This is a genomic window from Acinetobacter sp. YH12097 (genome assembly GCF_013419225.1).
In the GTDB taxonomy this organism is placed as follows: domain Bacteria; phylum Pseudomonadota; class Gammaproteobacteria; order Pseudomonadales; family Moraxellaceae; genus Acinetobacter; species Acinetobacter amyesii.
Genome location: NZ_VPAN01000016.1, coordinates 1 through 57671, shown reverse-complemented (window position 1 = coordinate 57671; position 57671 = coordinate 1). Strand labels below are relative to the sequence as shown.

The following is a 57671-nucleotide window of genomic DNA, read 5'->3' as shown; positions in this document are numbered from 1 at the left end:
CAAATCTTTGGTAAATGATGTTGTTGAAACGAATGCAAAAGTCGGTTTGATCGGGCATTTTAAAGATGATTCTTCTTATTATTTAAAATTCTTCCCAGAATGGGAAATGGTTGAGTTGGATAGTCTAGAAGGTGCTATCTCTGCGACACCGGTACGAGAGGCGTATTATCGTGGTGAAATTCAGCATGATGCTTTTCCTCAAGGTACCGTCGAATTTTTGCAAAAATTTCAACAGACGGACATTTATAAACAACTTCAACACAAATTTATGACTCAGGATAAAACAAATCTGCTATAAAAAAGCGCTAAAATTTCTAGTACTACAATGGAGTAAAAAATAAACGTTGTAGTGATTTTTGGCTATGTTTTATTCAGGGAGAAAGGCATGAATTTGCGTCACGGAACGTTAGCAAAATATATGGGAGGCTTAGCACTATGCTGTGTATTGCCTCTACATGCTGCTGAATGGACGCTAACATCCAATAGTCAGGTCACTTTTGGCATTAAATCTGTGGGTTTATCTATTGTTGAGGGGCGCTTTAATAAAGTTCAATCGAGCCTGAAATTTGATCCTGAAGTTCCGCATAAAGGTTCAGCACATTTACTGTTAGATGTAGATAGCATCAGTTTTAGTAACCCAAGTTTAAAGGGATTGATCTTGGGAAGTGAATATTTTGATGCCGCTGAATTTAAGCAAGTGAAGTTTGTCAGTAAACAAATCGAACCAGTAGCTTATGCGAAGTATATGATTCGAGGGGATCTCACCATTCGCGGCATCACTAAACCTGTGATCTTCGATACTACACTCACCCCTAGTCCGCAAAATCCAAAAGTGTTGGATGTTCAATCTTTAGCAACCATTAAGCGTAGTGATTTTGGTATGCGTAAAGCACTCGGTGGAGTAGGTGAGCAAGTATTAATACAACTCAAAGGCCAATGGCGGATTGAATAACCCTATTTTGCTGGCTTCAACACATATGATCTTTGGCGTGTTGTAGCATAACAGCAGTTATTTTCTGTAATTGAATTGATTGTTGGTTCCAATGATGCCAATACAAGGCTAAATCAATACTGAGTTCTGTTGAAAGCTCTATCAATTTTCCCGCTGCTAATAAGTCTTTGCTTTGATAGTCGGGTAACCATCCATAGCCCAAGCCCATCGTAATGGCATCAAAAAATGCAGTTGAAGAGGGAATGAAATGATGCGGATATTGTGAAGGATTGAGTCCGAAATTTTTCTGAATCGATTGCGTATGCAGGTCATCTTTCTCATTAAAAATCAGTGCAGGCGCAGCCTTTAACGCATTTCGCGTCACACCTTGACCGAACCATCTTTGGATAAAATCAGGGGTTGCTACAAATCGATAATGCATTTCTCCCAGATATTCTGCAACGCAGCCTTTCATGGCTTCTGATTCTGTTGTAACACAGGCATTGACCAGTCCTGCTTCTAATAAATGATGTGTTTGTGACTGATCATCGACCTGAAAATGAATCACGATTTTTTCTTCAATTAAGAGATCTTTGAGTAGCGGAAGCAACCATGTCGCAAGTGAGTCAGCATTGGTTGCAATATTGACTTGATAGAAAGCATTCGCTGTTTGTCCTGTTAGATTTTGCAGAAAATTATGTTCTAGTAATTTGCTGTGTTGTAAATAATGCAATAAAGATTGGCCCGCGAGCGTTGGGCGGCAGGGTCGTTCACGTACAATGAGCACATGACCTAATTTCTTTTCTAAGGTTTGCAGCCTGAGCGTGACCGCAGATGCCGTAATGTTTAAACGCAGTGCTGCTTGTTCAAAGCTTCCTGTTTCAGCAACCGCAAGAAAAGCTTCACTATGTTTGCTTTGTAACATGAGTCACCTATAAGCATTAGAAATTTTATAAACTAAGAAAAACTCAGTTATATTGATATTTATTTATAAATACTTATTTTTAGCAATAAGCTTAGATAATAGCAACATTCATTTAAAGCTTTGAAAGTGTAGTCAAAAATGTTGCACAGTTATATGCAAGGGCTCGCAGTTGGATTTAGCCTAATTATCGCGATTGGTGCGCAAAATGCGTTTATTCTCAAGCAAGGGTTAAAAAAGCAGTATGTCTTTTGGCTCTGCGCTATTTGTGCTGCTTCTGATTCGATACTCATCTTATTGGGAGTGCTCGGATTCTCCCAATTGGTTGAAAGTCATCCGGAAATTGTCAATGCAGCGAAATATTTGGGCGCAACGTTTTTAGCAGTTTATGGGGTACAGCATTTTCTGCAAGCCTTTAAAACTTCGAGCAGTTTAGCGCCCAGTGAGAAGAATGAAACCAAATTATTGAAACTGGTACTGATCTGCTTGGCTTTAACGTGGTTGAATCCACATGTGTATCTCGATACGGTTGTGCTGATTGGATCTATTTCCACGAAGTTTGAATCGACAGCAGTATATTTTGCGATTGGGGCAATTACAGCTTCATGGGTATTTTTCTTTGTCCTCGGATTTGGTGCGCGCTATTTATTACCGCTCTTCCAAAGTGCAAAGGCATGGAAAGTTTTAGACTTTATTATTGGCGTTGTGATGTGGGGAATTGCAATTTCATTATTGCTCTAGTTAGATGACCTCATTAAATTTGAGCCCAATCCTATAGGAGCGGGCTCAAATCATTAATTTTATGCTGCTTGTAATGCTTTTAAATCTTCTAAGACTTGTTCTGCATGGCCTGCAGCTTTGACTTTGCGATATTCTTTTACCAGCTTGCCATGATGGAAAATAAAGGTTGAGCGTTCGATACCCATAACCTTTTTGCCATACATATTTTTTTCTTTAATCACATCGAAATGCTGACATAGCACTTCTTCTTTATCACTGATTAAATTAATGCTTAGATTTTGCTTTTCAGTGAAGTTTTGATGGGCTTTAACCGAGTCACGAGAAATGCCGTAGATTGGTGTATTAAGCGCATCAAACTGATCTTTTAAGCATGAAAACCCAATGGCTTGCGTCGTACATCCCGGTGTTGAATCTTTAGGGTAGAAGTAAACGATCAGCCAATCATTGTTTAGTTCTGCAAGGTTGACTTCACCTGAGGTGGTTGGGAAGGTTTGATTTGGTAAGCTAATTTCAGTCATGAAGATTTCCTTTTTCATGTCTTATCCCTAAATGGGCTTAAACAAAGTATGTGAAATATGACCATCATACAGAATTTACTTTGAACTTAAAGCAATAAAAAAGCCTGCATTTGCAGGCTTTTTTAAGACGAAAATTATTTTTTCGCTTGAGCAGATTTCATTGCTTCTTCAGTTAAATTTTTTAATTTACCTGTTAACTGAGGACCGAAACATGCTTGAAGGTCTTTATTTTGTTTTTGAACAAAAGCGAGTGTTGCAGGGCTTTTCTTCTGGTTGATTGTGCTTTGGATTTCCCATTTTTGAGCATTGGTTAAACGACCATCTGCTTCAACAGCACAAGTACAGTATTTGCTAACTTCAGCGGCAGTTAGTTTTTTACCTTTGCCAGTTTCTTCTTTACAAACATTAATTAACGAAGATTTTACGTTAGTGCTCTTATATGCTTGTTGAAGCTTGTCGTTGTCAGCGTGTGCAACTGAAGCAAACAATGCAGCTGCAGAGAAAGCAGCAGAAAGAATAATGTTTGATTTTAAATTTTTCATAAACCCTACCTTGTTATTTCGGTATGTAACGTGTCGGATCTTCAACACCTGCGTCAACGAAACCTTGTTTACGAAGACGGCAGCTATCGCATTTACCGCAAGCACGACCTTGGTCATCTGCTTGATAGCAAGACACCGTTTGACTGTAGTCTACGCCATGTTCTATACCTAAGCGAATGATATTTGCTTTGGATAAATGTAACAGAGGTGTTTCAAATTTAAGTGGTTTTCCTTCAACGCCAACCTTTGTTGCAAGGCGAGCCATGTTGGCAAATGCTTCGATAAACTCTGGACGGCAGTCTGGATAGCCTGAGTAATCAACTGCATTAATACCAATGACAATCGCTTCTGCACCAAAAACTTCCGCCGCAGCTAAAGCATAGGACAAGAAAATCGTGTTACGCGCTGGTACATAAGTTACAGGAATACCGGCTTGTTCATGATCAGGAACTTCAATGCTATGGTCAGTTAACGCAGAGCCACCTAAGTTACCTAAATCTATATTAATGACACGATGTTCTACACCAGCCAGCTTAGTTAACTCACGAGCAGCATCTAGTTCTGTCGTAGAACGTTGACCATACATAAAACTTAAGGCAATACATTCATAACGTGCTTGAGCCCAAGCTAAACAAGTGGTTGAGTCTAAGCCGCCAGACAATAAAACTATGGCACGAGGGCGCATATGCATTACTCCAAATAATTCTTTAAAACTTAACGACCAGTTTCATCGTTCCAAAGCAATTTATGTAATTGCAATTGGAAGCGAACAGGGAGATGGTCTTCTAAAATCCACTGTGCTAAATCACGTGCAAGCTGAGGCAAACTAACAGCACCTTTTTCAATGGCAAAGGCCGGAGAGAACCAAATGGTGCTGACTTTTTCGTTTAGCTTATAGCGCTCAACTTGCTGTTTTGACCATTCATAGTCTTCACGATTACAAATCACAAATTTGATCTGATCATGCGCTGTTAAATGGTCGAAGTTGCTAAGCAAGTTTCGTGCAACTTCACCCGATGTCGGGGTTTTTAAATCCATAACCTTTGAAACACGTGGGTCAACTTTAGACACATCTAAAGCACCGCTGGTTTCTAAAGAGACTTCGCAGCCTAAATCGGCCAGACGAGTCATGAGGGGAAGGGCGTTCGGTTGAGCAAGCGGCTCACCACCCGTCACGCAAATATAAGGGGTTTTAAAATCTAAAGTGGTTTGAATAATTTCTTCTAATGATTGGCGTTCACCGCCTTCAAACGAATAGGTTGTGTCACAATAAGTGCAACGTAAAGGACAGCCCGTCAAGCGGATAAAGACCGTAGGCAAACCTGCAGTATTGGCTTCACCTTGCAATGAATAAAAAATCTCCGTAATACGTAAACCCGCAGACGGATCAGAAACAGGAATAGCGGAAGATCGAAGGGTACTCATAACAAAATTAACCAGATATAAAAAAACAAAAAATCTCTACGATCATTGCTAACCGTAGAGACGAGGAGCGATAGAGGCTCCACGGAACACGAATGCTCCGCTGAAATAAAGACTTAGTCTTCGCGTAATAATTCGTTCAAGCTTGTTTTCGCACGAGTTTTCGCGTCAACTTTTTTCACGATTACTGCAGCGTAGAGGCTGTATTTACCGCATTTAGACGGCAGGCTACCAGAAACCACAACAGAACCAGCAGGAACTCGGCCGTAATGGATTTCGCCAGTTTCACGGTCATAAATCTTAGTCGATTGACCAATGAATACGCCCATTGAAATCACAGACCCTTCTTCTACGATCACACCTTCAACGATTTCAGAACGTGCGCCGATAAAGCAGTTGTCTTCAATAATTGTTGGATTCGCTTGAAGTGGTTCAAGAACGCCACCAATACCAACGCCACCAGATAAGTGTACGTTTTTACCAATTTGAGCACATGAACCAACAGTTGCCCATGTATCAACCATCGTACCTTCGTCAACATATGCACCGATGTTCACATAAGAAGGCATCAATACAACATTTTTTGCTTGGAAAGAACCTTTACGTGCTACAGCAGGCGGTACTACACGTACACCAGCAGCTTTAAATTGTTCTTCAGTCCAGTCAGAGAACTTAGTATCAACTTTGTCATAGAAGCGTAAGTCACCAGCTTCCATTGGTTTGTTGTCGTTCAATTTGAATGAAAGCAAAACGGCTTTTTTCACCCATTGATGAACAATCCATTCACCATCAATTTTTTCAGCAACACGTAATGTACCGTTATCTAGGCCAGCGATCACTTCTTCTACTGCTGTACGTACTTCAGCAGGACAGTCAGCTGCAGTGAAATTAGCACGGTCTTCAAACGCTTGTTCAATGATTGTTGAAAGCTGAGACATGTTCTTCCATCCAGAAAAAAATTTTCCAAGATTTTACACTAAATCGAGTTAAAAATAGATGGTAAATCGGCCTAGGATCGGAATTAATTATTAAGCAAGCACTAAATCCAAGAAATTAAGAGTGATGAATTTAGCATTTTCATAAGGTTTGTATAAAAAATACGCAAAATATACAGAATTCTTCCTTAACATCATTATTATATTTAAAAAAATGAAACAAAAACTCTTTATTAATCAATATTAAAATCTAAATGTATCAAAAGTTAACAAAAAATCAGTAAATTTGCATAAAAGTTGAGCTGTGTTTCCTTTTAACATGTGCCATATAACAAGTCTGTAAAATCTGAATAACAGTTTATTTTGAGGAGAAACACATGAAATCATTACGTTTATTAACGGTAGCTGCTCTACTTACTGCTGCAGGTACTGCAATGGCAGATACCTCTGTAGTTCATGATGGCTATGCATTTGATCAAAACCAACTTATCCCAACTGGCGCTCGTCTAGAAGTGGGTACGACTGGTTATGGTGGTGCGTTACTTTGGACTGCGAACCCATACGTCGGCCTTGCATTAGGTTATAACGGTGGTGATATTTCATGGTCAGATGACTTATCTGTCGATGGCGTAAAATACGACATGGATATGGATAACAAAGTTGGTTACTTAAATGCAGAAGTTCGTCCTTGGGGTGCAAGTGCTAATCCATGGGCTCAAGGTCTTTATGTTGCTGCGGGTGTAGGTTATATCGACACTGAATATACGTTAGATAAGCGTCGTAAAGGTGATACACCAATTAAAATTGATGGTGAAGAGACAAACTTTACACGAGTAAACGGTACAGTGTCTTATGATAATGATATCGCTCCATACCTAGGTTTAGGTTTTGCGCCAAAATTGAATAAAAACTGGGGCGTATTCGGTGAAGTAGGTGCTTATTACACTGGTAATCCATCGGCTAAATTGACAGGTGTAGGTGATGACCCTGCAATTCTTGCTGACCATGAACGTAACGTTGAGCAAGATGACAAATACGAATGGCTTCCAGTAGGTAAAGTAGGTGTGAGCTACCATTGGTAAGTTATTACTGAAATAAAAAAACGAGCTTCGGCTCGTTTTTTTTTGTTTTTAGAATGCGTTTAAAATCTGTGACCAAATTTCAAACCATAGATCATGGCATCATTGTCTGAGACACTTGCAAGACCTGAAATATGAGATTTTTCAGTATTCGATGGTTTTGAGAGTTTCATATAATACAGGCCAGTCGCTAGAAAATTGTTCGGGTTAAATTTATACATCATACCTAAACCTAAACCTAAACCTCGATAGCCATCACTTGGGTTTAAGGTAGACACCGCATTTCCTGTCCCGTTGTCCCAAATAAATTCTGCAGCAGCGAGCCAACTCGGATTAAATTGATGTGCAATCCCCAATTTTCCTGACCATTGATCTTTTTGATATTCCACCAATTGGATATCAGCTAAATCACGGTATTGCGGATCGAGTGCTGCATATTGAAGTACAGCATTAAACTGCGGTGGTTGAATGCTAAAATCTTTCCAATTAATCCAACGAATTGTGCCATATACAACATTATGTGAGCTAACAGCTGTTTGAAATTCAAAATTGACGCTTTGTGGCGTTTGAATGGATGTATGGATGTCAGGGACTAACTGAAAAGGACCATTTGAATACAAAGTCGATTCAGAGGTCTTGGTGTCATGTTTGATTTTTGAACGATAGGTTAGGCTGGTTTTAATAGCGTATTCAGGGATTTGATAACTGAAACCGAGCAGCCATCCGAGCGCTTCATCTTGTTTAAAGTCGGCATGGTATCCATTGAGAGCTGCATATTGTTGCCCAGATATTTTTAAATCACCTTTAAATGTTTGTAGGCTCAAACCGCTATAAATATTCCAATTTTTATTCGGCTGATAGCCCACCAATCCAGTTAAGTTATGCGTTCTAAAGTTAATATCGGCACTTTCAATATCGATATTTGAGCCATCTGGTAGGCGAGGGCTATATTGATAACTGATGTCGGTATGAAAAGGTTGTTCATAAATCATCCCCGCAGAAATATTTTCATGCGGTTGAATTTTGAGTGCAAATTTTCCGGAAAATTGTTGATGGGCGAGATTCCCTGTAGAAAAATCAGTGATGCCTAATTCACCAATTAAACCTTGGTTTTGTACTTTCCCCTCAATATGAGCATCAATATAAGCAAAACTCGCTTCAGTATAATTTCCGTGTTCAAGAAATGCAGAGATCGATTGATCTGAGTTTTCTATTCCTGCTGCATACATGATCTGTATGGGGCAGGCGATCCCGACTGCCACTGCGACGAATTGATTTTTCATATAGTCCTGGCTTATGGGTCGGAAGTAATGAAGTTTTAATTTTTATTGTGTTGAACGTATTTTAAGCAGAAATTAAAAATAAAGCCAAGAAAACTTAGATAAAATATAAATTTACCAATAAAGAAGAGGACAGCAAGTGTCCTCTTTAATTTGTCAGTTGGGATATCAGTCTTCTGGGTAAGCCACTTTTTTCAACGCTTTGATGTCGGCATCTGGTGAGCATAAAGAAATAAACTCGTAGCCATAACCGCGTAGCAAATGTCCTTTGCGAACAGCAATCCAAGTGGTATTAACGCCAAAAATATCGGTAGGAATCTGTTTTAAACGGTAGTCACGTTCTGGGTCGTATGCTACATCGTTGACAATACCAACCCCCATATTCAGTTCAACATAGGTTTTAATAACGTCTGCATCAAGTGCGGACATCACGATATCTACATTAAAGCCTGAATCTTCAAAAGCTTTATCAATTTTAGAACGACCCGTAAAACCACCGTGGTAAGTAATAATTGGATAGTTCGACAAATCTTCAATGGTGATATTTGATTTTTGGGTGAGTGGGTGCTCTTGTGGTGTGATGATACTGTGTTGCCAGTTATAGTAAGGCACACTTGCAAGGTTATCTTCGGTGGTTAACGATTCGGTTGCGATCCCAATATCCGCTTCACCTTGAAGGAGCATTTCTGTAATTTCAACAGGGCTTGCTTGTTGCAAAATTAGATGAACTTTTGGAAATTCTTTTTTAAATTGGTTCACAATCGGCGGCAAGACATAACGCGCTTGCGTATGTGTGGTCGCAATAGTCAATGTCCCTTCATCCACTTTGTTAAAGTCATCTGCTAGACGTTTAATATTGTCTGCATCCACGAGCATGCGTTCAACGATTCCCAATAAAGACTGGCCTGGTTCGGTTAAACCGAGTAGACGTTTACCTTTACGAATAAATAGCTGTACACCAAGTTCATCTTCTAGATCTTTGATGTGTTTACTCACGCCAGACTGCGAGGTGTAAAGTGCAGCAGATGCTTCTGTTAAATTAAAATTCTGACGTACGGTTTCTCGAATAATTCTTAATTGTTGGAAATTCATAATTTTATTTTACCTTAAAAGCAAGTGGGGCTTGTGACGGCCCCAACTTTTTGTTTTATGCAACTTGGTTTTCAAATAAATGCAAGTTAGTTGCACTTAACCATACCGTTTGATTTGGGCGGAATTGATGTGCTTTCGCTTCATCAGCCGTTAATGAAATTTCGATCAGATTGCCTTGGCGGTCATGCAGTTCAGCAATGACTTTACCTGCAATCCAAAGCTCACGTACAAAAGTCGCTTGGATGGCATTTTCTTGCGGCTGTGCATGAATACGCAGTTCATCCGGACGAGCAAAGGCAATGACATTGCCTTGCGGTGCATTGGCATTTTGTGGCAACAAAATTCGGTCTTCACCAATTTGAATAAGGCCATTGCTATTTTGACCTTCAAAACGGTTGGCTTGACCTAAAAAGTCAAATACAAACGGTGTTGCAGGTTTTTCATAAACTTCACGCGGCGAGCCAATCTGTTCTACGTTGCCTTTATTCATCACAATGATTTGATCGGCCACTTCAAGCGCTTCTTCTTGGTCATGGGTCACGAAAATAGAGGTGATGTGGAGTTCGTCATGCAAGGTACGTAACCAGCGGCGTAATTCTTTACGAACTTTGGCATCCAATGCACCAAAAGGTTCATCCAGTAATAACACACGCGGCTCAACCGCTAATGCACGTGCTAAGGCAATACGTTGACGTTGACCACCTGAAAGCTGAGCCGGGTAACGGTCAGCCAAGAAACCAAGCTGAACAAGATCAAGCAAACGAGTAACCCGTTTTTTGATCTCGGCTTCAGATGGGCGTGTTGCACGTGGGCGTACGCGTAAACCAAAAGCAATGTTGTCAAATACGGTCATATGACGGAATAGTGCATAATGTTGGAATACAAAACCAACTTCACGTTCACGGACATGAACTTTAGTGGCATCTTCACCTTCTAGAATGACTTGACCGCCATCGGCAGATTCAAGTCCTGCAATGATACGTAGCAGGGTAGTTTTACCACAGCCTGATGGGCCAAGCAGCGCAACGAGCTGACCATCAGGGAAATCTAAAGAGATATTTTTAAGTGCATGGAATGCACCAAAGTGTTTTTCAATATTTTTTACTTGAATACTCATGAGGTCATTCCTTAAGAAACTTGTGAATCTTCTTTACGCTTGTCTTGTCGTTCCTGACGTAGTTCAACCCATGTTTTTAAAATCAGGGTGACAATCGCCAAGAGCGCTAATAGTGAAGACACAGCAAAAGCAGCACTAAAGGTATATTCGTTATAAAGGATTTCTACGTGTAGCGGTAAGGTGTTGGTTTCGCCACGAATGTGACCTGAAACTACAGAAACAGCACCAAACTCACCCATTGCACGTGCATTACATAGAATCACGCCGTAGATTAAGCCCCATTTGATATTTGGAAGTGTCACTTTCCAGAAAGTCTGCCAGCCTGAAGCACCCAATACGATAGCTGCTTCTTCTTCCTCTGTCCCTTGAGCTTCCATTAATGGAATCAACTCACGTGCCACAAAAGGAACGGTAATAAACACAGTAGCAAGGACAATGGCTGGAACGGCATATAAAATTTTGATGTCGTTATCCATCAGCCAGCCGCCTAACCAACCTTGAGTACCAAAAATCAATACCAACATTAAGCCAGCAATAACTGGAGAGACTGAAAATGGCATATCAATAATCGTGGTTAAAATAGATTTACCACGGAAATTAAACTTGGCAACACACCATGCCGCAGCTACACCAAACACTACGTTTAGCGGTACGGCAATCACAGCGGTCAGTAAGGTCAGTTTCACTGCTGATAATGTGTCTGGATGAACCAGTGCTTGGAAGTAAACGCCAACACCTTGTTTAAAGGCTTCAACGAAAACCAAAACCAAGGGCAAAATCAGGCAGCTCGCAAAGAAAATCAATGCAATCACTATCAGTGTATAGCGTACCCATGTTGGTTCACGCGTAGCATCACGCGACTGTAATTTTTCCGCAAGCGCATTACTATTCGTATTCATCGTGCAGTTCTCCCTGTACGGCGGCTTGCCCATGCTTGAACCAAGTTAATTAAGAATAAAATGGCAAAAGAAATCACCAGCATCACGACTGCAATCGTGGTCGCGCCTGCATAATCGTATTCCTCAAGGCGAGAGATGATCATCAATGGGGCAATTTCAGTTTTGAAGGGTTGGTTACCTGCGATAAAAATCACCGATCCATATTCACCCACACCACGAGCAAAGGCCAAAGCAAAACCTGTTAACAGCGCAGGAAATAGAATAGGTAAGATCACTTTGGTCACGATCTGAAAGCGATTTGCACCCAGTGCAGAAGCTGCTTCTTCAAGTTCAGTTTCTAGGTCGCTCAGTACAGGCTGTACAGTACGAACCACAAAAGGAATACCAATAAAGATGAGAGCCAAGGTAATACCGATCGGGGTATATGCGACTTTAATGCCAATGGGTTCAAGGTACTGACCGATCCAACCAGTCGGTGCATATAACGAAGTCAGTGCAATACCAGCAACGGCAGTTGGCAATGCAAAAGGCAAATCAACCAATGCATCGATAATACGTTTACCCGGGAAGGTATAACGAACCAAACACCATGCTAAGAGCAAACCAAAAACCACATTGACTAACGCAGCAATAATGGCGGCACTAAAACTCAGTTGTAACGATTTTAAAATACGTTCTGAGCTTAAAATCTCCCATAGTCCATCCCAACCGATACCTAAAGATTTAATAAATACGGCCGAAAGGGGAATGAGCACAATTAAGGATAAATACGCTAGGGTAAAGCCTAGAGAAAGACCAAATCCTGGCAGCACTCGGGATCGCTGCGACATGATGACTCCTCAAAATGAGAAAAGCTGACTTAAAAGGTCAGCAAAATTGAATAAATGATTTTGCGACAAGCTTAATGCTCAGTACTTAAAAAGCAAATTGAAATAAATACTTGTTTTCATCAGTAAAGCTGATATGTTTCATGTGGTTTTCTGAAATTAAGTAATTGAAAATTTCAGGAAACGGTCCAAAACCTGATGCAACATTAATGTGACCAACAGCACCCATATTCACAGGGTAAAGCTTCCAAGCATCAGCAAGTTGTTTTGCATCTTCAAAGCCAAGCCAAGGATCATTTTCACTAATCAACATCGTTGTCGGCACACGAATACTTAATTGATGAAAAAATGCTTTGTAATCCGTCGTACTGTCGCGTGCAAAGCCGTTTTCTCCAAAGCGTGCTGGATTGGCTGGCGCAACCAAAACTAAATTTTTGATTTTTTTATTAAGTTCTGGATACAAGGCCAATGCTGCCACCGTGGTTAAACAACCAAAGCTATGCGCCACAATTTGAATTTCACCCTGTAAAGGTCGTACGGTTTGAACGAATTGTTTAATCCAGTCTTTGAGTACAGGATGATTCCAGTCTTTTTGCTGAACACGAGAGCTAGACATGAGCTGACGTTGTAACCAAGATTGCCAATGTGCGTGTTCACTACCGCCTACACCCGGGACAATTACTGTATGTGTCATGTCAAGTTCTCCTGATTCAGTCAATGAATGGTCTTATTTTCCATTGTTGGCTTTGACGATTTGGTCAAACACGCCGCCATTTTCAAAGTGTGCTTTTTGGACTTTATCCCAACCACCAAATTCTTTATCAATGGTTACGAGTTTAAGTGGCTTAAAGACTGACGCGTATTGTGCAAGTGTTGTGGCGTTACGTGGACGGTAAAAATTCTGAGCTGCGATTTGCTGACCACGTGGTGAATAAAGGAAGTTTAAATAGCCTTTGGCTAAATAAAGATTGCCTTTTTTCTCCGCATTCTTTTCTAGAACAGCAACAGGTGGCTCAGCTAAAATTGAAAGTGAAGGGGTCACAATTTCAAACTTACCCGGTTGTTCACGAATCGCTAAATGTGCTTCATTTTCCCAAGCCAGCAATACATCACCAATACCACGTTCAGCAAAGGTCGTAGTCGAACCACGTGCGCCTGAATCGAGCACTTTGGTGTTTTTATAAATTTTACGGACAAATTCTTGAGCTGTTGTATCATTACCACCCGCTTGATGTTTTGCCCAAGCCCACGCAGCTAAATAGTTCCAACGTGCACCGCCTGAGGTTTTCGGGTTTGGGGTGATAATACCCACGCCTGGTTTAACTAGATCGCCCCAATCTTTAATCGCTTTTGGGTTGCCTTTACGTACTAAGAACACAATAGTTGAGGTATATGGCGTTGAGTTTTGCGGAAGTTTCTTTTGCCAATCTGCAGGTAAAAGTTTGGCTTTTTCTGCAATCACATCAATATCCGCTGCAAGTGCTAAAGTCACTACATCGGCATCTAAGCCATCAATGACTGCACGCGCTTGTTTGCCTGAACCACCATGAGATTGTTTAAAATTAATTTTTTGACCTGTACGGCTTTCCCAATATTTGCTGAAGTCTTTATTCACACTTTCATAGAGTTCACGCGTTGGGTCGTAAGATACGTTTAAGAAGTCTTTTGCAACTGCGCCAAAAGAAACCGTCGAAATGACTGCAGCAAGAACACCCAATTTTAACTTTGCGGAAATACTCATGTGAACCTCAATAATTTTTACTTTATCTGTAACATGGGGGAAGAATAGCGCCAATCTTTATGCATAAAAAATAATTAAAAACGAATTTTATATGAATAAAAAAGATAAAAGGCATGTCCATGAAAAAAAAGCATCGACCTTATGCGAAAGGAAGATGCTTTTCAGTATTTAAAGCATTATTTGGAATTATTGATCTTCACGATTTGATCAAAGACACCACCATTTTCAAAATGTTTTTTCTGCACTTTGCTCCAACCACCAAACTCTTTATCAATCGTGACGAGTTTTAAAGGTTTAAAAACATTTTTATATTTTGCTAAAACTGCCGCATTACGTGGACGATAATAGTTCTGTGCGGCAATAGTTTGACCTGCAGGTGAGTACAGATAATTTAAATACGCTTTGGCTAAATTTTCATTGCCATCTTTCTTAGCATTTTTTTCTACAATCGCAACAGGTGGCTCGGCCAAGATAGAAAGTGAAGGGGTCACAATCTCAAACTTACCTGGCTGTTCACGAACTGCCAAATGTGCTTCATTTTCCCAAGCCAATAACACGTCACCAATACCACGTTCAGCGAATGTAGTTGTTGCACCACGAGCACCTGAGTCGAGGACTTTGGTTTGCTTATAAATTTGACGGACAAATTCTTGGGCTTTTGCATCATTACCACCTGCTTGATGTTTTGCCCAAGCCCACGCTGCTAGATAGTTCCAGCGCGCACCACCCGATGTTTTTGGGTTCGGGGTAATAATGTCGACACCAGGTTTAATTAAATCGCCCCAGTCTTTAATGCCTTTCGGGTTGCCTTTATGCACTAAGAACACAATGGTCGATGTATATGGCGTTGAGTTTTGCGGAAATTTCTTTTGCCAGTCTTTTGCAACTAAACCACGTGCAGCAATTTCATCAATATCTGCAGCCAAAGCCAACGTAACTACATCTGCATCTAGACCATCAATAACTGCACGAGCCTGTTTGCCTGAGCCACCATGAGATTGTTTAAAGTTAATGTCTTGGCCTGTGGTTTTTTTCCAGTAAACACTAAAGTCTTTATTGAAGTTGTCATACAATTCACGGGTTGGATCATATGACACATTTAAGAAATCTTTGGCAGATGCACTGAATGCTGTGGCAGAAATGAATGCAGCCAAAACCCCAAGTTTTAATTTCGATAGATTCATGTTGTCCTCAATTTTTATACATGTTTTGTTGGATGAGGCAAGAATATCTGTAGTTTTAATGCAGAAAAAATAATTAAAAAAGAATTTAATATGAACAAAAAAGAAATATATGCTGAGCAATTATTTTTTAAAATAAAGTGATGTAATTGGGATGACGACGTATGCAGTGTTTTAAAAATGCGCAGCAAATAGAACAAGTTAATTTACTTGATCGAGCCTTTCACTATGGCGATGGCTGTTTTAGCACGGCACGTATTCGCCAAGGACAAATAGAACTTTTAGCTTTGCATATTGCACGATTAAAATTGAGCAATGAGCGATTAAAGCTAAATGCAGATTTAAACCTTATTGAAGACACTTTAAAATTGTTACGTAAACAAGATGTCGTCAATGGCACTTTAAAAATTGTGTTGAGTCGTGGTATTGGTCAGCGTGGCTATAGTTTACCTGAGCACCCAGCAGATGTTTGGGTGTTTTATTACCCCAAAACCGTTGCAGATTTTGAGTACGAAACTGTCGAAAGTGGTGTATTACATCAAGCTATTGGGTTAACCATGCCAAGTTTGGTGGGCTTGAAGTCCTTAAATCGATTAGAACAAGTCATGCTCAAAGCAGAGTTGGATCAAACCCCATGGGGGGAAGCTTTGGTGACGGATGTGCAAGGTACAGTTGTCGAAGGTGTGAGCAGTAATTGTTTTATTCGTACAAATGAAGGATGGATTACGCCCGAACTTCGTTATAATGGCGTGCATGGTGTCATGCGTGCAGAAATTTTAAAACGGATGCAGCAGCATCAGATTGCATGTACTCAACGTCACGTCAATATGGATGAAATTACGCATTTTCAGAGTGTTTTTTTCTGCAATGCTTTAAGTCCCATGAAAATTGCATCAACTCTGAATGGAGTTGAGTTAGATGTTCAAGCTTGTATTGAACTTTTCCGAACACTTCAATTAAGTCAGATTCGTTAATATGTCCACCGCGTCTAAAAAAACAAATAAGAAAAAATCTGCCAAAGCAGGTTTTCCATTTAAAGCATGTTTGGTTGTGCTACTTGGTATCGTTGTACTTGTGGCGATTTTACTGTGGTCGAGTTTATTTAAAGCCTATCCTGTGGAAGGCAAAAAGCAAATGTTGGCGATTGGTGCAGGGGATACCTATTCAGGTTTTATTGACCGACTTTCCAAAGAGAAACAAGTTCATTTTCCTATTATTTTAAAGTTGTACCAAAAGTTCATGATCAATGACACCCTGAAAGCGGGTGTGTATGAAATCCATGAAGGCATGAGCGTACGTGAAGTCATGAAACTGATTTCTAACTCTGAAAATGCGCAAATGAATCGAATTTTAGTGATCGAAGGGACGACATTTAAGCAACTGATAGATGCTTTAAAAAATGACCCTTTGGTGACACATGACATCAGTCATTTACCGTATGCACAAATCTTAAAAGAGCTCGGTATTCCGTATTCACACCCTGAAGGATTATTTGCACCGAATACGTATTTCTTTGCAAAAGGCGAGTCTGATCGAAAAATTTTGAAGGATTTGTATAACCGACAAATCAAAGCCTTAGATCAGGCTTGGAATAATCGAGCTCAAAATTTACCGTACAAAGATAAATATGAAGCCTTAATTATGGCGTCGATTATTGAAAAAGAAACCAGTATTGATAGTGAGCTTGAACAAGTGTCTGGTGTATTTGTGCGTCGTCTCAAACAAGGGATGCGTTTGCAAACAGATCCAACTGTGATTTATGGCATGGGCGATAAATACCAAGGCAATATCACTCGCCAAGATCTACGTACACCTACAGCATATAATACGTATACGATCAATGGCTTACCGCCTACACCGATTGCTTTGCCGAGTCAAAAAGCAATTGAAGCCGCGATGCATCCAGATGCGTCAAATAACATCTATTTCGTGGCAACAGGTAACGGTGGTCATAAATTTAGCAGTAATTTGTCAGACCATAACCGAGCGGTACAAGAGTATTTATCGGTAATTCGTGCGAAAAATTGAGGAGTGAGCATGTTTATTAGTTTTGAAGGCACGGAAGGTGTGGGTAAAACCACGTTGATTCGTAAACTACATGAGCATTTCCAACACTTAGCAAAAGATGTGGTATTAACCCGTGAGCCGGGTGGTACACCTATGGCAGAGCAAATTCGCTCACTGTTACTTTCGGTGAACCACGAAGAAACCATGAGTAATGATACTGAATTATTGCTGATGTATGCAGCACGTGCACAGCATTTAGAAGCCGTGATTCTACCGGCACTGTCTGCAGATAAAATCGTTTTATGTGACCGTTTTACAGATTCGAGTTTTGCATATCAGTGTGCAGGCCGTGGTTTGGACCGAGAAAAACTGAAAGTTTTAAATGGCGGTTTTGTGGCGCGTATGCCTGATATTACCTTTTGGTTAGATGCACCGATTGAAACGGGGATGTTACGTGCACGTGAACGTGGTGCTTTGGATCGATTTGAGCAAGAGAAAGCAACGTTCTTTGAGAAAGTGCGTTCAGGTTTTGCTGAAATCCATGAAAATGAGCCTGCACGCATGAAGCGCCTCGATGCGACACAAACACCTGAACAGGTTTTTCAACAGGCATTATTGCATTTGCAACAGATCTAAAATGCCATAGTAATCTTTAGGTATTTGATTTAAAAATCATTCATAGCATAAGTTATGGATGATTTTTTTATGCCGCATCGAAAGCAGGCGATTATTGATTTTTTACAACGTGAATTTGCCCCAAGTTTAAAAAATTGCACGATTAAAGAAGTTGGACAGCAAACCGCGACTTTAATTTGGCATGTCACAGAACAAGATCTAAGACCGGGTAATACGATTTCTGGCCCAACCATGATGACTTTGGCTGACTTTGCGCTATATGTGGCCATCTTGGGGGAGATCGGGATTGTGGGACTTGCGGTCACGACCAATATGAATATTAATTTTTTAAGAAAGCCAGAAGCCAATAAAGACTTAATAGGCGAGTGTCGATTGCTGAAAGTGGGCAAAAGTATAATTTATGGTGAGGTGTTGGTGTATTCAGCAGGTGTGGATGAGCCTGTTGCACATATAACAGGAAGCTATTCTATTCCACCGAAGCGATTATAAAGGCTCAATTGCATTTGCTGATTCAAATAAAAAGCCGAATTTACATTCGGCTTTTTATGGTTTTTAGACATTTTAGATGTTTAAGAAACCAGTTCTGTATTCACCAATGGACATTCCACTTGGAAATTGGGTGGAGTTAGGACTGTTTTTCGTAATTCTGCTGCTTGTTCAGGATAGTCCAAAGTGAAATGCAGTCCACGTGATTCTTTACGTTCCATTGCACAGCGTACAATCATTTCTGAAACCAACACTAAGTTACGTAATTCAATCAGATTTTTACTGACTTGGTAGTCTTGGTAATACTCGGTAATTTCACGATTGAGCATTTCAATACGATGGAGCGCACGTTGAAGCCGTTTGGTTGTTCTGACAATACCCACGTAGTTCCACATGGTTTGGCGAAGTTCATCCCAATTCTGCAAAATCACCACGTCTTCGTCAGGGTTGGTCACTTGCGAGTCATCCCATTCTGGGACATGAGGCGCCTGATAGGATCCCTGATGCTGTGCTGTGATATGTGCTGATGCACTCATGCCATAAACGAAACATTCCAGTAAGGAGTTACTCGCCATACGGTTTGCACCATGTAGACCAGTATAAGAGGTTTCCCCAATGGCATATAGGCCTGGAATATCGGTCTGACTGTTTTCATCAACCACAACGCCGCCACAGGTGTAGTGAGCAGCAGGAACCACAGGAATCATTTCTTTGGTAATATCAATACCGAGTTCCATTAAGCGTGCATACAATGTTGGGAAATGTTCTTTGACAAATTCTGCAGGTTTATGGGTGATATCAAGCCAAACATGACGGATTCCTAGACGTTTGATTTCATAATCGATAGCGCGCGCTACGATATCGCGTGGTGCTAATTCGGCACGCTCATCAAAGCGCAGCATAAAGCGTTCACCATCTGGAAGACGTAAATAGGCACCTTCGCCACGCATCGCTTCGGTAATTAAGAAAGAGCGAGCTTGAGGATGATATAAACAGGTTGGATGGAATTGGTTAAACTCCATATTGGCAACACGGCAGCCTGCACGATACGCCATGGCAATACCATCACCCGTCGCAATGTCGGGATTTGATGTATATAAATATGCCTTCATGGCACCACCACAGGCAAGGGCAGTGAACGGTGCTAAAAAGGTATGTACTTTTTCGGTTTTTTCATCTAAAGCATATAGACCGAGAGCACGGTTTTCAGCTTCAGGATTTAATTTTTGTGCGGTGATTAAATCGATTGCAATAAAATTTTCAAAAATATGAATATTGGCTTTTTCTTGCGCACGTTCAACCAATGTTGTGGAAATAGCACGACCTGTGGCATCTGCTGCATGGATAATCCGCCGGTGAGAGTGACCACCTTCACGTGTCAGATGTAACTGTTCTTGGTCGTCTAAAGTAAATTGCACACCCTGATTCAGTAGAAAATCGACAGAAGATTTACCACCTTCAACGGTTTGTTTTACCGCTGCCATTTCACATAAATGCGCACCGGCAATCATGGTGTCATTGATATGTTGTTCAATAGAATCTGTTTTATCGAGGACGGCTGCCACGCCACCTTGGGCATAATATGTACTGGCATCCGTCAGCGTCGATTTAGCTAAAACAGCAATATTAAAATGATCTGGTAACGAGAGGGCTAAACTTAGGCCTGCACCGCCACTTCCCACAATAATCACATCAAATTGATGTGTCGTGTTTAAATTAGACATGTCCATCAGCTAATTTTAAAAATGTCCGATCATCACAACTGTTTTTGCCTAAAAACGCAATGACTATAAATTAACTAAATAATGAAAAATATTCATAGATCTGTAATATTTAAGGAATGTTTAAGATTGTTTATCATAAATAATCATCAAACATTTTATTACGAAGCTTAGACTTGCATTGTGATAAAAACTAACGTATTTCAAATGATAAGCACAATTGAGTGAATGCTAACAATGAATAAATCGTATTTACAAAAGGGACTTTATGCAGCTGTGTTTACGGTTGCTAGCGTACAAACGCAGGCAGCAGGTCCTGTTGATTTTTCCAATTTGGTTGAACAGGTCAGCCCAGCTGTCGTAAGCGTGAATGTGGTTAAAAAGCTCAGTCAAGAAGAGCTTTTACAGCAGCAAGTCCCAGAAATATTACGACGCTTTTTTGGTAATCAGGTCGTTATCCCGCAGCAAAAAATGCCGCAAGAAAAGACCGGTTATGGAAGCGCATTCTTTATTAGTAAAGATGGTTATCTATTAACTAATCACCATGTGGTAGAAGATGCATCGAAAGTCACCATCGTATTGAATGACCGCCGTGAAATTGATGCCACCGTTGTGGGTAGTGATGAGCGGACTGATGTGGCTTTGCTAAAGGTGAAAGGTTCAAATTTTCCAGAGCTACGCACAGGTAATGTTGACCGTTTACGTGTAGGTGAGCCAGTGTTGGCTATTGGTTCACCATTTGGTTTTGACTATTCAGCTTCGGCAGGGATTGTCAGTGCGAAAATGCGCAATATGATGGGAGAAACCTCGGTTCCATTTATTCAAACCGATGTGGCATTGAACCCCGGAAACTCAGGCGGCCCTTTATTTAACCAGTCTGGTGAAGTGGTTGGGGTGAACTCTCGTATCTTTAGTGGTACGGGTGGTTATATGGGTTTATCGTTCTCGATTCCTATTGATGTGGCGATGGATGTTGCAGACCAATTAAAGAAAAACGGCAAGGTGACACGTGCTTACTTAGGCGTTATGCTGCAAGATATCGATCGGAATCTTGCTGAATCCTATAACCTTTCAAAACCTGAGGGCTCATTGATTACTCAAGTTGCACCGAATTCACCCGCAGCAAAAGCTGGCTTTAAAGCGGGTGATGTCATTTTGAAATTTAATGGTACACCGATTTCACGTACTGGCGAACTACTGAATTATCTCAATCGTACAGGTCCTAATCAAAGTATTCAGCTTGAAGTATTACGTGATGATAAACGCCAAAACATTTCAGCAACCTTGATCACTGCACCAGATGATACGCCTGCAAAAGCTGAAATTGCACCTGTGAAAAAAGGCCCGGTGATTGGGGTGTCAATTCGTAATTTAACTGCAGATGAATTAAAGCAACTGAGTGTGAAAGGTGGTGTATTAATTCAAGATGTACGAGCTGGTGGTATTGCTGCACAAGCGCGAATTCAGCCGGGTGACGTTGTGACTCAAGTCAATAATAAAGCTGTAAATAACGCTGAAGATTTTGTGAAAGTCATTTCAGAGTTGAAAAATGGTAGCATTGCACGTGTTTCTTTGATTCGTCAGGGACAACGTGCGATTGTAGGCATGCGTATTCAATAAGAGTTGCTGAATGAAAACCACTCCAAGCGAGTGGTTTTTTTAACTTTAGTGTTTTTGCAATTTACCCTTAGATAAAAATGAGTAGACTGTAGGGCATAGTTTAAAATTTGCAGGACGCTATGAGCGACATCTTTGATTTAAAAATTACAGTTCAAGCTGAACATATCGACACATTAAATCATGTAAATAACGTGGTGTACGTCAGTTGGATGCAAGATGTCGCGACAGCACATATTGAAGCCTTGGGTCTAGGCTTGAAAGAATATCTGGAATTGAAGCATGCCATGGTTGCTGTAGAGCATCATGTGCAATATCGCAAAGCAGCAGTTGAAGGTGAAGAGATTATTCTGCGAACGTGGCTCAATGATATCAATGGATTGTATTCGTTTCGTCAGTATGTATTTTATCGCCCTAAAGACAAAGCGATATTATTTACAGGCAATACGCAGTGGGCATGCATTGAAATTGCCACAGGTCGTCCAAAACGCATGTCGCCAACCTTTACCCAAGCGTATCAACCTATTGCGGATAGCCTAAATCCGCTGGATTTTAGTGCTTATGATCTTTGAGTTTGATTTTATCGCAAAATTTCAAACCAAGACTAGCCAAGTTCTCCATGTAGGATGAATGACTTGCATAAAAGCAATGCATTATTTTCGATACTTTGAAAAATCCATCTGCTATAATCCTCGGCAATTTCTATTCGGCTTTTGCTATGCATAAAGAATTGCATGTATAGCGCTTTTATTTTTCCAAGGTAGCCCATGGCGCAAGCTAAAAAATCTGTTGATATAAAAAACATTCGTAACTTCTCGATCATTGCGCATATCGACCATGGTAAGTCGACTCTTGCCGACCGATTTATTCAAACTTGTGGTGGTTTGCAAGATCGTGAAATGCAGGCGCAGGTTCTAGATTCTATGGAATTGGAACGTGAGCGTGGTATTACGATTAAAGCTGCGTCAGTGACTTTGTATTACACCCATCCTAATGGTGAAGAATACCAACTCAACTTCATTGACACACCGGGGCACGTTGACTTTTCTTATGAAGTTTCACGCTCTTTGGCTGCGTGTGAAGGTGCACTATTGGTTGTCGATGCTGCACAAGGGGTAGAAGCACAATCTGTAGCAAACTGCTATACCGCAATTGAACAAGGTCTAGAAGTTCTACCGGTTTTAAACAAAATCGATTTGCCGCAAGCAGAGCCAGAACGTGTGATTCAAGAAATTGAAGATATTATTGGTATTGAAGCGACTGAAGCACCGACGTGTTCAGCGAAAACGGGTCTAGGCATTGAAGGTGTGCTTGAAACACTGGTAAATGTCATTCCTGCACCCGAAGGCGATCGTAATGCACCTTTACAAGCCTTGATTATCGACTCTTGGTTCGATAACTATTTAGGCGTGGTTTCTTTGGTTCGTATTAAAGAAGGCCGTGTGCGTAAAGGCGATAAAATGTTGATGAAATCAACAGGTCAAACGCACATCATTACTTCAGTAGGTATTTTTAATCCGAAACACACAGAAACGGACATGCTCGAAGCAGGTGAAGTTGGTTTCGTGATCGCGGGTATTAAAGATATTTTTGGTGCTCCAGTGGGTGATACGATTACCTTAGCAACTACACCAGAAGTAGCAACCTTGCCGGGCTTCAAAAAAGTGAAACCACAGGTTTATGCAGGTTTGTTCCCAATCGATTCAAGTGAATTTGAACCGTTCCGTGAGGCGCTGCACAAACTGCAAATTAATGACTCTGCATTATTCTTTGAACCAGAAAGTTCAGATGCGCTCGGTTTTGGTTTCCGTTGCGGCTTCTTGGGGATGCTGCACATGGAAATCGTACAAGAGCGTTTAGAACGTGAATATGATCTTGACCTGATTTCTTCAGCACCAACCGTAATTTATGAAGCGGTGATGAAAAATGGTCAAACCATTTATATCGACAGTCCTTCTAAAATGCCTGATGGTTCAACAGTTGAAGACTTACGTGAGCCAATTGCCGAATGTCACATTTTAGTACCGCAAGAATACTTGGGTAATGTGATGACTTTATGTGTTGAACGTCGCGGCGTTCAAAAGAATATGAAGTTTATGGCGAACCAAGTGGCCATTACGTTTGAAATTCCAATGGCTGAAGTGGTGATGGATTTCTTTGATAAATTGAAATCATGTTCACGCGGTTTTGCATCGTTAGACTATAACTTTGTGCGTTTTGAGTCTTCATCCCTAGTTAAGGTGGATGTGTTAATCAACGGTGAAAAGGTTGATGCCTTGGCCATGATTTGCCACCGACAAGATGCTCGCCATCGTGGTATTGCACTTGTGGAAAAAATGAAAGATTTAATTCCACGTCAAATGTTCGATGTGGCTATTCAAGCAGCGATTGGTGCACAAATCATTGCACGTTCAACTGTAAAAGCGATGCGTAAAAACGTTTTGGCAAAATGTTATGGTGGTGACGTGTCGCGTAAGAAGAAACTTCTTGCGAAACAAAAAGAAGGTAAGAAACGTATGAAACAAGTGGGCAGCGTCGAAATCCCACAAGAAGCGTTCCTTGCTGTATTGAAAGTAGAAAGATAATAAATAGAGGTTTATGAGCTCATGGATTTTGACTTTAATTTGATCCTTGTTCCTGCCACAGTCATTTTTTTCTTAATTTGGTTGTTGGATAAGTTTGTCTGGAAGCAACGGCAGACCAAAGGTAAAGGGAATGAAAATGTCGTTATCGCATGGGCTTATGATTTCTGGCCGATTCTAGCGATAGTTTTGGTGATGCGTTCATTCTTATATGAGCCATTTAATATTCCATCTGACTCTATGGTTCCAACCTTAGAAACAGGTGATTTTATTGTGGTGAATAAATATCAGTATGGCGTACGATTACCTATCGTCAATAAAAAAATTCTTGATGTCGGTGAACCTGAGCGTGGTGATGTCATTGTATTCCGTTATCCACCACAACCAACCATCAGCTATATTAAACGAGTGGTCGGTTTACCAGGTGATCATATTATTTACGATCATGGTCAACTGAGTGTGAATGGTCAAAAGGTGGCAAAAGTTCCTGTAGAATTTAGCCGTGAAAAAGATCAACTTGATACACCTACATCGATTTATCATAAAGAAACCATGGGTAAGCATACGTTTACCATGCGTGAGCTTGAAGGCGTCAATGTTGCGCGCCAAGCACCATTTATCAACTATGTTGAAAATGGTAAATATTCAACAGAAAATGGTTTATATTGGGAAGTTAAGGTTCCTGAAGGTCACTATTTCGCGATGGGGGATAATCGCGATCAAAGTGCGGACAGTCGTTTTTGGGGCTTTGTGCCTGAAGAAAACCTCACTGGACGTGCTTTTTACAAGTGGATGCATAAGGAACCTGGTTTAAAACTGCCTTCATTTAGTCGTAATGGCAGTATTGATTAGTCTTACATCAGGAAAATAAAATGAGACATCAACGGGGAACGTCTTATATTGCAATTTTAATTGCTGTGATTGGTTTTGCTTTTTTAGCTAAAGCTTTAATTGCGGTTTGGGGACCGTATGTTGACGATCGTCTCGTCAACAATGAAATTGAAGAATTGATGAAGAGCAGTCCTAAAAATATTGCTCCGAGTAAGTTTGAGTCACAAATGTCACAGCGTTTAGATATGAATGGTGTACGTGATTTAAATTTTAAAGATATTGCTCAAGTCACTAATGTAGATGGTCTACAAGTGAAAACAGATTATGAAATAAGAAAACCTTTCTTATTGAATATTGATATTGTGTTGAAGTTCGAGAAAAGTTTTGATCAAAGCTCAGTCCAAGCTAAATGAAGCTCGTTTAGCAAGTCGTATCGGTTATCAGTTTAAACAACCTGAATTGTTACAACTGGCCTTGACCCACCGATCGGTGAGCCATAAATACAATTATGAACGCCTAGAATATCTGGGCGATTCATTATTGGGTATGATAATTGCCAATTATCTGTACCATGCCTACCCGCATGAAAATGAAGGGCGTCTAACGCGTATGCGTGCGACACTGGTTCGTCAGGAAGCCTTAGGAAAAATTGCCAATGACTTAAAACTCAGTCAAGAATTAATCTTGAGTACAGGTGAGTTGAAATCTGGCGGTCATCATCGCGAGTCTATACTTGCGGATACCGTTGAATCGATCATTGGTGCAATCTATGTCGATTGTCAGGATTTAAAAATTCTGGAACCGATTGTTCTTAAATGGTATGTGCCATATTTAGATCATATTGAACCAACTGATCAACTGAAAGATCCTAAATCACGTTTGCAAGAGTATTTACAAGCACGTAAAAAACCTCTCCCGGTTTACGAGGTTGTAGATATTCAGGGTGATGCTCCGAACCAACATTTTAAAGTTGAATGTACAGTTGAAGGGCTCCCTGTTAAATACGGTGAAGGTTCAAGCCGTCGCTTTGCTGAACAGGCAGTAGCGGCAGAAATCTTAGAAATTTTGGAGAAAAAGTCTTAATGACTACTCATTCCGATCACGTAGATGCTGATCACGAGTCGCAAGGCGACAGTAACGATTTAATTAGTCAGTTTTTTAGTGCACAAGGTACTGAAATTCCTGCCGATTTTAAAAGTGGTTTTGTGGCGATTGTCGGTCGTCCAAACGTGGGTAAATCAACGTTAATGAACCATATTTTGGGTCAAAAACTTTCAATTACGTCACGTAAACCACAAACGACGCGTCATAAAATTGTGGGTATTGACTCACGCGAAAAGTCTCAGGCAGTATTCGTGGATACGCCAGGGATGCACAAAAAAGAAGTTCGTGCCATCAATAAAATGATGAACCGTGCGGCGCATTCTGCACTTCGTGATGTGAACTTGGTTTTGTTTGTGATTGATGCAGACAAATGGACACAGAATGATGATTTAGTGTTAGAAAAGCTAAAAAATGCCGATATGCCGGTTATTCTTGTGATCAATAAAATTGATACGCTAGAAAACAAAAACCATGCATTACCCTTGATACAAGAGCGTGCAAAATTGATGAATTTTGCAGAAATTGTTCCTGTATCAGCGTTACGCGGTGCAAATTTGGATCATTTGCGCAGTACGATTGAGAAATATCTGCCGTTCCAACCACCACTGTATTCACTTGAGCAATTGACTGATCGTTCAGAGCGTTTCCTTGCATCTGAAATTATCCGTGAAAAAATCATGCGTCAATTGGGTGAAGAGCTGCCTTATGATTTAACGGTTCAAATTGAGTCGTTTAAAACAGAAGAAGCAACAATTAATCCAAAAACAGGTCGTCCTAAAGCGGCGTGTACCTATATTGATGCGACGATTTTTGTCGATCGCTCTGGCCAAAAAGCCATTGTGATTGGTGAGAAAGGTGCCAAACTGAAGAAAATCGGTATGGATGCACGTGTGGATATGGAAAAAATGTTCGAGCAAAAAATCATGCTGACACTTTGGGTGAAAGTCAAAGGTGGTTGGTCTGATGATGAACGTGCGTTGAAAAGCTTGGGTTATAGCGATATCTAATCGTTAAATAACAAACTTTGAGGGAAGAGTAATGATGAAAGTATTAGCTGTAGTGGCATGTGTTTTGTTTCTACAAGGGTGTATTCATAAAATCGTTACTGTTCCTGTCAAAGTGGCTTATAAAACCACAAAAGGCGTGGTCAAAGGGACCGCTGCAGTTGTGGGTGCAGTCATTCCAGATGGGGATGAAGATGAAGACGACAAGAAAAAGAAAGACAAGGATTAATATTTCAAATCATGCGTAATGAGATACTGCATGGTTATTTAATTCACCATCGTAAATATCGTGAAAAAAGTCATATTGTGCACTTGTTTACTCAGGAGCATGGTCGAATTGATGGTATTCTCAGGCAAACGCCACCTCCCCAGTATCAACCAATTTGCTTGCAAGCATCTGGTAAGTCCGAACTTAAAAACTTTAGTAAACTCGAAATTGTAAATCAACCGATTTTCTTTTTTGGGGATGCTTTTTTTTCAGGATTTTATCTAAATGAAGTTTTATTGAGGCTATGTCCGTTAGAGGTTGAGATGCCTGAGACATTTGCTCAATATGCACACACCTTGGAAAAACTTCAATGCATGTCTGTCCAGGCCCACCCTGATCTATTCTTACGGCAAATCCTTAGACAATTTGAGCATGTGCTGCTTGAAGAATTGGGTTTTGCGTTGGATTTTTCAACTGATGCAAATCAACAGCAAATTCAGCCTCATGAAAATTATCAATTTCATTTAAACGAAGGTTTTCAACCTGTCATTAAAGCCTCACGCGCAACATTGTCAGGTCAACATATTTTAAGTATGTGTGATTATGAAAAAGGTGGGGAATTTAATCCTGAACAGTTACAATTACTGTCTAAGTTGTACCGACAAATGATTACTTCCTTGCTTGGCGATCGTCCATTAAAAAGTCGTCAATTGTGGATACAGAATTCTCAAACTCAACGTCATTAGGAAAGAATTATGGCAGCTTTGCTTGGTGTAAATATTGACCATGTGGCAACACTACGAAATGCACGTGGGACAACTTATCCAGATCCTGTGAATGCCGCAATTATTTGTGAGCAAGCGGGGGCGGAAGGGATTACGCTGCATTTACGTGAAGATCGTCGCCATATTAAGGATGATGATGTACGTCGTATGCGTTCTGTATTAAAAACCCATATGAATCTTGAAATGGCAGTGACCAATGAAATGGTTGAATTTGCCAAAGAGATTCAGCCGCATCATGTATGCTTTGTTCCTGAAAAGCGTGAAGAAGTGACGACTGAAGGTGGTTTAGATGTTGTTGGGCATTTTGAAGATGTAAAAAACGCGACTCAAGCACTCGCAGCGATTGGTTGCGAAGTTTCATTATTTATTGATGCTGACTTTGCTCAAATTGATGCAGCAATTGCCTGTGGCGCACCTACGATTGAGTTGCATACAGGTGCATATGCAGATGCTGAAACACCTGAAGCGCAGAAGGCAGAGCTGGAACGTATTATTCAAGGTGCTGAATATGCCGCATCTAAAGGTTTGATTGTGAATGCTGGCCATGGCTTAAATCTTGACAATGTCACTCCGATTGCGCGCATTGCGCAAATTCATGAACTAAATATTGGTCACTCGATTATTGCTGATGCAGTGTTTATTGGATTGGCACAGTCTGTAAAACAAATGAAAGCTGCGATTAAAGCCGCACGTTAATTTTTAAGTAAAGTATATGTCAAATATTGATTATGATGCCCTAATGAAGCCAGTCATTGGCTTCTTGGGGTGTGAAACACCAAAAGCATGGCTAGATGAAGCTTTAAATAATTTGGATATCCTGATGCAGGATCATGCCAATTGTGAAAAGAAAGCAGCAAGTACAGCAATGAATTTGATGTTTCGTTATAGTTTTTTCTCGGATTTACAAATCAAACTGGCACAGCTAGTACGTGAAGAAATGCTGCACTATGAGCAAGTGCTGGAACTGATGGCAAAACGTGGTCAGGAATGGACTGCAATCAGTGCTGGTCGGTATGCGGGTGGTCTACGCAAAGAAGTACGGACTTATGAGCCAGAAGCGTTAATTGATATCTTGGTGATTGGTGCATTCGTTGAGGCACGGTCTTGCGAGCGTTTCTATGCGCTTGCACCACATGTGGATGAAGAGTTGGGGCGTTACTACCGCTATTTGCTAAAGTCTGAATCACGCCATTATGAGGACTATTTAGCATTAGCTATGGACGTAGCGACGACCAATAAGCTAAAGAACCCGAAAGAAGATATTCAGATGCGTATTGAGCATATTCGTGAAGTTGAAAAAAATCTGATTAGCAGCCCAGATGAATTATTTCGCTTTCATAGTGGTGTGCCCGTTAAAGCAGCCTGATAAAAGAGTCCTCCAGAATGGGGGATTTTTTATGCACTTAAAATAAATGATAATAAGAATTATTTACAATTATCTTGGGTGAATCTAAAATGAAACGATCTCTATGAATCAAACAATTTAAGCTCACTTATTCAATATGAAATTACAATTCACTTTACTCTGTATCGCTTTGTGTGCGGTTGATCAGGCTCAAGCGCATTATCCTTATGTAGCGCCATTAAACTATCAAACATTTAATAATCATAGTGCCATTCTTTCAGGTTTTTATGACAATCCATTTGTTTCTGAAATAGCCATTAAAAACTTTAATTTCCATGTACATACACCATCAGGTGATAAGCTGCATTTAACAGATGCCGATTGGGTAAAAACGCAAACGGTCAGCAGTTATAGTTTAGAAAATAAGCAAAATGGCACGTATCGTCTTCGTGGTGAAAAGCAGGGAAGTACAGCGCGTTTTGCTTATGATCAAAAGCAGTGGAAAGCGTTAATCAATGGTGTGCGTGATCCTCAAAAAACAGCGAATGCAAATGTCATTTATACAGCCGAGTTGACTAAAAAGTCGCAAATCAAAAGTATTCAAACTCAAGAAATCATTGAAACTTTTGTATCGCGCCGTGTAACGTCTACACAAGTGGTGAATCATTTGCATGATGGCTTTGATATGCAATTTAAAACTCATCCGAATGCCATTAAGCAAAATGAGCCTGTACAACTGAAAGTGCTAGATCAGAAAAAAGCGGTTGTGGGTTTGCAGGTTGAAATTTTGCAGCAAACAACGGATTACAGCCGTGAAGGAAAAGTTTATAAAACGCTTAAAACTGATCAAGATGGAAACTTAAATTTTAACCTATCAGATTGTGGTCAGTATTTACTGAAAATCGATTATCAACAGCCTTTTGAAATGAAAGGCGATACATTAAAACGATATAAATATACTTTGAGCTTTAATGTAATCTAAGGTGATTAAAAGAGAAAAAGCTCTGCGATTTGCGGAGCTTTTTTATGAAAATGATTTAGCTATCTTTAGGTTCAAGATAAAACATCGATAAACCTATCAATAAAATTAAACTGGTTTGAGTGAAAAAGTGTTTATTAAAACCACCATAATATTGCTGCGAATAGCCTGCGATCAGTAAATACCCCGTTAAATAGAGCAGTCGATAATATCGGCTTTCAAAACAATAAAAGACACTTGCAAAACATAAAATCAAGCAACCAATCACCATATAGTGGATATCCCAAATGATGGTGTTGATAGCAAATAAAAGTGCTGAAAGTGCGCCGATAGATAAATTACGAAGGCTTTCAAACCCTTGAAAAATGTGCATCAAAGCTAATATGAAGAGTGGTAATAGAGCAAGTGCATATTTTATTTTCATACTGTTTTGCGTCATGAGCATAAAATTTTGCTGTTTCTCAACAATGGGGCTAGTACTGATGCTTAGCCTAAGCCATTGTAGGGTTAAGTGTTCAGGGATGTTGGCTTTAACTAAAAATTTGAGAGTGGCTTGTGGTGGGATAATATAATTTTCTTGGAATTCATGGCCATAAAAGATCCAAGATTTATTGGTCTCCAATGTGTGATATTGCGTATTTTTTTGAGTTGAGATGTTAAAGAGTTGTCCACTTGCATTTAACCCAGCTTTCATACATGGTGTTTCTTTTACGTGAACAATACATAACGGCAGTACCGAAATTTCAAGATCTTTTCGAGTTTGTTGCTGACCTGCAAAATCGATATGAACATATAACTGATCAGATTGGTTTTGCAGCGTAATCGGTGTGCTTGACCAATATTGTCCTTCTGTCATCTCGTTCAATACAGATTCAGATATTTCGCGAATAATATTGTGATTTTGAATCTGCTGAGGTGGAATCAACCATTGTAGCTTGCTGTCAAGAAGGGTGTTAGATTCACTATTATATAAATTGGGTGGTGTTTTGAAATGTTGCTCAATTTCACTTTCGGGTGTGCAGCTCACCAAATAAATTGCAAATGGGCTGATAATAATTAAAAGAAAAATGAATGCAGTGAGGTAGTGTTTTAAGGCAGTTTTATTTGATTCAGCATCAACTTGAATGAACATTTTTTTTATTTTAATGACAATAACTTATAGATTATATGTAAATCATAGGTATTAAAAAAGCCCATTTAAATAAATGGGCTTTAGAATTTGGCTCTCCAACCTGGGCTCGAACCAGGGACCTGCGGATTAACAGTCCGTCGCTCTACCGACTGAGCTATTGGAGAATCTGAATGCGATTATAAGCAGATTTTGAAGAGGGTCAAGCTAAAAATACCAATATGAGGAGAAATGCGTGATAGATGTTTTTTATTTGAACAAAAAGAAGGATTTTTTAGAAAAAATGAATCTTAGGCTTGCAAAGAAAAAATTCAATTGATAGTCTGAATACAACAAAAGAGCGTTTAAACATATGTTTAAACAGTGTGGATTTAAACCCAACTTGCCAGCACTAAAATGGCTAAACAGGAGAAAGCGAATGAATACGCTGACTATTTCTCAGATTTTTTCAAATTTTTCTTTTTACCAAGAAAACTATCTTTCCATTATTAGTAACCAAGAGCAATATCAAACACCTGTCGAAGGTGCATACGTTGACGTTTGGCCTTTGGGTCGAAGTGACTTGGCATTGGGTGATTTATTACAACTGTGGTTTAGTGAAAAATGGTTGATCAACGCGCCTTGTCATTTACGTTTTGAACATCAAGATGATGGTCGTCGTGTGCCTTTACAACGCAAGCAAGATTTGTATTTATACCAATTGGCCGGTAATGCGTTATCAGGCTCAAATCGTTCTAAAGTATGGTCTATTTCAGAACAACAAGAACTTCGTGTTGAGTTAGAAAGTGCTTTAAAATATTACTGCTTTCAAAAGGGCAGTAATCGCATTGATCTAAGCGAAGGCCAATTAATTCGCGCCTTACATTCAGCAATTTAAGTTTGAACCATCATCTGCTCGCATTGAATTGCGAGCAGAAAAATAAAATATTAAGGACGTATAATCATGCATGTCGCTGTTGCATGAGCATATATCTTTCCATTGTTATCCATAATTCTGCCTTCTGAAATTGCTAAATTTTTGCTGATATTAATTAAATGGCCTATTGCGGTTAAATCTTGATTTTTAGGGATAGGTCGACACATTTTTATATTGAGATCAATGGTGCCATAGCCTATACCAGCTTCTAATGCCGAGTGTACGACACACCCTGTAACTGTATCTAAGACTGTTGCTGCAAAGCCACCATGCACACCACCAAGTGGATTTAAATGGCGCTGATCGGCTTTTACAACAAACTCTACATTACCTTGCTCAATCTTTTTGGGTTGCATTGGAATAATTTCACTAATGCTTGCAGGTGGAATTTGGCCTTGCATCATTGCCTTTAAAATTTCGAGTCCAGTCATTTCTTTGATGTTCATTGGTATATCTCTGGATATGTTAGTTTTGTGGTTATTTTGGGTTCTAAAATGGAACTTATTTAAATAACATAGCTGAAAACGTAAAAAGAATGCAAACCAAAGATTTGAATATGAAGGTTAGTTTTAGGTTTTATCGTTTGGCTTTTTAATATTTAAGTCGATTTGAAGGGAGTCAAATGGGCTGGATAAGCTTTGTTATTTAGTTTGAACCGCGAAAAAAAATTGATCAAAAGCATGTTGAAGTGAAGAGTATTAATTTATTCTTTTGATGAGTATAAAAAACCCGCGATATTCGCGGGTTTTTTAAATCTAGCTTTTTAAAAGCAGATTATTTTTCAGCAGCAATGGAAGCAATCGCAGCGTCAATGCCTTCGATTGAATCAGCAGCTTTTTTGATACGAGCAAGCGCATCAACAAGCACTTCGTCTGCAGTTGCATAAGAAATACGCATATAACCACCTAGACCGAACGCATCACCAGGAACAACGGCAACACCAGTTTCTTCCAACAACCATGCAGAGAATTCTGTGCAAGATTTTAAACCTTTTGCACGAATCAATGGACGGATGTTTGCGTATGCATAGAATGCACCGTCAGCAGGAAGGCAAGTGATACCGTTGATGTCGTTCAAACCTTTCACAACTAAGTCGTGACGGCGTTTGAATGCTTCAATCATTGGCTCAAGAACGTCTTGAGGACCATTCAATGCAGCTTCAGCAGCAACTTGTGAAATAGAAGTTGGGTTTGAAGTTGATTGAGATTGGATTTTTTTCATCGCACCAATAAGTTTAGCTGGGCCCGCAGCGTAGCCAATACGCCAGCCAGTCATTGCATAAGCTTTAGATACACCGTTAAGAACGATTACGCGATCGTAAAGGTCTGGTGCAACTGTTGCGATGTTGTAGAATTCGTCGTCCCAACGGATTGGTTCGTACATATCATCAGAAGCAACTAAAACTTCTGGGTATTTACGTAGAACGTCAGCTAAAGCAAGTAATTCTTCTTTAGTGTAGATCATACCTGTTGGGTTAGAAGGGCTGTTTAGAACCACTAAACGAGTTTTGTCAGTGATTGCAGCTTCTAATTGAGCAGGCGTAATTTTGAAACGTTGGTCTTCACCACATTTCACGATTACAGGAGTACCTTCAGCAATGATCACCATGTCTGGGTAGCTTACCCAGTAAGGAGCAGGGATAATTACTTCGTCACCTTTGTTTAACAAAGCAAGTGCCAAGTTAAAGAAAGATTGTTTACCACCACAAGAAACCAAGATTTGGTTTGCAGCGTAATCAAGGTTATTGTCGCGTTTTAATTTAGCAATAATTGCTTTTTTAAGACCTGGAGTACCGTCAACAGCTGTATATTTAGTGAAGCCATTGTTGATAGCAGCAATTGCAGCATCTTTGATGTGTTGTGGGGTATCGAAATCCGGTTCACCTGCGCCTAAACCAATTACGTTTTTACCAGCAGCTTTTAATTCAGCAGCTTTGTTAGTAACAGCAAGTGTAGGGGACGGTTTGATGCTATTTACACGATCAGACAGACGTACGTCCACGGCAGTATTCCTTCTTATAGGGATTAAAAAATAAAAAGCACACTATCTTAGCTTAAATGCACAGTAATGGGGAGTGGCAAAATCAACAATGTGCAAAAAAGTGTGATATTCCATCCTAACCCTATAATTAAGAAAATTTACATTGAGTTACTTAAATTTTTAATCAAATTTTATGGAAAAATCTTAAAGTCACGGATAAAAAAAGGCATAAAAAAGGCCACAATATGTGTGACCTTTTTAATTAAATTTTATACTTCAAATACTTTGCTTATTGAACAAAACGCGATAAATCTTCTTCAGGGCGAGCAGTTAGCACTTCTACACCATTTTTTGTTACAAGTAGCGTGTGTTCGTACTGTGCAGACAAGCTATGATCTTTAGTCACGACAGTCCATTTATCGCCAAGAAGTTTGGTTTTCCAGTCGCCACCGTTCACCATTGGTTCGATGGTAAAGGTCATGCCTTCTTCTAAGATCATGCCTGTATTGGGTTGACCGTAGTGTAAAACTTGTGGTTCGTCGTGGAAAACAGTACCGATACCATGACCACAGTATTCACGTACAACGCCAAAACGTTCTGATTCAACATATTGTTGAATGGCATTACCGATATCGCCCATGGTTGCGCCCGGTTTTACTACCGCCATACCACGGTACATGGCTTCTTGGGCAACTTTACATAAACGGTTCGCTAAAATAGATGTTTCACCACCCACGATGTACATCATGTTGGTATCACCGTGGTAACCATCTTTAATCACAGTGACATCGATGTTTAAGATGTCACCTTTTTTTAACTTTTTGCTTTCAGATGGAATACCGTGACACACAACATGGTTCACTGAAGTACAGATCACGTGCTGGAACGCTGGACGACCCGGCGCAGCGCCATAACCTAAACAAGCAGGAATAGCTTCTTGTTTGTTGACAATATAGTCATGACAAATCGTATCAAGTTCTAGGGTAGTCACACCTGGAACAATATGCGGTTTGATCATATCCAAAACTTCTGCCGCCAGTCGACCCGCGACGCGCATTTTTTCAATTTCGTCAGGCGTTTTAATTAATCGACGTGGAGCTTCGTAAGTACTGTTCATGATCTCTAAAAACTTTTGGAAATTTGTATGTGACTATGGTATAAATAGCCGCCCATTTTATCAAATGCTTTTTCGTGAATATCTTTCACGAGCTTTGTGCGATGGGGCAATAAAATCCGCACATATATCGACACATTTCTCTGGGTGCCTTTTTAGGTGGAGAATGCGGGTATATGGAGGCCTAACCCAAACTTTAAGGTAAAGAAAATGGCAGATTACAACGTAAGCATGCGCGACCTTCTTCAAGCAGGCGCACACTTCGGTCACCAAACACGTTTTTGGAATCCAAAAATGCGCGAATACATCTTCGGCGCGCGCAACAAAATTCACATCATCAACCTTGAGCACACTGTTCCTGCGTTAAATGATGCTTTGAACTTTGCTAACAACTTGGCTAGCAAAAAGAACAAAGTTTTGTTCGTTGGTACAAAACGTGCAGCTTCTGCAATCATCCGTGAACAAGCTCAACGTGCAGGTCAACCATATGTTGATCACCGCTGGTTGGGTGGTATGTTGACTAACTGGAAAACTCTTCGCCAGTCAATCAACCGTCTAAAAGACCTTCAAACTCAATCTACTGACGGTACTTTCGCTAAACTTACTAAACGTGAAGCTTTAGAACGTACTCGTGAGATGGAAAAACTTGAACGCGCTCTTGGCGGCGTTAAAAACATGGGTGGTTTACCTGACGCATTATTCGTAATCGATGTTGATCACGAAGCAATTGCAATTAAAGAAGCTAAAAACCTTGGTATTCCTGTTATCGGTATCGTTGATACAAACTCTAACCCAGACAACGTAGACTACGTTATCCCTGGTAACGACGATGCGATCCGTGCAGTTACTCTTTACGCTTCTGCTATGGCTGATGCGATTCTTGCTGGTAAAGAATATGCTCAATCACAAGCAAATGCACAAGCTAAAGGCGAAGAAGCTCCTGCTTCTGAGGCTTAATGCGTTTGACGTAAGCTTGTCATTTTTGCGACACGTGATGGTGGCAAAGTAAGCGTCATGTATGCAGACGGCCCAAGAGACAGCTCTGGGCCGTTTCTGTTCTAAAAAGAATTCATTTTCTACCGTATTTAGGAGATTAACATGACTGCAGTTACAGCAAGCATGGTTAAAGAATTGCGCGATCGTACTGGTCTTGCAATGATGGAATGTAAAAAAGCATTAACAGAAGCGGGCGGTGACATCGAATTAGCGATCGACAACCTTCGTAAATCTGGTCAAGCTAAAGCTGCTAAAAAAGCGGGTAACATTGCTGCTGACGGCGCGATCACTATCGCTCAAGAAGGCAACAAAGCAATCCTTGTAGAAGTTAACTGTCAAACTGACTTCGTTGCTAAAGACGAAAACTTTGCTGGTTTCTCTGCTAAAGTTGCTGCTGCTGCGCTTGCTGCTGGTGTAACTGACGTTGCTCAAATTGCTGAATTGAAACTTGAAGATGGTGCTACTGTAGAAGAAGCTCGTATCGCGCTTGTTCAAAAAATCGGTGAAAACATCCAAGTGCGTCGTGCTCAAATCGTTGAAGGCGACAACCTTGCAGTTTACAAACACGGTTTAAAAATCGGTGTTGTAGTTGCATACGCTGGTGATGCTGAAACTGGTAAAGGTTTGGCTATGCACATCGCTGCATTCAACCCAGTTGCTGTAAACGAAGCTGGCGTTTCTGCTGAACTTATCGCTAAAGAAAAAGAAATTGCTGAAGCGAAAGCAATTGAATCTGGTAAACCAGCAAACATCGTTGAAAAAATGGTAACTGGTTCAGTTCAGAAATACTTGAACGAAGTTGTTCTTGAGAACCAAATGTACGTTATCGACAACGATAAGAAAGTTGCAGAAGTTCTTAAAGCAACTGGTACTACTGTTGCTAACTTCGTACGTTTCGAAGTTGGTGAAGGTATTGAGAAAAAAGCTGAACTTTCTTTCGCTGAAGAAGTTGCTGCTGCTCAAGCTGCTGCAAAATAATCTCTGATTATTTGTAGAAAAAAGCCCTCGTTTTAGAGGGCTTTTTTTATGGCTGTAGCTTTACTGATTTCAAAGCTATTTAAACTTTATATTGTGTACATTGTTGTTCACAGATTCTATTTTTATCAATTTTAATGACTATAATGAGTTGAAAATTTAGATTTAAACTATCTTATGGCAAACAAAACAAACTTAACCATCGGCGGAATTATTGTTGCGCTTGCAGCAGCTTATTTCGGAATCGATTTACAACAACAAAAAACTGCACCAGTTCAGACGACAGCTGAACAAAACTCACAGCCACAAATAGAACCAGTACAACCCGCAGATGCTCAACAAAAAGGGCAGAGTGCTGAAGATATCATTGCGCATGCATTTAAAAGTAAACTCAGTAATGTTCAGGTTGAAGGTGCAGGTCAAGTGAAAGCGGTACTACGAGATGATAATGAAGGTAGTCGCCATCAAAAGTTCATTTTGACCTTAAATAATGGTCAAACGCTTTTGGTCGCGCATAATATCGATCTTGCTCCACGAATTGACGACTTGCAAAAAGGCGATACAGTTCAATTTTACGGTGAATACGAATATTCAGATAAGGGAGGTGTGATGCACTGGACACATCACGATCCGAATGGACGTCATCAGGATGGTTGGTTAAAGCATCAAGGTAAAACCTATCAATAAAAATCACGTAGTCATTTTTAACTTTAGTCATTTAAATGATCATGATTCAGATGAAGCTATCAACATAAAATTGGATTAACCATATTGAGTAAAAGCCAGTGTTTAAACACTGGCTTTTTGGATGTATAAATAGAAAAAATGATTGGAAATACCAGAGATAAATACACCTATAAACAATAGGGTTTTAAGCATCGAATATGAAGAAAACCGATGTGGAAGAAGTGAAAAAGAGATCTATGAAATTAATCATGCTTTAAATGCTCTTTATTTGCGATTTATGGCGTGCTTTCCAATTACCAAGTACTTTGCCTGCAAATGTATCTAAACACCAAATAGGGCCAATGAGGAGGAATTGGAGATCTTTGAAAAAAGAGGGCTTTTTACCTTCAATTTTATGGCCATAAAATTGACCAATCCATGCGAATACAAAGAGCGTGATATAAAAGCTATATCCAACTGGTAACACCCAAATTAGCCATGCCATGATTAACGTTAACGCGGCCATTGCAACAGCAAGCACAATGTCTAAACGTGCGTAAAAGATAAATGCTAAGGCAAGTAAGACAGCAGTAAGTAGCGCGCTAAAATGTGCCAATATGCCAACGATTGAAAAATAAATCGTGGGTACGCAAATCCAGTGAATAATTTTATTGGTTTTATTTTGATGGCTTTCGCTGTATTCATCAAACCATTCGTTGATTGTTTTCATGATAGTCCTTAATCATGGGGAAAGACTCTAATATAAACAAGAATGGGGGAAGGGTCAAAATCAGGGTTACTGAAGATTAGAAAGGCTAAGAGGCTACAAATAAAAAACCACGCTAGGCGTGGTCTGTTAAATGCAGTCACTTCATTGGAGAATTAAGAATTTGGACCGTCTACGCGTTCAATGCTCACATTTGCAGTACCGGCACTGGTAATACCCAATTGCTTAGCAGCGCCATAAGATAAATCGAGAACACGGTTGCCATGGAATGGACCACGGTCATTTACTTTTACCACGACGCTTTTACCATTATTGCGATTCGTAACACGAATAAAACAATTAAGTGGCAGGCTACGATGTGCTGCTGTAAGTGCGTTCATGTCAAACGTTTCACCGCTTGCTGTTTTACGACCGTGGAATTGACGACCATACCAAGAAGCAGTACCTGTTTGAGTGAACTTACGAACAGTATTCGAAGCGACAGTGTTTAACTTTTCAATCACTGAAGGCTCATCTTCAGGGATTTCGATTTTAGCAGCGATGGTTTGACGACGAATTTTATCGCCAGAACGCTCAGTGATTGAAAGGCTACTTAAATTCGTAAAGTTTGAATTGAAGCTTTGAGCTTCTTTATTCAATACACGAGCTGCAAGACGCGAGTTGTCATTATCATGATTGAATGATGACGACTGAACCATCTCAGCTTGTGACTGACTTAGCGCAACTGCCGTGGCAACCGCTAAGGCATATTTAATAATTGATGACTGCATTGTTTATCTCCCAATGGCATATTTACTGGTTCAACTAAGTCGCTGATATCCATGTAAACACGTCTGATATTTCACTTTTGCAACTACATTTAACGAGATGGATAATATTCATGCCATCGATAGGCTGTCTAGTGTTTAATTAAAATACTTTGAAAATGTCTAAAAAATTAACAATAGTTGGTTAAAAAATAATCAATAATGTAACAAGGTGTTTAAAATGCCGAATAAATACTCATTTTGATGAAAATATTTGTTGACTTTTTTGCTCTATATTAAAAAACCAGTCTTATCGACTGGTAACTTCAGTGCCTAAAAGCCATAGCGCAGTCGCATACATACGGCTTTTGTTATAGGTTGTAATGACCTGAAAATTTGGATAAGTGATGTAATAAATTGGTCCATAACTATCTTGCAATTGGATGACATTGACCAAATCGAGATCATCGATTTTTACCAATGGATTCATAGGGGTTACACCTTGAGCCTTGAGTACACCATAGGGTGTTGGCTGGTTTAAATCCTTTGCAATAATAGCATCTGGGTTGTTTCCACTATAGCGAGCAGCAAAAGCAATCGGTTGATTACGCTGCCAACCATAATTTGCTAGATAATTTGCAATTGAACCAATGGCATCGACAGCCGAATTACGCAGGTCAACATGACCATTGCCATCGTAGTCCACACCAAATTTTGGAATGTTACTTGGCATAAATTGAGGATAACCCACAGCACCAGCATATGAACCGACGACAGAGTTGGTTGGAACACCATCTTTATATGACCAAGCAATCAGTGCAGCAAGTTCATCTTGGAAATATTGCGCACGGCGTTCATAGCCAAAACCAAGGGTCGCCAAAGCATCACGGGTGATAAAATTACCTTTATTGCTGCCGTAGCCTGTTTCAACACCCAAAATGCCTAAAATCACGGATTGAGGCACACCAAATTGTTGTTCTGCACGATTTAAAGTGTCGGCATACTGATTTTTGAAGCGAACACCGCGTTGAATTGTACTTTCAGCTAAAAAGTTGGTTTTGTATTGGTACCAAGGCTTTGATTCGCCAGGTCTATTCATAATGCTAATAATGTTGGGTAGGTTTTTACTACCTTGCATTGCCCAATCAATTTGATTTTCACTCAGACCATAGGTTTGCATTGCATTTTGTTTAAAGCTCGCATATGCCGGATGAGATTGGAAGTCGTTGGCCTGACAAAAACTAGTCAGTGAAAGTGAACCGGCCATAATGGCAATATGTGTTAGTTTTTTATAAAAATTTCGATTTAGCATAAATAAAAAATTTCCAGTTGCTTTAGCGATGAGTATGAACAAAATTTCGAGGGGCAAAGATCCTGAAAATTGTGATGACCTTCTGGTTTCATAGCTCATTAAAGGTAAAGGTTACCAATAGCAACTAAGATACCACTGACAGTGCATGCTTTCATAAATAGATATACAAAAAAAGACAAAGCAAGGGGTTTTTTCGCAGTTAACATATTGAAAAGTGACATATTCATTTACATAACTTGCAAATATTCACAAATCATTTGAAATAAGATGACTCTAAAACTCATGCGTCATAAAAACGCAGAACGAATAAACTTTTATAGCGTTACTAAATGCTGTTTATGTAGCTACGAATGTTGCAGTGTGTGATCTAAAAACTAAGAGGCAGGATTAGAAAAGTACAGGTCTAAAAAGACCCATGTGAAGGTGGTGGTTTATTCACCTCATTGGTGTTTTCGTTAACGCTTCAAAGCACTTGAAAAGGTTGCTATATAAAGTAGAAATATAGACTGAATGATAAAAAAGAAAGAGATTGAATTTTAAAATGGACGCATTGAAATTTAAGCCAAAATGACGGCAAACATTAAAATTTGATCTGTAATCAGGTTCTTTCTTTTCTGTGTGTATTTTTCAAAATTGTACATATAAATATACTGCCTTGTAATAGGGATCGTTTCAAATCCTAGAACTGAATTTGTATGACTATATATAGTCATTATTTTGAGATTCGATTTTATGAGTTTAGCCATAAAAAAAAACCTAGCCGAAGCTAGGTTTTGACGAATAGCGCGATTTACTTGTTAAACATCGCATCATGTGCTTCTGCAAGGGCACCTAGCTCTTCTTTGGTTAGATTTGGGAAAATCTTATCAATCGCGATATGAATTGCTTTAATCACGGCAGAAGAACCGATATCGGCTGCTTTACGTTTAATCATGCCTAAATCGAGTGTTTTATTAAAGTCATTCATAAAATGACGTACTGCAGCTTCAGCAAACTGTTTATACAGCTCACCAAAAGCAGCTTTATTGACATCTACACCTGATTTAATTTCGGCATAACTGTTTTTAAGGTTAGTGACCAGTCCAGCATCTAAGCTCAGACCTACACGATGAGCGCCGACTGTGTCCTGAAATAAACTTCGTTCTGAAAATTCAATGGATTGTTTCACCACATCATTCGGAGATTTACCCAGTAGCTGCTTTAACAATACAGCGACTGTTGATTTGACATAGCCAGCCAGTTTTTCTGCTGTGTCGCGCTTGTCGCTTGCAGGAAACAGATGAACAGGAGCTAATATAGTTGCACCAATGATTTCTTCATTAATCAGCAAAGCTGTTTTATCACGTAAAGGATAAAGTGGTTCACTCGAATTTTTTTTCGCGTGACCAGTTTGGATACTGCTTAGAAGTTCCTCAGAAGGAATAAAACCAAAAAATGGCATCACTAACCTCAATTTTTTTATTGTCGCGCCAATCGAATGGGGCGAGGCATCCATGTTAAATCCGATACACGACAAGGGTTGATATCCAATCCACCACGGCGTGTATAGGCAGCATATACCATCAGCTGACTTGGTTTTAAATGTTGCCAAATATCGGCAAACATTTGCTCCACACATTGTTCGTGGAAACCATTATGCTGACGGTAAGAAATAATATAAGCCAGAATACTACGATAACAAGGCTTAGTGCCTTTATACCTTATAAATACCGTTCCCCAATCAGGTTGACCCGTGACTGGACAGTTACTTCTTAATAAATGTGAATAAAGTTGAATTTCAACTTCATCTTGCGCTGCATCTTCATCTAACGAGAGTAAATCTGCATTTGGATGATTTTCTAACTGGGAGGGTTCTAAGTCATCAATACAGATGCCTTGTGGTTTTGAAATTTCAACATCATCAACATGAAAAAGATCAATAGTCACAGCAGCATTGGCTGCTGCCGATAAGTCTTTTTCAACGGTTGCTTTAAACGCTGCCTGAGAATCAAATTTGGTAAAGTTCATACTATTAAAGTAGAGCTTTAAAGATTTCGATTCGATCAGATTGTCTGTACTTGCAGGCAAAGTTAAACGGCCAATAGCGACTTGAGGCACACCTGAAGCATTTAACCAAGAAATTTCAAAAACATGCCACCAGTCTTTACCTTGGCGGATGCCTTCCACATGGGCATATTGTTCACGTGCAGTGGCACGTGCAATCGGAAACAGAATATCGGGTTGATATTCTGTAGGGTAGTTGGTGTCTTTACCTAAAAGGGATTGTTCTACACTCATTATTCACGCATTCCTGAACCACGAGAAAGTAAATGATACGCCACGCCATATAGTACAACGCAACATGCAGTAATAACTGTCAGTGAAATGCCGACATTCACATCGCTATGGCCCAAAATACCGTAGCGGAAAGCATTGACCATATACATGACAGGGTTGATTAAAGAGAGATTTTGCCAAAAAGGACTCAATGATGAGATGGCATAGAAAACACCGCCTAAATAAGTCAGCGGAGTCAGGACGAAAGTCGGGATAATCGAAATGTCGTCAAAAGATTTTGCATAAACAGCATTAATAAATCCGCCAAGAGAAAACAGTAGCGAAGTAATTAAAACGGTATATATAGTTACGAAGATATTGGTCAGGTGTAATTCAGTAAAAAATAGGCTCATGGCAGTAACAATAAAGCCGACTAAAACACCACGGCAAACGCCACCGATCACATAACCCCAAAGCACCATGTGTAACGGCACCGGGCTCATGATTAATTCTTCGATGCTTTTTTGAAATTTTGCACTAAAGAAACTCGATGACACATTGGCATAGCTGTTGGTAATGACCGCCATCATAATTAAGCCGGGCACGATGAACTGCATATAGCTAAAACCACCCATTTGCCCAATGCGTGAACCGACTAAATTACCGAAAATCACAAAGTACAAACTCATGGTGATCGCCGGTGGGAGAAGGGTTTGCGGCCAAATACGCATGAAACGGCGAATTTCTTTATAAACTAAGGTGTAGAGGGCAATACACAGTTGGTTAAAATTCATTGTGCTGCACCTTCAAGATTTTTTTCGACCATACGGACAAACAGTTCTTCTAGTCGGTTAGATTTATTACGCATACTACGAACCTGAATACCTTGAGATTCCATGAGTTGGAATAGATCATTTAAGGTATGGGCTTTATCCATAGTGACCTCTAAAGTGACGGGGTCAACTAAGTTGAAACGAACACCAATAATTTCAATATGGATCGGTTCAATGGGTTCGGCTAAATCGAAAATAAAGGTTTCTTCATTTAACTGACTGAGGAAACCTTTCATGCTGGTGTCTTCTTTAATTACACCACGGTCAATAATTGCGATTCGACGACACAACATTTCTGCTTCTTCTAAATAATGTGTCGTTAAAATAATAGACGTACCTTTTTCGTTCATTTCTGTGAGGAAATCCCACATCGAACGGCGTAGCTCAATGTCAACACCAGCAGTCGGCTCATCTAAAATCAGTAGTTTAGGTTCGTGCATCATGGCACGTGCAATCATTAAACGACGCTTCATACCGCCAGACAGCATACGCGCTTGAGTGGCACGTTTATCCCACAAACCCAGTTTTTCTAAATATTCTTCGGCACGTTGTTCGGCAACTTTTTTAGGAATACCGTAATAGCCTGCTTGTGTGACCAAAATGTCAAAGGTCTTTTCAAACTGACCAAAGTTAAATTCTTGCGGCACAACCCCTAAGCATTGCTTGGCTTGAGATGGATGTGTATCCAAATTGTGCCCAAAAATTTCTACTGTACCTGCCGTTTTTTTGGTGAGAGAACTGATGATGCTAATGGTTGTAGATTTACCTGCACCATTGGGTCCAAGTAGGGCATAAAACTCGCCTTCAGAAACGGTCAAATTAATTCCTTTTAGTGCTTGGAAACCATTTCGATAGGTCTTTGACACGTCCCTTAACGTCAATGCATCAGTCATGAAATTCTCACTTGAGGAATAGAGTCACTATTGTGAGCGATCTGAGCCAATAAACCAAGTAAGTTACATGGAATTCTATGTTGCAAGTTTGGAACATTGTTTAAAGCATAAGCATAAAAATACGTAACTTATATATAGTTACTTTACCTTCAGCAATTTTTTGTTATGATGTGCAGCGCGCGCTCATAGCTCAACTGGATAGAGTACAGGTCTCCGAAGCCTGTGGCGTGGGTTCGAGTCCCGCTGAGCGCACCATTTCTTTGTTTGATCACATCCGAATTAATCCTAATATTATTAAAAATTAATAACTTATATCTACTTATTGTCCGATAATGTCCGAGGGCGTTTTAGGATACCGTAATCTTTTACGGTATTTTTTACGGTACATTCCATTTCTGACAAAAATATACCGTAAAAATGCCTAGATTAGTTATCAGTCTGACTGACTCAAAAATTAAGTCTGCAATATCAATGCAAAAGAAATCATTTGAAAAGAATATTAAGCTTTCAGATGGTGGTGGCCTTTATCTATTGTTAGATAGAAAAGGTGGGGCATATTGGCGTTTTGATTATATTCGCCCAATCTCTAAGAAAAGAGCCACTATAGCTATAGGTATTTATCCAAGTTGTACATTGGCGAGAGCTCGCGCAAAACGAAGTGAGTTTAGAGAACTGCTTGCGCAGAATATTGACCCAGCAATTCAAAAGCAAGATAAACAGTCCCAATGTCGAAATAATAGTTTTAGATCAGTAGCAGATGAATACCGTAAGACTGAAGAGCTGGAACCAAGTACACAACGTCGGAATCAGTTTATATGGGATAAGCTTTATGTTGCTATTGGTGAGTTCCCCATTGATTCGATAACAGCCACTCAAATTTTGGAAGTATGCCGTCTTTATGAAAGACAAGGTAAGACTGACTCAGCGAAGCGAATGAGAAGTAAAGCATCTCAGGTGTTTCGGTATGCGATTGCTTTGGGCTTATGTCAATTTAACGTTGCTGACCAAATTAGCGGTATTTTGAAGGTGGGTAAAACTAAGCATCGAGCGGCTATTACTGATGAGCAAAAGCTAGGACAACTATTAAAGAATATTAATACACATGCAGGTCGTGGGGATATTGCTATTGATTATGCAGTCAAAATCTTACCCCATGTATTTGTGCGTCCTGGAGAATTACGTGCAGCAAAATGGGCAGATATCGATTTTAAAAATAGAACATGGAGTTATACACCGCCTAAGACCAAAAATCAGACAGCCCTACAACATATTGTTCCTTTGTCTGATCAAGTCTTGAAGCTGTTCCAAGAATTGAATTACATCACGGGACATACAGAATATTGTTTCGTATCTATGCGGGATAAAAGCAAAACTATCAGTGAATCGACTATTAACAAGCGCTTGAAACAATATGGCTTTGAAAATGGAGAAACGACAGGGCATGGATTCCGAGCAACTGCCCGAACTTTGTTAGATGAAGTTTTAAAATTTCCTATTGAGCGTATAGAGCAGCAGCTTGCTCATCAGGTTAGGGATATGCACGGAAGGGCATACAACCGTACAAAGTATTTGGAAGAGCGCAAAGGCATGATGCAAGCATGGTCTGATTATTTGGATCAATTAATGTATAAAAATGTAGAGTAGTTAATTTAATACATATTAGCGAATTGTAGTTTCAGTTAAGTTGACGCCACCTCCAAATTGGAGTGGATCAATGCTTTTGGAATAAGACATTTGTCCTTCATTATTATTTTTAGAACTTAATGAGATTATTCGGTGTCCCCCCTTAATGAAATAAAAGTGTTAAAGATAATTTAGACTAAGGCCTGCAACAAAAAGAGACACAAAGTGTCGCTTAAATATAAATCAATATAGACTAAACAAGACCGAATTTAGTAAAATTGGCCACAGATTAAACCTACAAAAACTAAATAGAATGCCCAATAATATTTATGCTGAATTAGAGCAACTTGGACTTACCGCACAAAAACGTGCAATACACGTACAGTTGAGTAACGGCACGCTCAACGACCAAGTCTTCCTTCAGCGTATTGAAGGCACGCATGAATTAAATAAGGGTATTCATTTACAACTCATCTGCCTTTCGACCTCAGCGAATATACCTTTAAAGCAGTTCATTGGTGCACAAACAGCAATTGATATTGTCAACGACAAATCCGAACTCAATCGTATTTCTGGTATTGTGACCAAAGCCGATATTGGTGCAAGTGATGGATCGCTCACGATTTATCGCTTAACCGTAGAGGACCCAACAGCACTCTGGAAACACCGTCGAAACTCACGCGTGTTCATGAATAAATCTGTGGTTGACGTAGTGCAAACCATCTTCTCTGAGTGGCAACAAAAAAGTCCATTATTTGCTTCAAGTCTGACATTGTATAAAAGTGGACTCACTAAAGACTACGATATTCGTCCATTCATCATGCAGATGAATGAACGGGATATAGACTTTATTCAACGGCTTCTCGCATCTGAAGGTATTAACTGGTTAATTGATGAAGCACAACTGAAAGTCTCCAGTTCAAGTGAACAAATTCAACCCCAAAAACTCCGTTTGATTGATGATAATGCCCAGTACAAAGCTTTGGATCGACGTAATATTCGCTTCCATAGAAGCTCGGCAGTAGAACAAACTGATTCGATCACCAATTTTATTGGACAGCGTAGTATTCAACCGACTGCGGTTCACATCCAACGCTGGCAAGCTGATGCACTCGAAACCGAAGAAGGCGCAGGCTCAGTACAAAGCAAACACAGCCATAGTGAAAACCAAGACAATGTAAGCCTTGGCTTAGAACAGGCATGGCACTTTTCCCCTGCATGGATACAAGACCTCAAAGGTGAAGATGGTGCAACCAAATCAGGCAATAGTCAGATTGAAAAGTTTAATGAAAACCTGAGTAACTACTACGACTCACAAGCCAAACAATTTACTGCAACCTCAACCGTGCGTGATGCACAGGTAGGTTACTGGTTTGAATTCAATGAACACCCAGAAATTGATGAACATGATGGCGCGGATAAAGAATTCCTAATTACTGCTAAGTCATTTTATAATCAGAATAATCTTCCCAAAGACTTAACCGATCAAGTCACAGCCTTGCTTAAACAAAGTAATTGGCAACAAGTTGATATTCAAACCAATAACCAAGATGAACGTCAAGCTAACAACCTCGTATTGCAACGACGTAATATTGCCACCGTTCCTGAGTATAATCCTCTCACCCAAAGACCAACAGCACATCCCATGCGTGCCAAAGTGGTGGGTTTAAGTGGAGAAGAAATTCATGTCGATGAATGGGGACGCATCAAAGTTCGATTCCTATTCACCCGAAATGAAGATAATACTCATGATGGTGGTGCGGGCTCAAACGACAATGACACCGATTCCGCTTGGGTCGATGTACTGACGCCATGGGCAGGTGAAGGCTATGGAGCAAGATTCCTACCTCGTGTGAATGAGATTGTTGTCATCGACTTCTTTGATGGCAATATTGACCGCCCTTTTGTCATCGGACGTATTCACGAAGCACAACGTAGTCCAACCAAATTCGATAGCAAAGGAAAACTACCTGATACCAAAAAACTGGCAGGTATTCGTTCTAAAGAAGTCAAAGGTGAAGGCTTTGGGCAACTACGCTTTGATGACACTACAGGACAAATCAGCACCCAACTGCAAAGCAGTCACGGTGCAACACAACTTAACTTAGGTAAGTTGAGTCATCCTAAAGACAAAGCTGAAAGCGAAGATCGTGGTGAAGGTTTTGAACTGCGTACGGATCAATGGGGTGCAATCCGTGCAGGGCAAGGTTTACTGGTAAGTACCTATAAACAAGACCAAGCCAAAGGTGAACATCTCGATGCTGAAATTGCCAAGAAACAACTGGAAGGCAGTCAGACCAACAGCAAGGCTTTAAGTGACATTGCCAAAAACCAAAAAACCGATGAAATCGAATCAGTTGAACAACTGAAAGAATTTGCTGAACAGCTTGAACAAAAGATCGCAAAATTTAAAAAAGCGGTACTTTTACTCAGTTCACCTGATGGTATTGCATTGAGCACACCTGAAGATATTCATCTTTCTGCGGGTGCACAGATCAACCAGATTGCAGGCGATAGTATCAACTTCAGTACGCAAAAGAACTGGATAGCACAAGCACAAAATAAGCTCAGCTTATTTGCTGCGCAAGGTGGGATCAAAGCTGTAGCTGCACAAAGTAAAGTTGAAATACAAGCGCAGTCGGATGCTTTGAATGTATTGGCTAAAATGGGAATTACCATTTCTTCGACAGATGACAAAGTGGTGATTAGCAGTCCGAAAGAAGTTCAGATCACAGGTGGATCTTCTCAAATCACTTTAAATGGTTCAGGGATATTTCAGAAAACAGGTGGGAAGTTTGAAGTTAAGGCTGGGCAGCATGTATTCCAAGGTGGGGCGAGTGTTAGTGCTAAATCTAGTTTACCTCCACCGCCGAAACGTGCTCAGGGTATCTTAGAATTGATTCATGACTATACACATGGCGAGTTCGTCAAAGCTGGTGAATACACAGTTACAGATACTTTAGGTAAAGTGGTTAAGGGTAAACTTGATGACAAAGGTTTTGCCCGTGTATCTGGATTGGCTGCTGGTGCAGTTAAAATTAACTTTGAAGATGATAAACGTGATCCTTGGGATGTAGCGAGTGATTTTAAACGTGAAGTTGAGTGGCCAAATAAAAATGATCCTGATTTAGCAGAAACAGCTTCAATTTTAGAAAGTGTAAGTAGAAAAGCACAATCTGCTTTAGGTGATTTTGCTAAGCAACTCAAAGATCCTAAAAGTTTGATGAAAAATATTGAATTAGCTAAAAAAATTAAATCAGATGGTGCAAAAACGCTGCTTCCGATGATCAATAGCCAAGCTCAAGGGCTAGTTTCAGAAACAATTTCAAGTTTATTGCCGATTACACAATCAAAAGGTGGTTTGATGGTAAATATGGGGGGAGGCTTTATCGCTTCACAAACTAGTGGGTCAAACCTGACGAGTATAAGTGGTATTGCTCAAAATAACTTACCTCAGTATTTAAAAAGCCCTTTTGATAAAAATTGATAGAGAATAAATAGAATGGCTCAAGCTAAAACAGAAGTCGTAAAACCACTTAATGAAGTGGCAATTGCAGATATTAATAATTCTAAGCAAAAAATTGATAAGTGGTTAAAAGATCATACCCATCAACTTGTGGGATTAGACCTTGTTAGTAATGTATTGGGTACAGTTCCAATTATTGGCAATGTTATGGCTGCAATTGATGTGGTGACTGACATTCTTCATATTTATGATAAGGGCTATCAAAAGGCGGATGTCTTTGATTGGACAACCGTGGGTATTGATTTAATTGGTGTTGCCCCTGTTCCTGGTACAACAGCTATTCGTACTTCAGCTCGACCAGCTTTATTCTTAGTCCGCCAAGAAGTTAAAAGAGTTGGCAAATCTGCACTAACTGAAGCTGTTATCACAGTCATTGGTAAACATCTTAATGATCAAGTTGCAGGAAATATTGAGAAGTTTTGTAAAACAGGATTGACACAACTTAATACAATTTTAGGGAAATGTGGGGATACCATACAAGGAGCTACCACTGAAATTAATGGTGGTATTACTCGCGTTGTAACACAAGGTAAAGTATTTACCAACGCAGGTTCTAATCTAACGCGAGCACAGCAACAGGCGGTAGGTATTGCAAAAGGTTTGCAAAGCGGAGACCTGACTCGTGCAGGAAAAAACCTTGTATATATGACAGAAAATTGGGGTAAAGCATTATTTAAATCCAATGTAAATAATAATGCAAAAGTAGTTTCAATGTTGGTTCCCCAAAATTTAAAACAACCTGTTTTAAATGTAGGTGCAACAATTGGTAAAGTTGGTGTTACCGCCAATCAAAAAATCAGAAAACTTGGGAATAAAGCAGAACCGCAAACGATAGGTTGGTTATTTGAAGTCCTAAGAGTAGGTGCTGGACGTTTCAGAAAGAATAATAAGTCAGCCCAAGTCAAAGCAACACAGACCACACAAGCAAAGAATGATAAAAATAACGCTAAATTAGAAAAATCAAGAAATGAACATCAGGCAACAAATAATGCCAATCAATGTAAGAACTGTAATGGCAGTACGGCAAAATCTATCACCTTTGCAATGGGTACAGAATTTTTAACACATGCCGATGCTCAGATTCATTCTTTAATTCCTGAAATGTTGATGCGTTCTTACGTTTCTAACTTATATCAATACGATGATTCAATTTTTGGCGCACGTTGGACTACACCATTTAGCAGTAAAATTGTGCCTTGTACCCAATATAATGAAAAGAACCCTAAAGAGAATACGGTTTTAAAGGGATGGGAATACATTGGTGTAGATGGACGTCCAATCAAGTTGAAAGAATTAAAGGTTGGGCAAAGTTTTTATGATGAGGTAGAGACATTCACTTATACAGTTGTCTCTGACGAAATTCGGGCAATTACTTTTGGTTCAAATGAATCACGTTATTATCAAAAATATAATAATGAATATCGACTTACATCAATAGAGCGACAAAATGGATTTAGTGTCGGATTACGCTATGACCATGTATTTGACGATCAAAGTTATTTGTCAGACATCATTTTTAAACAAGACCAAAAAGTTTTAGCACATCTAGCATTACAATTAAATCAATATGGCTTGGTAGAAGCGGTATGGTTAGTCGAAGATGGACAACTTAAACGACAACTCTCCGCCTATGTTTATAATGATCAACGCGATTTGATTCAAGCAACCAATGAATTTGGCGCATCATACCAATATACTTATCAGCATCATCTTCTAACTCGTTATACCGATTTAACCCAACGTGGTATGAATCTGAAATGGGATGGGAAATTACCAAGCTCAAAAGCGATTGAAGAATGGGCAGATGATTATAGTTCAGCTCGAAAACTGGAGTGGGACGAAAATGTACGTGTCACCTCAGTAACGGATGTTGAGGGAAATGTTACTGAACATTATTACGGTATCACTGGTTATACCTACCGTATTATTTATCCTGATAATTTACAAGAATGGTTCTTTAGGGATGATGCTAAAAACATTACCTCTCATGTAGCCACAGATGGAAGTGAAACAACATACTCGTATGATGAACGCGGTAATGTTTTAACGACAACCCAAGCTGATGGCGCTACCAGTTATTTTGAATACGATGACAAAGACAACCTCATTGGTATGGTCGATGCTGAACAAGGTCGTTGGTTTAAAGAGTACGACGGTTCAGGAAATTTAATAAAAGAAATTGATCCGCTGAAACATGAAACTGCTTATGCCTATAATGGGATGGGTTTAGTGACATCAATCACCGATGCCAAAGGTGGCTCTAAAGCCCTGAAATACGATGATCAAGGGAATTTGCTTAGCTATACTGACTGTTCAGGCAAAGAAACAAAATGGCAATATGATGAACGTGGGCGTGTTAAATCCGTAGAAAATGCGCTAAAACAAAAAGTCGAATATTTCTATACAGAATTTAGTGCTGAGAAGCGTGAGTCAATCATCAAAGGCTTACCTTTAAATGCCTTTGGTCAGCTTGAAAAAATCAAACATGCTGATGGGACTGAAGAACATTTTGTCCATGATGCTGAAGGACGTTTATTAGTCCATATTGATCCAAAGCAACAGCAGACACGCTATGAATACGATGCAGCAGGTTTAATAACCAAACGCATCGATGCATTAAACCATACGCTAAAATATCAATGGGATCGTTTAGGACGTCTAAAACGATTGACGAATGAAAATGGTGCAAGTTACGAATTTGTTTACGATGCTGGCGGTCGTTTGATTAAGGAAATTGATTTCGATGGCAAAGAAACAATTTATCATTATGATGAGTTAAATGGTCGACTCACCACAAGTATCGAGGTTGCGTCAGCTTATGGACAAGATTTAAAAGATCGGGCAGCACCGAAAGACCGCATACAGCAATTCATCTTTGACAGTATGGGACGTTTGGAACAACGTACCGCAGGCTATGGGCACTATGGCTTAGAACTAGAAGAGAAACAGACTGAAGAATTTGCTTACGATTACATGGGACGTATTCTGCATGCCAAGAATGCAGAAAGTAACCTACAATGGTTCTACGATGCTGCGGGTAATGTGATCAAAGAACACCAACAGGATTATAAGAGCAACACAACAGCGGTATGGAAACACAGCTACGATGAAATCAATGATCGAATCAAAACTATTCGACCAGATGGACAAAACATTGATTGGCTCACCTACGGTACAGGTCATGTACAAAGCCTGATTGTCAATGGACAGGATTTAGTCAGCTTTGAACGAGATGACCTACACCGTGAAGTTGTACGACACTACGCGAATGGAATCAGCCAAGAACAACAATTTGATCTTGCGGGACGCTTACACAGCCAAATCATGCTCAATGAACATGACAATGGCTACCAAAGCCAGTACAAAGAAAAAAATAACCAACAGAACAATGCGCTGCAACAGACCAGTCAATTGATTCAACGACTGTATCAATACGATAAAACAGGTGAATTGACTGCGATCAAGGATACACGACGTGGTAACATTGCCTACAAATACGATCCTGTAGGACGTTTACTTGAAGCAAGCAGTAAACTCGGTAAAGAGACCTTTAACTTTGACCCTGCTAGTAACATCATAGATCGTTACAATGATGATAAAGCGCAAAATCATGACCAAAGCCACCAACAACAAACAGAAGAAAAAGGCTTTGGCTACAACCGTCTAGTCAATAACGTGGTGAAAGAATATCTCGACCAACAATACCAATATGATGCATACGGGCAACTCATTCGACAAAAATCTACGCAAGGTGATTTAAACCTTGAGTGGGATGTGTATGGACGCATGATCAAAAGCCGTAACAGCCAATACACCGCAGAATATCGTTATGACGCTTTAGGTCGTCGTATCCAAAAACGTAGTAAACATCACCATACAGGTGATGAACATAACATCATCTATGGATGGGATGGCGACACATTGGCTTATGAATCAACGGAAGAAGCCACAAAGCATTACATCTACGAAAAAGACAGCTTTGTACCTATGCTACAAGCGGTCTATCAAAGCCCAATAGAGTTACACCAAACGCCTGATTGGTCAGACAAGCCGTATAACGTGCATCGTGATCCATTGTGGAGAACTACGAAGCAAAGTAAAGGCTTTGATGATGTATGGTTCTACCATTGTGACCATTTAGGTACACCACAAGAAATGACTGACCATACAGGTTCGATCATTTGGAAAGCTGAGTATAAGGCTTGGGGTGAATGTAAGGCTGAAAAGGCTAAATCGAATTTCTTTGAAAATTCAGAAATTATTTCAAACAACATTCGTTTTCAAGGTCAGTATTTCGATTTAGAAACAGGACTTCACTACAACCGTTATCGCTATTACTCGCCTTATGTGGGGAGATATGTAAGTAAAGATCCGATTGGGTTGTTAGGTGGGTTTAATACTTTTGTTTATGTATCAGATCCTAATGGATGGGTTGATCCTTACGGTCTTTATGGTACGAGAGGAAAACAAAATCGCATGCCAGGCGATAAGCACATGCCAACAAAACAAGGATATCAGCGCCAACATATTATCCCTTATTCTTTGAAAGACCATGAAATTTTTGCTAAATCAGGAATGAATATTAATGGATCGTCTAACCTTATGTACATGCCTGTATGTGAAGGAATTGATAAAAATGAAAAGCTTGGTTTACATCGAGGTTGGACTTCAGAGCATGCAGAATATAATAGAAAAGTTGAAAGAAAACTGGATGCAATACAAGCAAGATCCCGTGGGCAAAATTGGGATTATAGAAAATATCAAAGTGAAGTGTTAAATTTACAAAGAGAATTGAGAGCAGGGACGAAAAATGGTATTTATACTTGCGCATTACCTTTGAAAAAGAAATAGGACTAAAATTATGAATTTTTACACAATTTATCCATCCGAACATGTAGATCGAGATTTTTCTTTTTACTTAAAAGGAAATCAAGACAAAGTTGTTGACTATTTTAAGTTTAATGATAGTAGCACAGGATTTCTAAAGAATCCTAGAATCAATATGACATATGATAATGACTTTGAAGGTAATTTAGATGAAATACTAAATACTGACTTTTATTATTCTGCTTCAGGTATTTTATTATTTTCGAAAAATTTTTATGAAAAGTTGAAAGATGAATTAGCTTCAGAATGTGATTTCTTTAGATGTTTAGTTAATAATACTGAGTCAGATATTTATGCGTTATATATCAAAAATACTGTGAATATATTAGATGATGATGAAAAAATAATAGAAACTAAGAACATAGATTCAACTTTTATCTTAAAAGATAAATCTAAACCATACATTTATATGGTTACTGAAAAATTTGTAAAATTAGTAGAAGAAAATAAGTTAGAAATGCAGTTTTTAGATTTTAAATGATAATTTCATTCAAGCCGCTGGTTGATCAGATAAACCCGATAGTGTACATCGTGATCCATTGTGGAAAACCACAAAACAAAGCAAAGGTTTTGATGATGTCTGGTTCTATCACTTTGACCACTTAGGTACACCGCAAGAAATGACTGACCATACAGGTTCGGTCATTTGGAAAGCTGAGTATAAAGCTTGGGGTGAATGTAAAGCAGAGAAAGTGAAATCAAACTTCTTTGAAAATAGTGAAATCATTTCAAATAATATTCATTTTCAAGGGCAGTATTTCGACCAAGAAACAGGATTGCATTACAACCGTTATTACTCACCTTGTGTGGGAAGGTTTGTAAGTAAAGATCCTATAGGACTAAGTGGTGGGTATAATATTTATGCCTATGCTCCCAATCCAATACAATGGACAGATGCTTTAGGATTGGCTAAAACACCCACTAGAACTTTACAAAGAAATTGGAAGAATTATGTAGGATGCAAACATACAAATTCTGATATTCATCACGGTTTCCCAGAGGAATATGCCGAAAAATTCAAAGAGTTAGCCGGTATTGATGTAAACAATCCACAGTATTACTATAATTTGCCAAAAGAGAAACACACTAAAACTCCAGGGATACATACTAATGGGTCTAGGACAGGGCAAAATTGGAATAAAACATGGGGAGGAATATTGAATCAAGTAGAAGCTATGAATTTGAGTAAAGCAGAGTCTAAAAAGATGCTTGAACAGACTTTGAGAGGACTAGCTAGAAAGGAAAGAATTAGTAAGCATAATGCCACAGCCGTTAAAGGTGCCAATTTGTGTTGCTGTAGTTAATTATAAGGAGTTGTAAATGTTCGATAAAGTATTTGAAATTGATGAAATAAAAGAAATTTTTATTCAACGTAAAAGCGCGTTAAAAAAAATTAATAAAATAACTGTAAATGACGATTTTTATTTAAATTTTTTAAGTGAATTTCAAACTACAGAATTTATACCGGATATAATAATATTTGGATATGAAGAAGCAATTAAAGAAAATAAATATGTTGAGGAAATCAACCCTTTTATTAGTGAAAATTTTTGGATGATTGGTCGTACAGGTCAAGGTGATGAGTGGTTTATTGATAAAGTTAAAGGAGGGATATCGTTCTATGATCACAATCAAGGAGACTATGCGGATATAAGTCAATTTCAAAAACTTAATATTGATTTTACCGATTTTGTGAAAATGGCTTTTTTATTTAGAGAGCTAGAAAACGAATTGGACCGAGAAGAAAATATATCTCATGAAAATCAAAAAAAATTCATTAATCAAATAAATTCAATAAAAAAAGGATTATATGAATTATATCCATTTAAATACTTTTAAGCTAATGATTTATAAAAATATTAAATTTGAAAAAATTTCAAAAAGTGAACAACAGCTTCAATCATTGTCATTAATTGGAATTAATTATGATAAAAGATTAAAAAAAATGCTATTGGAAGAATATAAGAAACCCTCAGAAGTTAATGATGTTATGCTCAATCAATTTGAGGGAGAGTCTGGTATTAACTTTCCAATTGAATACAAAAAATTTTTACTAACAACAAATGGTGGTAGCCCCTCAAAAGATACATTTGATACTTCTCCAAAAAATAATCGAGTAATACAAAACTTTTTTACATTAAATTCAAAAGTAGTCTCATATACATTAAAACATAATAATAGTGGAGAACTAATATCATTCCCTAAATACTATTATGCTATTGCGTATACTGTAAATGGTGATTTTATTATGTTAAATGTTGATGATGATTCTAATGATTATGGTGGTGTTTATATATATTTTCATGATAAAGAAAACTCTTTAAAAAAAATAGCATCTTCATTTGATGATTTTTTAGATAAATTGCATGACTGATTTGATAAATTGATATACGCTGAATTATCAGGAGACTTTCCCTTGGGAGATTTAAAGAGTGATATACGCTGAATTATCAGGAGACTTTCCCTTGGGAGATTCTAGGCAGCCAACTTATAAAAGTCTTCGGCCATTTGATTTGGTGTCTTAAAACCCAAACCCTTTTGAATTCTTCGATGATTATAA

56 protein-coding genes, 2 tRNA genes and 1 pseudogene (1 of these 59 running past the window's edge) are annotated in these 57671 nt (G+C 39.3%); 32 read left to right on the top strand and 27 right to left on the bottom strand.

Translation table 11 applies throughout. The features are described 5' to 3' along the window. Together FTU37_RS08950 and FTU37_RS08945 are read left to right on the top strand one after the other, a co-directional pair. Positions 1 to 298: the 3' portion of a nicotinate-nicotinamide nucleotide adenylyltransferase gene (locus FTU37_RS08950; protein WP_180124206.1), read on the top strand. Its footprint begins 272 nt before the window's first position; the window shows 298 of its 570 coding nt (coding positions 273–570); its start codon lies beyond the left edge, outside the window; the stop codon is at positions 296 to 298. Positions 299 to 385: 87 nt separating this feature from the next. After that, entirely contained in the window at positions 386 to 952 is a 567-nt protein-coding gene (locus FTU37_RS08945) for a YceI family protein (RefSeq protein ID WP_180124205.1), read from the top strand. A gap of 16 nt (positions 953 to 968) precedes the next feature. Here FTU37_RS08945 and FTU37_RS08940 read toward each other — a convergent pair whose 3' ends face one another. After that, on the bottom strand, positions 969 to 1856 hold the full coding sequence (locus tag FTU37_RS08940) for a LysR family transcriptional regulator ArgP (protein ID WP_180124204.1): 888 nt from the start codon (positions 1854 to 1856) through the stop codon (positions 969 to 971). A 138-nt stretch (positions 1857 to 1994) separates the two neighbouring features. On the opposite strand from FTU37_RS08940, the gene FTU37_RS08935 reads away from it, so the two are divergent. Next, positions 1995 to 2594: a LysE/ArgO family amino acid transporter gene (locus tag FTU37_RS08935; protein ID WP_180124203.1), complete on the top strand. Its 600-nt coding sequence runs from the start codon at positions 1995 to 1997 to the stop codon at positions 2592 to 2594. Positions 2595 to 2653: 59 nt separating this feature from the next. Here the strand turns inward: FTU37_RS08935 and FTU37_RS08930 are convergent, their stop codons facing one another. The 5 genes from FTU37_RS08930 to dapD all read right to left on the bottom strand — a co-directional run bounded on the left by FTU37_RS08930 (position 2654) and on the right by dapD (position 6014). Next, a complete protein-coding gene (locus FTU37_RS08930; RefSeq protein ID WP_078190351.1) occupies positions 2654 to 3112 on the bottom strand; it encodes a peroxiredoxin in 459 nt (152 codons plus the stop codon). 134 nt (positions 3113 to 3246) lie between these two features. Beyond that, positions 3247 to 3654 (bottom strand): hypothetical protein, encoded by a 408-nt coding sequence (locus tag FTU37_RS08925; RefSeq protein ID WP_078192024.1) that lies wholly within the window; start codon positions 3652 to 3654, stop codon positions 3247 to 3249. Positions 3655 to 3667: 13 nt separating this feature from the next. Beyond that, positions 3668 to 4339, bottom strand: coding sequence for a 7-cyano-7-deazaguanine synthase QueC (gene queC / locus FTU37_RS08920; RefSeq protein WP_180026884.1), 672 nt, complete (start codon positions 4337 to 4339; stop codon positions 3668 to 3670). 29 nt (positions 4340 to 4368) lie between these two features. Beyond that, entirely contained in the window at positions 4369 to 5079 is a 711-nt protein-coding gene (gene queE, locus FTU37_RS08915; RefSeq protein WP_180124202.1) for a 7-carboxy-7-deazaguanine synthase QueE, read from the bottom strand. Between the two features lie 113 nt (positions 5080 to 5192). After that, a complete protein-coding gene (dapD, locus tag FTU37_RS08910; protein ID WP_180111171.1) occupies positions 5193 to 6014 on the bottom strand; it encodes a 2,3,4,5-tetrahydropyridine-2,6-dicarboxylate N-succinyltransferase in 822 nt (273 codons plus the stop codon). A gap of 374 nt (positions 6015 to 6388) precedes the next feature. Here dapD and carO point away from each other — a divergent pair, with 374 nt between their 5' ends. Then, complete coding sequence (carO, locus tag FTU37_RS08905; protein ID WP_180026882.1) at positions 6389 to 7093, top strand: ornithine uptake porin CarO; 705 nt, start codon at positions 6389 to 6391, stop codon at positions 7091 to 7093. 59 nt (positions 7094 to 7152) lie between these two features. Here carO and FTU37_RS08900 read toward each other — a convergent pair whose 3' ends face one another. From FTU37_RS08900 to FTU37_RS08865, 8 genes are all read right to left on the bottom strand, one after another. Beyond that, on the bottom strand, positions 7153 to 8373 hold the full coding sequence (locus tag FTU37_RS08900; RefSeq protein ID WP_257225259.1) for an outer membrane protein transport protein: 1221 nt from the start codon (positions 8371 to 8373) through the stop codon (positions 7153 to 7155). 165 nt (positions 8374 to 8538) lie between these two features. Then, positions 8539 to 9462, bottom strand: a complete 924-nt coding sequence (locus FTU37_RS08895; RefSeq protein WP_168378042.1) for a CysB family HTH-type transcriptional regulator — start codon at positions 9460 to 9462, stop codon at positions 8539 to 8541. Positions 9463 to 9517: 55 nt separating this feature from the next. After that, positions 9518 to 10579, bottom strand: coding sequence for a sulfate/molybdate ABC transporter ATP-binding protein (locus FTU37_RS08890; protein WP_078190344.1), 1062 nt, complete (start codon positions 10577 to 10579; stop codon positions 9518 to 9520). A gap of 11 nt (positions 10580 to 10590) precedes the next feature. Continuing rightward, positions 10591 to 11478 carry a sulfate ABC transporter permease subunit CysW gene (gene cysW, locus FTU37_RS08885; protein WP_168378041.1) on the bottom strand — a complete coding sequence of 296 codons (888 nt, stop codon included), beginning with the start codon at positions 11476 to 11478 and terminating at the stop codon, positions 10591 to 10593. Continuing rightward, positions 11475 to 12308: a sulfate ABC transporter permease subunit CysT gene (cysT, locus tag FTU37_RS08880; protein ID WP_180007627.1), complete on the bottom strand. Its 834-nt coding sequence runs from the start codon at positions 12306 to 12308 to the stop codon at positions 11475 to 11477. The genes cysW and cysT overlap by 4 nt, the downstream gene beginning before the upstream one ends. 85 nt (positions 12309 to 12393) lie before the next feature. Continuing rightward, positions 12394 to 12999, bottom strand: coding sequence for an alpha/beta hydrolase (locus tag FTU37_RS08875; protein ID WP_180007628.1), 606 nt, complete (start codon positions 12997 to 12999; stop codon positions 12394 to 12396). 33 nt (positions 13000 to 13032) lie between these two features. After that, positions 13033 to 14046, bottom strand: coding sequence for a sulfate ABC transporter substrate-binding protein (locus FTU37_RS08870; RefSeq protein ID WP_180124201.1), 1014 nt, complete (start codon positions 14044 to 14046; stop codon positions 13033 to 13035). A gap of 176 nt (positions 14047 to 14222) precedes the next feature. Continuing rightward, complete coding sequence (locus tag FTU37_RS08865; protein WP_180009950.1) at positions 14223 to 15230, bottom strand: sulfate ABC transporter substrate-binding protein; 1008 nt, start codon at positions 15228 to 15230, stop codon at positions 14223 to 14225. A gap of 161 nt (positions 15231 to 15391) precedes the next feature. Between FTU37_RS08865 and pabC the strand changes: the two genes are divergently transcribed. The 4 genes from pabC (at position 15392) to FTU37_RS08845 (ending at position 18359) form a co-directional block, all read left to right on the top strand. Further along, positions 15392 to 16201, top strand: coding sequence for an aminodeoxychorismate lyase (gene pabC, locus FTU37_RS08860; RefSeq protein WP_180124200.1), 810 nt, complete (start codon positions 15392 to 15394; stop codon positions 16199 to 16201). A gap of 1 nt (position 16202) precedes the next feature. After that, a complete protein-coding gene (gene mltG / locus FTU37_RS08855) occupies positions 16203 to 17255 on the top strand; it encodes an endolytic transglycosylase MltG (protein ID WP_180124199.1) in 1053 nt (350 codons plus the stop codon). A 9-nt stretch (positions 17256 to 17264) separates the two neighbouring features. Further along, complete coding sequence (gene tmk, locus FTU37_RS08850) at positions 17265 to 17870, top strand: dTMP kinase (protein ID WP_180007633.1); 606 nt, start codon at positions 17265 to 17267, stop codon at positions 17868 to 17870. Between the two features lie 69 nt (positions 17871 to 17939). After that, positions 17940 to 18359, top strand: coding sequence for a PaaI family thioesterase (locus FTU37_RS08845; RefSeq protein WP_180048710.1), 420 nt, complete (start codon positions 17940 to 17942; stop codon positions 18357 to 18359). Between the two features lie 80 nt (positions 18360 to 18439). On the opposite strand, the gene nadB is transcribed toward FTU37_RS08845, so the two are convergent. Next, positions 18440 to 20086 carry an L-aspartate oxidase gene (gene nadB, locus FTU37_RS08840; protein WP_180124198.1) on the bottom strand — a complete coding sequence of 549 codons (1647 nt, stop codon included), beginning with the start codon at positions 20084 to 20086 and terminating at the stop codon, positions 18440 to 18442. Positions 20087 to 20314: 228 nt separating this feature from the next. Here nadB and FTU37_RS08835 point away from each other — a divergent pair, with 228 nt between their 5' ends. The 12 genes from FTU37_RS08835 to FTU37_RS08780 all read left to right on the top strand — a co-directional run bounded on the left by FTU37_RS08835 (position 20315) and on the right by FTU37_RS08780 (position 30535). Then, entirely contained in the window at positions 20315 to 21697 is a 1383-nt protein-coding gene (locus FTU37_RS08835; protein WP_180124197.1) for a Do family serine endopeptidase, read from the top strand. Between the two features lie 119 nt (positions 21698 to 21816). Continuing rightward, on the top strand, positions 21817 to 22266 hold the full coding sequence (locus FTU37_RS08830) for a thioesterase family protein (RefSeq protein WP_180124196.1): 450 nt from the start codon (positions 21817 to 21819) through the stop codon (positions 22264 to 22266). Positions 22267 to 22461: 195 nt separating this feature from the next. Next, positions 22462 to 24279 (top strand): translation elongation factor 4, encoded by a 1818-nt coding sequence (gene lepA, locus FTU37_RS08825; protein ID WP_180124195.1) that lies wholly within the window; start codon positions 22462 to 22464, stop codon positions 24277 to 24279. Positions 24280 to 24300: 21 nt separating this feature from the next. Next, complete coding sequence (gene lepB, locus FTU37_RS08820) at positions 24301 to 25128, top strand: signal peptidase I (RefSeq protein WP_111883978.1); 828 nt, start codon at positions 24301 to 24303, stop codon at positions 25126 to 25128. A gap of 20 nt (positions 25129 to 25148) precedes the next feature. Further along, on the top strand, positions 25149 to 25520 hold the full coding sequence (locus FTU37_RS08815) for a DUF4845 domain-containing protein (protein ID WP_078192003.1): 372 nt from the start codon (positions 25149 to 25151) through the stop codon (positions 25518 to 25520). Beyond that, positions 25492 to 26190 (top strand): ribonuclease III, encoded by a 699-nt coding sequence (gene rnc / locus FTU37_RS08810; protein ID WP_111883979.1) that lies wholly within the window; start codon positions 25492 to 25494, stop codon positions 26188 to 26190. The genes FTU37_RS08815 and rnc overlap by 29 nt, the downstream gene beginning before the upstream one ends. Next, positions 26190 to 27218 (top strand): GTPase Era, encoded by a 1029-nt coding sequence (gene era / locus FTU37_RS08805; protein WP_180007638.1) that lies wholly within the window; start codon positions 26190 to 26192, stop codon positions 27216 to 27218. The genes rnc and era overlap by 1 nt, the downstream gene beginning before the upstream one ends. A 31-nt stretch (positions 27219 to 27249) precedes the next feature. After that, entirely contained in the window at positions 27250 to 27444 is a 195-nt protein-coding gene (locus tag FTU37_RS08800; RefSeq protein ID WP_078192000.1) for an NF038104 family lipoprotein, read from the top strand. Between the two features lie 8 nt (positions 27445 to 27452). Beyond that, complete coding sequence (recO, locus tag FTU37_RS08795) at positions 27453 to 28169, top strand: DNA repair protein RecO (RefSeq protein ID WP_180007698.1); 717 nt, start codon at positions 27453 to 27455, stop codon at positions 28167 to 28169. 9 nt (positions 28170 to 28178) lie between these two features. Beyond that, on the top strand, positions 28179 to 28904 hold the full coding sequence (gene pdxJ, locus FTU37_RS08790) for a pyridoxine 5'-phosphate synthase (protein WP_180054978.1): 726 nt from the start codon (positions 28179 to 28181) through the stop codon (positions 28902 to 28904). A 16-nt stretch (positions 28905 to 28920) separates the two neighbouring features. Then, on the top strand, positions 28921 to 29574 hold the full coding sequence (locus FTU37_RS08785; protein ID WP_078190322.1) for a tRNA-(ms[2]io[6]A)-hydroxylase: 654 nt from the start codon (positions 28921 to 28923) through the stop codon (positions 29572 to 29574). A gap of 136 nt (positions 29575 to 29710) precedes the next feature. After that, positions 29711 to 30535 carry a DUF4198 domain-containing protein gene (locus FTU37_RS08780; RefSeq protein WP_180124194.1) on the top strand — a complete coding sequence of 275 codons (825 nt, stop codon included), beginning with the start codon at positions 29711 to 29713 and terminating at the stop codon, positions 30533 to 30535. A 55-nt stretch (positions 30536 to 30590) separates the two neighbouring features. On the opposite strand, the gene FTU37_RS08775 is transcribed toward FTU37_RS08780, so the two are convergent. After that, positions 30591 to 31664 carry a hypothetical protein gene (locus FTU37_RS08775; RefSeq protein ID WP_180124193.1) on the bottom strand — a complete coding sequence of 358 codons (1074 nt, stop codon included), beginning with the start codon at positions 31662 to 31664 and terminating at the stop codon, positions 30591 to 30593. A gap of 88 nt (positions 31665 to 31752) precedes the next feature. Then, positions 31753 to 31828: transfer RNA gene (locus FTU37_RS08770), tRNA-Asn, on the bottom strand. A 251-nt stretch (positions 31829 to 32079) separates the two neighbouring features. On the opposite strand from FTU37_RS08770, the gene FTU37_RS08765 reads away from it, so the two are divergent. Then, positions 32080 to 32538, top strand: a complete 459-nt coding sequence (locus tag FTU37_RS08765; protein WP_180124192.1) for a hypothetical protein — start codon at positions 32080 to 32082, stop codon at positions 32536 to 32538. 50 nt (positions 32539 to 32588) lie between these two features. Here FTU37_RS08765 and FTU37_RS08760 read toward each other — a convergent pair whose 3' ends face one another. From FTU37_RS08760 to map, 3 genes are all read right to left on the bottom strand, one after another. Next, on the bottom strand, positions 32589 to 33023 hold the full coding sequence (locus tag FTU37_RS08760) for a PaaI family thioesterase (protein ID WP_111883987.1): 435 nt from the start codon (positions 33021 to 33023) through the stop codon (positions 32589 to 32591). Between the two features lie 328 nt (positions 33024 to 33351). Next, positions 33352 to 34578 (bottom strand): pyridoxal phosphate-dependent aminotransferase, encoded by a 1227-nt coding sequence (locus tag FTU37_RS08755; RefSeq protein WP_180124191.1) that lies wholly within the window; start codon positions 34576 to 34578, stop codon positions 33352 to 33354. A gap of 268 nt (positions 34579 to 34846) precedes the next feature. Next, complete coding sequence (gene map, locus FTU37_RS08750) at positions 34847 to 35674, bottom strand: type I methionyl aminopeptidase (RefSeq protein ID WP_168378021.1); 828 nt, start codon at positions 35672 to 35674, stop codon at positions 34847 to 34849. A 207-nt stretch (positions 35675 to 35881) separates the two neighbouring features. Here map and rpsB point away from each other — a divergent pair, with 207 nt between their 5' ends. The 3 genes from rpsB to FTU37_RS08735 all read left to right on the top strand — a co-directional run bounded on the left by rpsB (position 35882) and on the right by FTU37_RS08735 (position 38329). Further along, the gene (gene rpsB, locus FTU37_RS08745; protein ID WP_078190314.1) at positions 35882 to 36628 is read left to right on the top strand and encodes a 30S ribosomal protein S2; all 747 of its coding nucleotides are present in this window, start codon (positions 35882 to 35884) and stop codon (positions 36626 to 36628) included. Positions 36629 to 36769: 141 nt separating this feature from the next. Next, a complete protein-coding gene (tsf, locus tag FTU37_RS08740) occupies positions 36770 to 37645 on the top strand; it encodes a translation elongation factor Ts (protein ID WP_078190313.1) in 876 nt (291 codons plus the stop codon). 174 nt (positions 37646 to 37819) lie between these two features. Beyond that, positions 37820 to 38329 carry a DUF3465 domain-containing protein gene (locus tag FTU37_RS08735; RefSeq protein ID WP_168378020.1) on the top strand — a complete coding sequence of 170 codons (510 nt, stop codon included), beginning with the start codon at positions 37820 to 37822 and terminating at the stop codon, positions 38327 to 38329. Positions 38330 to 38582: 253 nt separating this feature from the next. Here FTU37_RS08735 and FTU37_RS08730 read toward each other — a convergent pair whose 3' ends face one another. The 7 genes from FTU37_RS08730 to FTU37_RS08700 all read right to left on the bottom strand — a co-directional run bounded on the left by FTU37_RS08730 (position 38583) and on the right by FTU37_RS08700 (position 45075). Further along, positions 38583 to 39038, bottom strand: coding sequence for a DUF962 domain-containing protein (locus FTU37_RS08730; RefSeq protein WP_180124190.1), 456 nt, complete (start codon positions 39036 to 39038; stop codon positions 38583 to 38585). Between the two features lie 152 nt (positions 39039 to 39190). Then, positions 39191 to 39805, bottom strand: a complete 615-nt coding sequence (locus FTU37_RS08725) for a septal ring lytic transglycosylase RlpA family protein (protein WP_078190310.1) — start codon at positions 39803 to 39805, stop codon at positions 39191 to 39193. Positions 39806 to 40091: 286 nt separating this feature from the next. After that, positions 40092 to 41093, bottom strand: coding sequence for a lytic murein transglycosylase B (gene mltB, locus FTU37_RS08720; RefSeq protein WP_180003226.1), 1002 nt, complete (start codon positions 41091 to 41093; stop codon positions 40092 to 40094). A 790-nt stretch (positions 41094 to 41883) separates the two neighbouring features. Beyond that, entirely contained in the window at positions 41884 to 42534 is a 651-nt protein-coding gene (locus FTU37_RS08715; RefSeq protein ID WP_078190308.1) for a hypothetical protein, read from the bottom strand. A 17-nt stretch (positions 42535 to 42551) separates the two neighbouring features. After that, positions 42552 to 43370, bottom strand: coding sequence for an NADPH-dependent 7-cyano-7-deazaguanine reductase QueF (queF, locus tag FTU37_RS08710; protein WP_180054993.1), 819 nt, complete (start codon positions 43368 to 43370; stop codon positions 42552 to 42554). After that, on the bottom strand, positions 43370 to 44143 hold the full coding sequence (locus FTU37_RS08705; protein ID WP_180124189.1) for an ABC transporter permease: 774 nt from the start codon (positions 44141 to 44143) through the stop codon (positions 43370 to 43372). Before FTU37_RS08705 ends, queF begins: the two co-directional genes overlap by 1 nt. After that, positions 44140 to 45075: an ABC transporter ATP-binding protein gene (locus FTU37_RS08700; protein ID WP_180124188.1), complete on the bottom strand. Its 936-nt coding sequence runs from the start codon at positions 45073 to 45075 to the stop codon at positions 44140 to 44142. Before FTU37_RS08700 ends, FTU37_RS08705 begins: the two co-directional genes overlap by 4 nt. A gap of 179 nt (positions 45076 to 45254) precedes the next feature. Between FTU37_RS08700 and FTU37_RS08695 the strand changes: the two genes are divergently transcribed. The 8 genes and pseudogenes from FTU37_RS08695 to FTU37_RS08660 all read left to right on the top strand — a co-directional run bounded on the left by FTU37_RS08695 (position 45255) and on the right by FTU37_RS08660 (position 57485). After that, positions 45255 to 45330: transfer RNA gene (locus FTU37_RS08695), tRNA-Arg, on the top strand. 162 nt (positions 45331 to 45492) lie between these two features. Next, a complete protein-coding gene (locus FTU37_RS08690; RefSeq protein WP_180005991.1) occupies positions 45493 to 46719 on the top strand; it encodes an integrase arm-type DNA-binding domain-containing protein in 1227 nt (408 codons plus the stop codon). Positions 46720 to 47011: 292 nt separating this feature from the next. Then, positions 47012 to 50185 (top strand): type VI secretion system Vgr family protein, encoded by a 3174-nt coding sequence (locus FTU37_RS08685; protein WP_180124187.1) that lies wholly within the window; start codon positions 47012 to 47014, stop codon positions 50183 to 50185. A 15-nt stretch (positions 50186 to 50200) separates the two neighbouring features. Beyond that, entirely contained in the window at positions 50201 to 55075 is a 4875-nt protein-coding gene (locus tag FTU37_RS08680; protein WP_180124186.1) for an RHS repeat-associated core domain-containing protein, read from the top strand. 10 nt (positions 55076 to 55085) lie between these two features. Beyond that, positions 55086 to 55592: a hypothetical protein gene (locus FTU37_RS08675; protein ID WP_180007377.1), complete on the top strand. Its 507-nt coding sequence runs from the start codon at positions 55086 to 55088 to the stop codon at positions 55590 to 55592. 25 nt (positions 55593 to 55617) lie between these two features. Then, positions 55618 to 56415, top strand: a pseudogene (locus FTU37_RS08670) (RHS repeat domain-containing protein); the annotation flags it as partial. 16 nt (positions 56416 to 56431) lie between these two features. Beyond that, on the top strand, positions 56432 to 56950 hold the full coding sequence (locus FTU37_RS08665) for an SMI1/KNR4 family protein (protein ID WP_168378010.1): 519 nt from the start codon (positions 56432 to 56434) through the stop codon (positions 56948 to 56950). Further along, positions 56922 to 57485, top strand: a complete 564-nt coding sequence (locus tag FTU37_RS08660; protein WP_180124184.1) for an SMI1/KNR4 family protein — start codon at positions 56922 to 56924, stop codon at positions 57483 to 57485. Before FTU37_RS08665 ends, FTU37_RS08660 begins: the two co-directional genes overlap by 29 nt. The last annotated feature ends 186 nt before the right edge of the window (positions 57486 to 57671 follow it).

What these genes read in the sequence shown, in the direction of transcription:
- FTU37_RS08775 (WP_180124193.1), bottom strand. Translation starts at nt 31,664, where the DNA reads ATGTTCATTCAAGTTGATGCTGAATCAAATAAAACTGCCTTAAAACAC.
- FTU37_RS08760 (WP_111883987.1), bottom strand. Translation starts at nt 33,023, where the DNA reads ATGAACATCAAAGAAATGACTGGACTCGAAATTTTAAAGGCAATGATG.
- FTU37_RS08715 (WP_078190308.1), bottom strand. Translation starts at nt 42,534, where the DNA reads ATGCCATTTTTTGGTTTTATTCCTTCTGAGGAACTTCTAAGCAGTATC.
- FTU37_RS08845 (WP_180048710.1), top strand. Translation starts at nt 17,940, where the DNA reads ATGCCGCATCGAAAGCAGGCGATTATTGATTTTTTACAACGTGAATTT.
- FTU37_RS08685 (WP_180124187.1), top strand. Translation starts at nt 47,012, where the DNA reads ATGCCCAATAATATTTATGCTGAATTAGAGCAACTTGGACTTACCGCA.
- FTU37_RS08830 (WP_180124196.1), top strand. Translation starts at nt 21,817, where the DNA reads ATGAGCGACATCTTTGATTTAAAAATTACAGTTCAAGCTGAACATATC.
- FTU37_RS08680 (WP_180124186.1), top strand. Translation starts at nt 50,201, where the DNA reads ATGGCTCAAGCTAAAACAGAAGTCGTAAAACCACTTAATGAAGTGGCA.
- FTU37_RS08875 (WP_180007628.1), bottom strand. Translation starts at nt 12,999, where the DNA reads ATGACACATACAGTAATTGTCCCGGGTGTAGGCGGTAGTGAACACGCA.
- FTU37_RS08700 (WP_180124188.1), bottom strand. Translation starts at nt 45,075, where the DNA reads ATGACTGATGCATTGACGTTAAGGGACGTGTCAAAGACCTATCGAAAT.
- FTU37_RS08735 (WP_168378020.1), top strand. Translation starts at nt 37,820, where the DNA reads ATGGCAAACAAAACAAACTTAACCATCGGCGGAATTATTGTTGCGCTT.
- FTU37_RS08900 (WP_257225259.1), bottom strand. Translation starts at nt 8,373, where the DNA reads ATGAAAAATCAATTCGTCGCAGTGGCAGTCGGGATCGCCTGCCCCATA.
- FTU37_RS08940 (WP_180124204.1), bottom strand. Translation starts at nt 1,856, where the DNA reads ATGTTACAAAGCAAACATAGTGAAGCTTTTCTTGCGGTTGCTGAAACA.
- map (WP_168378021.1), bottom strand. Translation starts at nt 35,674, where the DNA reads ATGAACAGTACTTACGAAGCTCCACGTCGATTAATTAAAACGCCTGAC.
- FTU37_RS08800 (WP_078192000.1), top strand. Translation starts at nt 27,250, where the DNA reads ATGATGAAAGTATTAGCTGTAGTGGCATGTGTTTTGTTTCTACAAGGG.
- FTU37_RS08785 (WP_078190322.1), top strand. Translation starts at nt 28,921, where the DNA reads ATGTCAAATATTGATTATGATGCCCTAATGAAGCCAGTCATTGGCTTC.
- pdxJ (WP_180054978.1), top strand. Translation starts at nt 28,179, where the DNA reads ATGGCAGCTTTGCTTGGTGTAAATATTGACCATGTGGCAACACTACGA.
- FTU37_RS08705 (WP_180124189.1), bottom strand. Translation starts at nt 44,143, where the DNA reads ATGAATTTTAACCAACTGTGTATTGCCCTCTACACCTTAGTTTATAAA.
- FTU37_RS08690 (WP_180005991.1), top strand. Translation starts at nt 45,493, where the DNA reads ATGCCTAGATTAGTTATCAGTCTGACTGACTCAAAAATTAAGTCTGCA.
- queC (WP_180026884.1), bottom strand. Translation starts at nt 4,339, where the DNA reads ATGCGCCCTCGTGCCATAGTTTTATTGTCTGGCGGCTTAGACTCAACC.
- FTU37_RS08895 (WP_168378042.1), bottom strand. Translation starts at nt 9,462, where the DNA reads ATGAATTTCCAACAATTAAGAATTATTCGAGAAACCGTACGTCAGAAT.
- FTU37_RS08665 (WP_168378010.1), top strand. Translation starts at nt 56,432, where the DNA reads ATGTTCGATAAAGTATTTGAAATTGATGAAATAAAAGAAATTTTTATT.
- FTU37_RS08780 (WP_180124194.1), top strand. Translation starts at nt 29,711, where the DNA reads ATGAAATTACAATTCACTTTACTCTGTATCGCTTTGTGTGCGGTTGAT.
- pabC (WP_180124200.1), top strand. Translation starts at nt 15,392, where the DNA reads ATGCAGTGTTTTAAAAATGCGCAGCAAATAGAACAAGTTAATTTACTT.
- FTU37_RS08815 (WP_078192003.1), top strand. Translation starts at nt 25,149, where the DNA reads ATGAGACATCAACGGGGAACGTCTTATATTGCAATTTTAATTGCTGTG.
- FTU37_RS08675 (WP_180007377.1), top strand. Translation starts at nt 55,086, where the DNA reads ATGAATTTTTACACAATTTATCCATCCGAACATGTAGATCGAGATTTT.
- era (WP_180007638.1), top strand. Translation starts at nt 26,190, where the DNA reads ATGACTACTCATTCCGATCACGTAGATGCTGATCACGAGTCGCAAGGC.
- queF (WP_180054993.1), bottom strand. Translation starts at nt 43,370, where the DNA reads ATGAGTGTAGAACAATCCCTTTTAGGTAAAGACACCAACTACCCTACA.
- lepA (WP_180124195.1), top strand. Translation starts at nt 22,462, where the DNA reads ATGGCGCAAGCTAAAAAATCTGTTGATATAAAAAACATTCGTAACTTC.
- dapD (WP_180111171.1), bottom strand. Translation starts at nt 6,014, where the DNA reads ATGTCTCAGCTTTCAACAATCATTGAACAAGCGTTTGAAGACCGTGCT.
- cysT (WP_180007627.1), bottom strand. Translation starts at nt 12,308, where the DNA reads ATGTCGCAGCGATCCCGAGTGCTGCCAGGATTTGGTCTTTCTCTAGGC.
- FTU37_RS08870 (WP_180124201.1), bottom strand. Translation starts at nt 14,046, where the DNA reads ATGAGTATTTCCGCAAAGTTAAAATTGGGTGTTCTTGCTGCAGTCATT.
- FTU37_RS08935 (WP_180124203.1), top strand. Translation starts at nt 1,995, where the DNA reads ATGTTGCACAGTTATATGCAAGGGCTCGCAGTTGGATTTAGCCTAATT.
- nadB (WP_180124198.1), bottom strand. Translation starts at nt 20,086, where the DNA reads ATGGACATGTCTAATTTAAACACGACACATCAATTTGATGTGATTATT.
- carO (WP_180026882.1), top strand. Translation starts at nt 6,389, where the DNA reads ATGAAATCATTACGTTTATTAACGGTAGCTGCTCTACTTACTGCTGCA.
- queE (WP_180124202.1), bottom strand. Translation starts at nt 5,079, where the DNA reads ATGAGTACCCTTCGATCTTCCGCTATTCCTGTTTCTGATCCGTCTGCG.
- FTU37_RS08730 (WP_180124190.1), bottom strand. Translation starts at nt 39,038, where the DNA reads ATGAAAACAATCAACGAATGGTTTGATGAATACAGCGAAAGCCATCAA.
- tmk (WP_180007633.1), top strand. Translation starts at nt 17,265, where the DNA reads ATGTTTATTAGTTTTGAAGGCACGGAAGGTGTGGGTAAAACCACGTTG.
- FTU37_RS08890 (WP_078190344.1), bottom strand. Translation starts at nt 10,579, where the DNA reads ATGAGTATTCAAGTAAAAAATATTGAAAAACACTTTGGTGCATTCCAT.
- FTU37_RS08835 (WP_180124197.1), top strand. Translation starts at nt 20,315, where the DNA reads ATGAATAAATCGTATTTACAAAAGGGACTTTATGCAGCTGTGTTTACG.
- rpsB (WP_078190314.1), top strand. Translation starts at nt 35,882, where the DNA reads ATGGCAGATTACAACGTAAGCATGCGCGACCTTCTTCAAGCAGGCGCA.
- FTU37_RS08925 (WP_078192024.1), bottom strand. Translation starts at nt 3,654, where the DNA reads ATGAAAAATTTAAAATCAAACATTATTCTTTCTGCTGCTTTCTCTGCA.
- FTU37_RS08945 (WP_180124205.1), top strand. Translation starts at nt 386, where the DNA reads ATGAATTTGCGTCACGGAACGTTAGCAAAATATATGGGAGGCTTAGCA.
- FTU37_RS08725 (WP_078190310.1), bottom strand. Translation starts at nt 39,805, where the DNA reads ATGCAGTCATCAATTATTAAATATGCCTTAGCGGTTGCCACGGCAGTT.
- FTU37_RS08930 (WP_078190351.1), bottom strand. Translation starts at nt 3,112, where the DNA reads ATGACTGAAATTAGCTTACCAAATCAAACCTTCCCAACCACCTCAGGT.
- lepB (WP_111883978.1), top strand. Translation starts at nt 24,301, where the DNA reads ATGGATTTTGACTTTAATTTGATCCTTGTTCCTGCCACAGTCATTTTT.
- FTU37_RS08660 (WP_180124184.1), top strand. Translation starts at nt 56,922, where the DNA reads ATGAATTATATCCATTTAAATACTTTTAAGCTAATGATTTATAAAAAT.
- mltG (WP_180124199.1), top strand. Translation starts at nt 16,203, where the DNA reads ATGTCCACCGCGTCTAAAAAAACAAATAAGAAAAAATCTGCCAAAGCA.
- FTU37_RS08865 (WP_180009950.1), bottom strand. Translation starts at nt 15,230, where the DNA reads ATGAATCTATCGAAATTAAAACTTGGGGTTTTGGCTGCATTCATTTCT.
- FTU37_RS08765 (WP_180124192.1), top strand. Translation starts at nt 32,080, where the DNA reads ATGAATACGCTGACTATTTCTCAGATTTTTTCAAATTTTTCTTTTTAC.
- cysW (WP_168378041.1), bottom strand. Translation starts at nt 11,478, where the DNA reads ATGAATACGAATAGTAATGCGCTTGCGGAAAAATTACAGTCGCGTGAT.
- mltB (WP_180003226.1), bottom strand. Translation starts at nt 41,093, where the DNA reads ATGCTAAATCGAAATTTTTATAAAAAACTAACACATATTGCCATTATG.
- tsf (WP_078190313.1), top strand. Translation starts at nt 36,770, where the DNA reads ATGACTGCAGTTACAGCAAGCATGGTTAAAGAATTGCGCGATCGTACT.